Source organism: Erwinia sp. MYb375, from assembly GCF_037479175.1.
In the GTDB taxonomy this organism is placed as follows: Bacteria; Pseudomonadota; Gammaproteobacteria; order Enterobacterales; family Enterobacteriaceae; genus Erwinia; species Erwinia rhapontici.
In genome coordinates this window covers 230,144-287,814 of the sequence record NZ_JBBGZS010000010.1, presented here as the reverse complement: position 1 = coordinate 287,814, position 57,671 = coordinate 230,144, and the positions used below count along the sequence as shown (strand labels likewise).

54 protein-coding genes and 1 pseudogene (1 of these 55 cut by a window edge) are annotated in these 57,671 nt (G+C 52.1%); 32 read left to right on the top strand and 23 right to left on the bottom strand.

The genetic code is table 11. The features are described 5' to 3' along the window. The 9 genes from tssJ to tssH all read right to left on the bottom strand — a co-directional run. Positions 1-181 carry the 5' portion of a type VI secretion system lipoprotein TssJ gene (tssJ, locus tag WH279_RS01350; RefSeq protein WP_339454762.1) on the bottom strand. The gene continues 320 nt to the left of window position 1, outside the view, so the window shows 181 of its 501 coding nt (coding positions 1-181); the start codon lies at positions 179-181; its stop codon lies beyond the left edge, outside the window. A gap of 252 nt (positions 182-433) precedes the next feature. Beyond that, positions 434-919 (bottom strand): Hcp family type VI secretion system effector, encoded by a 486-nt coding sequence (locus WH279_RS01345; protein ID WP_339454761.1) that lies wholly within the window; start codon positions 917-919, stop codon positions 434-436. A 137-nt stretch (positions 920-1,056) separates the two neighbouring features. Further along, complete coding sequence (gene tssC / locus WH279_RS01340; protein ID WP_339454760.1) at positions 1,057-2,556, bottom strand: type VI secretion system contractile sheath large subunit; 1,500 nt, start codon at positions 2,554-2,556, stop codon at positions 1,057-1,059. Between the two features lie 17 nt (positions 2,557-2,573). Beyond that, positions 2,574-3,107 carry a type VI secretion system contractile sheath small subunit gene (gene tssB / locus WH279_RS01335; RefSeq protein ID WP_200642519.1) on the bottom strand — a complete coding sequence of 178 codons (534 nt, stop codon included), beginning with the start codon at positions 3,105-3,107 and terminating at the stop codon, positions 2,574-2,576. A gap of 118 nt (positions 3,108-3,225) precedes the next feature. Then, entirely contained in the window at positions 3,226-3,819 is a 594-nt protein-coding gene (locus tag WH279_RS01330) for a fimbrial protein (protein WP_339454759.1), read from the bottom strand. Continuing rightward, on the bottom strand, positions 3,807-6,455 hold the full coding sequence (locus WH279_RS01325) for a fimbria/pilus outer membrane usher protein (RefSeq protein WP_339454758.1): 2,649 nt from the start codon (positions 6,453-6,455) through the stop codon (positions 3,807-3,809). The genes WH279_RS01330 and WH279_RS01325 overlap by 13 nt, the downstream gene beginning before the upstream one ends. Positions 6,456-6,480: 25 nt before the next feature. Continuing rightward, positions 6,481-7,230 (bottom strand): fimbria/pilus periplasmic chaperone, encoded by a 750-nt coding sequence (locus WH279_RS01320; protein ID WP_339454757.1) that lies wholly within the window; start codon positions 7,228-7,230, stop codon positions 6,481-6,483. A gap of 146 nt (positions 7,231-7,376) precedes the next feature. Then, positions 7,377-7,937, bottom strand: a complete 561-nt coding sequence (locus tag WH279_RS01315) for a fimbrial protein (protein ID WP_339454756.1) — start codon at positions 7,935-7,937, stop codon at positions 7,377-7,379. A gap of 54 nt (positions 7,938-7,991) precedes the next feature. Beyond that, positions 7,992-10,688, bottom strand: coding sequence for a type VI secretion system ATPase TssH (gene tssH, locus WH279_RS01310; RefSeq protein WP_339454896.1), 2,697 nt, complete (start codon positions 10,686-10,688; stop codon positions 7,992-7,994). Between the two features lie 338 nt (positions 10,689-11,026). Between tssH and tssF the strand changes: the two genes are divergently transcribed. The 6 genes from tssF (at position 11,027) to WH279_RS01280 (ending at position 18,017) form a co-directional block, all read left to right on the top strand. Next, a complete protein-coding gene (gene tssF, locus WH279_RS01305; RefSeq protein ID WP_339454755.1) occupies positions 11,027-12,928 on the top strand; it encodes a type VI secretion system baseplate subunit TssF in 1,902 nt (633 codons plus the stop codon). 2 nt (positions 12,929-12,930) lie between these two features. Continuing rightward, positions 12,931-13,956 (top strand): type VI secretion system baseplate subunit TssG, encoded by a 1,026-nt coding sequence (tssG, locus tag WH279_RS01300; protein WP_339454895.1) that lies wholly within the window; start codon positions 12,931-12,933, stop codon positions 13,954-13,956. Between the two features lie 73 nt (positions 13,957-14,029). After that, the gene (locus WH279_RS01295; RefSeq protein ID WP_339454754.1) at positions 14,030-15,097 is read left to right on the top strand and encodes a type VI secretion system protein TssA; all 1,068 of its coding nucleotides are present in this window, start codon (positions 14,030-14,032) and stop codon (positions 15,095-15,097) included. Further along, a complete protein-coding gene (locus WH279_RS01290; protein WP_339454753.1) occupies positions 15,098-16,099 on the top strand; it encodes a fimbrial protein in 1,002 nt (333 codons plus the stop codon). It abuts the gene before it with no gap. A gap of 32 nt (positions 16,100-16,131) precedes the next feature. Beyond that, complete coding sequence (locus WH279_RS01285; protein WP_339454752.1) at positions 16,132-17,478, top strand: GlcNAc-transferase family protein; 1,347 nt, start codon at positions 16,132-16,134, stop codon at positions 17,476-17,478. 62 nt (positions 17,479-17,540) lie between these two features. Further along, the gene (locus tag WH279_RS01280; RefSeq protein WP_339454751.1) at positions 17,541-18,017 is read left to right on the top strand and encodes a DcrB-related protein; all 477 of its coding nucleotides are present in this window, start codon (positions 17,541-17,543) and stop codon (positions 18,015-18,017) included. Positions 18,018-18,127: 110 nt separating this feature from the next. Here WH279_RS01280 and WH279_RS01275 read toward each other — a convergent pair whose 3' ends face one another. Then, entirely contained in the window at positions 18,128-18,724 is a 597-nt protein-coding gene (locus WH279_RS01275; protein ID WP_339454750.1) for a LuxR C-terminal-related transcriptional regulator, read from the bottom strand. 318 nt (positions 18,725-19,042) lie between these two features. Between WH279_RS01275 and WH279_RS01270 the strand changes: the two genes are divergently transcribed. From WH279_RS01270 to kdpD, 6 genes are all read left to right on the top strand, one after another. Next, a complete protein-coding gene (locus WH279_RS01270; protein ID WP_339454749.1) occupies positions 19,043-19,948 on the top strand; it encodes a DMT family transporter in 906 nt (301 codons plus the stop codon). Between the two features lie 215 nt (positions 19,949-20,163). Continuing rightward, the gene (gene kdpF, locus WH279_RS01265) at positions 20,164-20,253 is read left to right on the top strand and encodes a K(+)-transporting ATPase subunit F (RefSeq protein WP_200642529.1); all 90 of its coding nucleotides are present in this window, start codon (positions 20,164-20,166) and stop codon (positions 20,251-20,253) included. After that, complete coding sequence (kdpA, locus tag WH279_RS01260; protein ID WP_339454748.1) at positions 20,253-21,938, top strand: potassium-transporting ATPase subunit KdpA; 1,686 nt, start codon at positions 20,253-20,255, stop codon at positions 21,936-21,938. Before kdpF ends, kdpA begins: the two co-directional genes overlap by 1 nt. 16 nt (positions 21,939-21,954) lie before the next feature. After that, positions 21,955-24,003: a potassium-transporting ATPase subunit KdpB gene (gene kdpB, locus WH279_RS01255; RefSeq protein ID WP_159337710.1), complete on the top strand. Its 2,049-nt coding sequence runs from the start codon at positions 21,955-21,957 to the stop codon at positions 24,001-24,003. A 10-nt stretch (positions 24,004-24,013) separates the two neighbouring features. Then, entirely contained in the window at positions 24,014-24,586 is a 573-nt protein-coding gene (kdpC, locus tag WH279_RS01250; RefSeq protein ID WP_200642532.1) for a potassium-transporting ATPase subunit KdpC, read from the top strand. Positions 24,587-24,594: 8 nt separating this feature from the next. Next, on the top strand, positions 24,595-27,276 hold the full coding sequence (gene kdpD / locus WH279_RS01245) for a two-component system sensor histidine kinase KdpD (protein ID WP_339454747.1): 2,682 nt from the start codon (positions 24,595-24,597) through the stop codon (positions 27,274-27,276). A gap of 32 nt (positions 27,277-27,308) precedes the next feature. Here the strand turns inward: kdpD and WH279_RS01240 are convergent, their stop codons facing one another. The 4 genes from WH279_RS01240 to WH279_RS01225 all read right to left on the bottom strand — a co-directional run bounded on the left by WH279_RS01240 (position 27,309) and on the right by WH279_RS01225 (position 30,318). After that, complete coding sequence (locus tag WH279_RS01240; RefSeq protein ID WP_339454746.1) at positions 27,309-27,911, bottom strand: alpha/beta hydrolase; 603 nt, start codon at positions 27,909-27,911, stop codon at positions 27,309-27,311. A 20-nt stretch (positions 27,912-27,931) separates the two neighbouring features. Beyond that, the gene (locus WH279_RS01235) at positions 27,932-28,873 is read right to left on the bottom strand and encodes a glutathione S-transferase family protein (protein ID WP_339454745.1); all 942 of its coding nucleotides are present in this window, start codon (positions 28,871-28,873) and stop codon (positions 27,932-27,934) included. 10 nt (positions 28,874-28,883) lie between these two features. After that, complete coding sequence (locus WH279_RS01230) at positions 28,884-29,300, bottom strand: DoxX family protein (RefSeq protein WP_200642536.1); 417 nt, start codon at positions 29,298-29,300, stop codon at positions 28,884-28,886. 115 nt (positions 29,301-29,415) lie between these two features. Then, positions 29,416-30,318, bottom strand: a complete 903-nt coding sequence (locus WH279_RS01225; protein WP_339454744.1) for a LysR family transcriptional regulator — start codon at positions 30,316-30,318, stop codon at positions 29,416-29,418. 330 nt (positions 30,319-30,648) lie between these two features. Between WH279_RS01225 and WH279_RS01220 the strand changes: the two genes are divergently transcribed. After that, the gene (locus WH279_RS01220) at positions 30,649-32,481 is read left to right on the top strand and encodes an ABC transporter ATP-binding protein (protein ID WP_339454743.1); all 1,833 of its coding nucleotides are present in this window, start codon (positions 30,649-30,651) and stop codon (positions 32,479-32,481) included. Here the strand turns inward: WH279_RS01220 and WH279_RS01215 are convergent. Continuing rightward, positions 32,448-33,614, bottom strand: coding sequence for a GNAT family N-acetyltransferase (locus tag WH279_RS01215; protein WP_339454742.1), 1,167 nt, complete (start codon positions 33,612-33,614; stop codon positions 32,448-32,450). The two genes, WH279_RS01220 and WH279_RS01215, sit on opposite strands and share 34 nt — an antisense overlap. A gap of 187 nt (positions 33,615-33,801) precedes the next feature. Here WH279_RS01215 and WH279_RS01210 point away from each other — a divergent pair, with 187 nt between their 5' ends. Then, a complete protein-coding gene (locus WH279_RS01210; protein ID WP_339454741.1) occupies positions 33,802-34,710 on the top strand; it encodes a siderophore-interacting protein in 909 nt (302 codons plus the stop codon). A gap of 7 nt (positions 34,711-34,717) precedes the next feature. On the opposite strand, the gene WH279_RS01205 is transcribed toward WH279_RS01210, so the two are convergent. Continuing rightward, a complete protein-coding gene (locus tag WH279_RS01205; RefSeq protein WP_200642542.1) occupies positions 34,718-35,629 on the bottom strand; it encodes a LysR family transcriptional regulator in 912 nt (303 codons plus the stop codon). Between the two features lie 204 nt (positions 35,630-35,833). Here WH279_RS01205 and WH279_RS01200 point away from each other — a divergent pair, with 204 nt between their 5' ends. The 3 genes from WH279_RS01200 (at position 35,834) to WH279_RS01190 (ending at position 37,009) form a co-directional block, all read left to right on the top strand. Beyond that, complete coding sequence (locus WH279_RS01200; RefSeq protein WP_133844436.1) at positions 35,834-36,166, top strand: helix-turn-helix domain-containing protein; 333 nt, start codon at positions 35,834-35,836, stop codon at positions 36,164-36,166. A 13-nt stretch (positions 36,167-36,179) separates the two neighbouring features. Further along, the gene (locus WH279_RS01195; RefSeq protein WP_339454740.1) at positions 36,180-36,398 is read left to right on the top strand and encodes a hypothetical protein; all 219 of its coding nucleotides are present in this window, start codon (positions 36,180-36,182) and stop codon (positions 36,396-36,398) included. Positions 36,399-36,511: 113 nt separating this feature from the next. Beyond that, positions 36,512-37,009 (top strand): TIGR00645 family protein, encoded by a 498-nt coding sequence (locus WH279_RS01190; protein WP_133844428.1) that lies wholly within the window; start codon positions 36,512-36,514, stop codon positions 37,007-37,009. A gap of 92 nt (positions 37,010-37,101) precedes the next feature. On the opposite strand, the gene WH279_RS01185 is transcribed toward WH279_RS01190, so the two are convergent. Continuing rightward, on the bottom strand, positions 37,102-37,773 hold the full coding sequence (locus tag WH279_RS01185; RefSeq protein ID WP_374760148.1) for a TerC family protein: 672 nt from the start codon (positions 37,771-37,773) through the stop codon (positions 37,102-37,104). A gap of 43 nt (positions 37,774-37,816) precedes the next feature. Beyond that, complete coding sequence (locus WH279_RS01180; RefSeq protein ID WP_339454739.1) at positions 37,817-39,793, bottom strand: sigma-54-dependent Fis family transcriptional regulator; 1,977 nt, start codon at positions 39,791-39,793, stop codon at positions 37,817-37,819. 191 nt (positions 39,794-39,984) lie between these two features. Between WH279_RS01180 and WH279_RS01175 the strand changes: the two genes are divergently transcribed. From WH279_RS01175 to WH279_RS01160, 4 genes are all read left to right on the top strand, one after another. Beyond that, complete coding sequence (locus tag WH279_RS01175; protein ID WP_339454738.1) at positions 39,985-41,004, top strand: Gfo/Idh/MocA family oxidoreductase; 1,020 nt, start codon at positions 39,985-39,987, stop codon at positions 41,002-41,004. Positions 41,005-41,009: 5 nt separating this feature from the next. Beyond that, positions 41,010-41,786, top strand: a complete 777-nt coding sequence (locus tag WH279_RS01170; RefSeq protein ID WP_339454737.1) for a TIM barrel protein — start codon at positions 41,010-41,012, stop codon at positions 41,784-41,786. A gap of 109 nt (positions 41,787-41,895) precedes the next feature. Beyond that, entirely contained in the window at positions 41,896-42,819 is a 924-nt protein-coding gene (locus WH279_RS01165; RefSeq protein ID WP_339454736.1) for a substrate-binding domain-containing protein, read from the top strand. A 230-nt stretch (positions 42,820-43,049) separates the two neighbouring features. Then, positions 43,050-43,904, top strand: a complete 855-nt coding sequence (locus WH279_RS01160; protein ID WP_339454735.1) for an alpha/beta hydrolase — start codon at positions 43,050-43,052, stop codon at positions 43,902-43,904. Between the two features lie 539 nt (positions 43,905-44,443). Here WH279_RS01160 and WH279_RS01155 read toward each other — a convergent pair. After that, entirely contained in the window at positions 44,444-45,262 is an 819-nt protein-coding gene (locus WH279_RS01155) for an alpha/beta fold hydrolase (RefSeq protein ID WP_339454734.1), read from the bottom strand. Between the two features lie 197 nt (positions 45,263-45,459). Between WH279_RS01155 and WH279_RS01150 the strand changes: the two are divergent. The 4 genes and pseudogenes from WH279_RS01150 to WH279_RS01135 form a co-directional block, all read left to right on the top strand. After that, positions 45,460-45,567: pseudogene (locus WH279_RS01150) on the top strand (hydrolase); the annotation flags it as partial. Between the two features lie 63 nt (positions 45,568-45,630). Further along, the gene (locus tag WH279_RS01145) at positions 45,631-47,208 is read left to right on the top strand and encodes an MFS transporter (RefSeq protein ID WP_339454733.1); all 1,578 of its coding nucleotides are present in this window, start codon (positions 45,631-45,633) and stop codon (positions 47,206-47,208) included. Between the two features lie 81 nt (positions 47,209-47,289). Next, positions 47,290-47,679, top strand: a complete 390-nt coding sequence (locus WH279_RS01140; protein ID WP_227535519.1) for a type II toxin-antitoxin system RelE/ParE family toxin — start codon at positions 47,290-47,292, stop codon at positions 47,677-47,679. Then, positions 47,672-48,001 carry a helix-turn-helix domain-containing protein gene (locus WH279_RS01135; RefSeq protein ID WP_227535521.1) on the top strand — a complete coding sequence of 110 codons (330 nt, stop codon included), beginning with the start codon at positions 47,672-47,674 and terminating at the stop codon, positions 47,999-48,001. Before WH279_RS01140 ends, WH279_RS01135 begins: the two co-directional genes overlap by 8 nt. A 74-nt stretch (positions 48,002-48,075) precedes the next feature. Here the strand turns inward: WH279_RS01135 and WH279_RS01130 are convergent, their stop codons facing one another. Continuing rightward, positions 48,076-48,603 (bottom strand): MarR family winged helix-turn-helix transcriptional regulator, encoded by a 528-nt coding sequence (locus WH279_RS01130; RefSeq protein ID WP_339454732.1) that lies wholly within the window; start codon positions 48,601-48,603, stop codon positions 48,076-48,078. Positions 48,604-48,665: 62 nt separating this feature from the next. Between WH279_RS01130 and WH279_RS01125 the strand changes: the two genes are divergently transcribed. Beyond that, positions 48,666-49,538 carry an EamA family transporter gene (locus WH279_RS01125; RefSeq protein ID WP_339454731.1) on the top strand — a complete coding sequence of 291 codons (873 nt, stop codon included), beginning with the start codon at positions 48,666-48,668 and terminating at the stop codon, positions 49,536-49,538. A 43-nt stretch (positions 49,539-49,581) separates the two neighbouring features. On the opposite strand, the gene WH279_RS01120 is transcribed toward WH279_RS01125, so the two are convergent. Beyond that, positions 49,582-50,490, bottom strand: coding sequence for a LysR family transcriptional regulator (locus tag WH279_RS01120; RefSeq protein WP_339454730.1), 909 nt, complete (start codon positions 50,488-50,490; stop codon positions 49,582-49,584). A 129-nt stretch (positions 50,491-50,619) separates the two neighbouring features. On the opposite strand from WH279_RS01120, the gene WH279_RS01115 reads away from it, so the two are divergent. The 6 genes from WH279_RS01115 (at position 50,620) to WH279_RS01090 (ending at position 55,650) form a co-directional block, all read left to right on the top strand. Then, positions 50,620-51,261, top strand: a complete 642-nt coding sequence (locus WH279_RS01115) for a hydrolase (RefSeq protein ID WP_339454729.1) — start codon at positions 50,620-50,622, stop codon at positions 51,259-51,261. A gap of 39 nt (positions 51,262-51,300) precedes the next feature. After that, positions 51,301-51,885 carry an antibiotic biosynthesis monooxygenase gene (locus tag WH279_RS01110; RefSeq protein ID WP_200642554.1) on the top strand — a complete coding sequence of 195 codons (585 nt, stop codon included), beginning with the start codon at positions 51,301-51,303 and terminating at the stop codon, positions 51,883-51,885. Continuing rightward, positions 51,875-53,746, top strand: a complete 1,872-nt coding sequence (locus tag WH279_RS01105) for an amidohydrolase (protein ID WP_192933198.1) — start codon at positions 51,875-51,877, stop codon at positions 53,744-53,746. Before WH279_RS01110 ends, WH279_RS01105 begins: the two co-directional genes overlap by 11 nt. 244 nt (positions 53,747-53,990) lie before the next feature. Continuing rightward, positions 53,991-54,317, top strand: a complete 327-nt coding sequence (locus WH279_RS01100) for a helix-turn-helix domain-containing protein (protein WP_234472347.1) — start codon at positions 53,991-53,993, stop codon at positions 54,315-54,317. Next, complete coding sequence (locus tag WH279_RS01095) at positions 54,302-54,616, top strand: HipA N-terminal domain-containing protein (RefSeq protein ID WP_200642556.1); 315 nt, start codon at positions 54,302-54,304, stop codon at positions 54,614-54,616. Before WH279_RS01100 ends, WH279_RS01095 begins: the two co-directional genes overlap by 16 nt. Further along, on the top strand, positions 54,613-55,650 hold the full coding sequence (locus tag WH279_RS01090) for a type II toxin-antitoxin system HipA family toxin (RefSeq protein ID WP_445235201.1): 1,038 nt from the start codon (positions 54,613-54,615) through the stop codon (positions 55,648-55,650). Before WH279_RS01095 ends, WH279_RS01090 begins: the two co-directional genes overlap by 4 nt. A 17-nt stretch (positions 55,651-55,667) precedes the next feature. Here the strand turns inward: WH279_RS01090 and WH279_RS01085 are convergent, their stop codons facing one another. Together WH279_RS01085 and WH279_RS01080 are read right to left on the bottom strand one after the other, a co-directional pair. Then, positions 55,668-56,528 carry a hypothetical protein gene (locus WH279_RS01085; RefSeq protein WP_339454727.1) on the bottom strand — a complete coding sequence of 287 codons (861 nt, stop codon included), beginning with the start codon at positions 56,526-56,528 and terminating at the stop codon, positions 55,668-55,670. Between the two features lie 23 nt (positions 56,529-56,551). Beyond that, a complete protein-coding gene (locus WH279_RS01080) occupies positions 56,552-57,529 on the bottom strand; it encodes a hypothetical protein (protein ID WP_339454726.1) in 978 nt (325 codons plus the stop codon). Between the last annotated feature and the right edge of the window lie 142 nt (positions 57,530-57,671).

The window sequence follows — 57,671 nt, the reverse complement described above, 5'->3', positions numbered from 1 at the left end:
TATCGGGTGTGTTTAACTCATAGATATATATACCAAGAGGCGATGGCCTGTTGTGAATGTTAAGATTGACATCACTCGCAGCTAACAACGTAACCTTTATGCTATCCTGTTTTTTTTCGCCAGAGAACAAACTGCACGATGTCAAATTTAAGATAAAAAAAAGTGCAATAAATAGCAACATATAGCGTTCTGCGGACGTTTTTAACCATTTTGTCATCATAAAAATCTATTTTATAAAATGTAATAAAAGAAGACTACGCGGCATAAAACTTAAGCTGTGTGGTTATTCTTAACGCTATAAATATTAATTGCGTTAATCCATATCAAAAAATCGAATTCAGAATGCCCAGGAAGTCTACGTGATTTCCTGGGCAATATTTTTATTGGAAATATTCGCTATGGTTAAGATAGCGATTCATTTCCAAGTTGAGCGTTAACCGTGCAGGTTAGCTTTAACATCATAGGTAGCAGAGATAACGCCAGATTTCTGACCTTCAGCATTCTGCATGATGTAATCTTGTGTCATTTTCGAGAACGAGAATTTCACAGTTTCACGAGGGCGAGATTCATCTTCTACAGAACCGGCCATATCAACTAAAGTAATAATGACATCGGTAAATTTAATCAGCAAATACTCAAGAGGGTTACCACCCGCTTTACGGATGACGAATTGAATATTTTTGATGTGCTTACCTGTCAAACAGTAGTTCAACAGATTAGGGCTGGCTTTGTCTGTATAGTGCTCGAAGCAAAAATCACTCACAGTTGCCTTTCCTGAACCACCACCTGAACCACTGTGCATGTTCGAATGTTGACTCACGTCCCATCTCCATTTCAGGACTTGAATTTCATTTTTATGAATAGCATCTGGAGATTCACCATCGATACCATCAATTTTGATAAACATATCTTGTGACATGATAATTCCTTTTTTCTATGTGGTAAAAAGTCACAGCAAGTGCGACAACTGTATTGCCTACTTTAGGAAGGTTTAATTTTCTTCCTATTGTGGTTTGTTTGATAAATTCGAACCCAATTTGATGATTTCAAGTTTTATCATTTAGAACTTTTAAGCGAAGGTAATTTAGCAACCATGCGTAAAGACACAGTCAAACCTTCAAGCTGGAAATGAGGACGCAAGAAGAATTTGGCCTGGTAAAATCCTGGATTATCTTCAACATCCTCAACAACAACTTCAGCTGCTGCTAATGGACGACGCGCTTTAGTATCCATTGATGAGTTATTTGGATCACCATCGACGTAATTCATTATCCAGTCATTCAACCAACTTTGCATATCATCACGTTCTTTGAATGTACCAATTTTGTCACGGACAATACATTTCAGATAATGCGCGAAACGCGAACAGGCAAACATATAAGGAAGTCGTGCTGAAAGATTGGCGTTCGCAGTTGCATCTGGATCGTAATATTCAGCTGGCTTCTGCAGTGATTGGGCTCCAATGAAAGCCGCATAGTCTGTGTTTTTACGATGAATTAATGGAATGAAACCATTTTTCGCCAGTTCAGCTTCCCTGCGATCGGAAATCGCAATTTCCGTCGGGCATTTCATATCGATGCCGCCGTCATCCGTAGGGAAAGTATGGCACGGAAGATCTTCCACTACGCCACCACTCTCAACGCCACGAATCAAGGTGCACCAGCCGTAGTGTTTGAACGAGCGGTTAATATTGACTGCCATTGCATAAGCGGCGTTAGACCACGCGTATTTGCTATGATCCGCTCCGTCCGTTGTTTCCTCAAAGTCAAAAGCATCTACCGGATTCGTTCGAATTCCGTAAGGGAGGCGTGACAGGAAGCGAGGCATGGCGAGGCCGATGTAACGTGAGTCTTCAGAATTACGCAGTGAATTCCATGCTGCGTATTCGAGGTTTTGCGTGAAAATCTTGGTCAAATCACGCGGGTTGGCTAGTTCTTGCCATGACTCCATCTGCATCACCGATGGGGCTGCACCCGTAATGAATGGGGAGTGAGCTGAGGCAGAAATCTTAGCAATTGATGCCAGCAAATCAACATCGGGTGCCGTATGATCAAAATAGTAGTCCGCAACCAGACAACCATAAGGTTCACCACCCAGCTGACCATATTCCTCTTCATAAACCTGTTTAAACAGAGGACTTTGATCCCAGGCAATCCCCTTATATCTTTTCAGGTTGCGTCTCAATTCGTTTTTAGATATATCCATGAAACGAAGTTTCAGCTTTTCATCTGTTTCAGTATTGTTGACAAGATAATGCAATCCCCGCCACGCACTTTCCAGTGACTGGAATTTTTCATGATGAAGAATCAAGTTGATTTGCTCTGAGAGCTTTCTGTCAATTTCAGCAATGTAGACAGCAATATTTTTATATGCGTCATCAGCAATTGTCAGAGAGTTCGCCAGTGCTTGTTCAGCCAATGTTTTTACTGCTGATGCTACAGCAGATTTCGCCTGTTCAGATTTAGGCTTAAATTCTTTTGTCAAAAGAGCATTAAAGTCGCTATAGGAGGTTGCCGCTACAGCCGGCTTTTCATTTTTTACAGTTTGAGTTGACATAGTTCCCTCTACAATAATCAGTCGATCTCAGAAGCATTGGTATCTGGCGGGGTCGGTCTTGCTTCACTGGCCAGTGCATTCAGTAATGCTTTATCCTTCAGCACTTGAGTGACCAGGCTCTCAGCCCCAGCTTTACCATCCATGTATGTTTGTAAGTTAGCCAGTTGTGTTCTTGCTTCAAGTAACTGAGATAAAGAATCAACTTTTGTTGCAATAGCATCGGGTGAAAAGTCGTGAATGCTTTCGAAGGTCATATCAATCATTAACATGCCTTCTCCGGTTAACGTATTAGGTACAGCAAATGCAACCCGAGGCTTCATTGCTTTCATGCGTTCATCGAAGTTATCAATGTCAATGCTCAGGAACTTCCTGTCAACAACCGCTGGAAGTGGTTCTAAAGGTGTTCCAGATAAATCAGCGAGCACGCCCATAACAAAAGGCAACTCGATTTTTTTCTCACTTCCGTAAATTTCAACATCATATTCAATTTGGACTCGAGGTGCCCGGTTTCTGGCAATGAACTTCTGCGCACTGCTTTTATTGATCGCCATTACTACTCCTTTTTAAAAATTCCATGAGCATATATAAGAATATCGAGTGCGATATTTATCTATAATTTATTTGCTTGTAAAGTTATTTTTTTGACACTATTTGGTGTAGTTGGAGTTTTTATTTATAAAAAAGCTCGATTCCCGCTGTCGTTTTTACCAATCCGGGTGTTACACCTTCTTTACCATTTGCAAAATAGTTTGCAATGTAGTCATGCGTTACCATATCGCCTGATTCAGAAATAAAATAGTTCTGCGCACTGGCGAGATCATCAATACTAATTTGTGTCCCGTCTTCTTTTCGGAGTCTTATTTGTGTGTTTTTACTATATTCATCTCCTAATGTATTTAGTAAGTTTCCAGTTAATGGATCTGCTTGTGATATGTTACTGACGAATTTTAACATTACATTTCTATTCGTCGGGCAGTTCTTTAGTCCAATATCAAATGTTCCACTGCCGGCTTCACTCCCAGGCACTCTAAGGCTCTGAGTGGATATTGCTGGTAATTCAACGGTGTCTGTATTTTCTTTGCCATTAATTACAACCTCGCATGTTTCATCGTTGTATATCCCTGTAAATGAAACATTGACTATGCAGTTCTTACAGTCTTCAGCAGCTACAATATTTTGGCTAGCTGTTACTATAACGATTAACAGCATCCCTGAATATAGGATTTTACTCAAACATGGGATTGCACTATTCATATTATGCATTTTACCTCCATGGTAACTATATTTTTATTACCTTTGTCGGATGGCGCAATCCATTTTTTGTTAGGAAGAATACGGCACTTACTTCGTCCTTCATCCCATTTTGCATTCAGTATGCTTATCGTTGGGTCCCAGCCGCGAATAAATGCCATCCCATTTTGTCCGATAATACCCTGGCTTATGCCATTCTCATTGAACAATTCTGTGCCTATCGGCAGATAACTATTATCAGAGCGTTTAACAATAAGTATGTAAGGCGTTCCAACAATTGTCTTCATGTTAACCAAAATGGCTGATCCCGCTCTTGGCACAACTGTGCTTTCACTTTCTAGCACATCAACTGTTGCGGGTAGTCCTCTCGTATCGATAGAAACTCTGTTTTCCCGATACGCTGTTAATGAAGGCATAATGGCATACCCATTTGAGTCGACTTTCGAACCATAACCATTTAATAGTTTGGCACCCCTTCCTCCTGGAGCATTGATGATAGCAAAGGGAGAATCACCTATAGGTGGACCCGCCGTGATACCGCCCTGATGACCGACAATACTTCCGTTAGCGGACAAAGAGACCTGATTAGTTGATTTATTATCAGCCGATGCTGTCAGGCCGAGGTTTCCTATAGGGGAACGATAGAAAGCATTGCCAGAGACAGTTTCCTTAGTGCCCTCATTATGACTGTTCGTTGTTGTTGTCCCAATCCCATAGTTCAGTTCATTCATTTCACCCTGGCTACCATTGGCATTGACCTGCAGGGAAGATCCACCTCCCTCATCGTGCGTCAGAGTGGTATAGATTGAGCTAAAGACTGGCTGACTGCTGATACTCCGGCCAAGTGGTATGTTGAAAGACAACATATAAGTGTTCTCATTTCTACGATTACTATTCATCGTTCGCATACCCGTAAGTGAGTAAGAAAAATATTTTTCAGACTTATTATAGGTTAGGGAGTATTGTCTGGTCCCGGATCTATTGTCCCAGTATTTATACATGCTACCAGTGAAGTTCAGATAAGCATCATTCCATAATCGCTGGCCAATAGTCAGGGTCAGACGTTGTTTTGCTCGATAATCTGATTCTTGGTTATTTCTAGAAGCGTATCGCTCAAGGCTTGCTTCTCTAAATGTATAATATCCTGCCGTTGAGTACTTATAAGCAGCAAGAGTAAAATCTGTATTTGTTGTTTCCAGGTAGCGACTAAAACCTACTCTAAAACTATTGCCAGCTTTGTTTTTATTTTCAGAAATTTGGCTTTTTGCGTGTGTGACATCCACCGAGAAACCACCAATTGGTGTGTTAAATGCATTACCCAAGGCCGTTGAATAGAAATGTTCCGAAAGTTGCCCGCCGCCATACAGTGTGTACATATTGCCCACACCGTACTGGTACACGCCCTGCATTACCTTCGGTTTCGTTCTTAATTTATCTTCTCTGAGCTCCCCTGCATTGACACTAAACAAAGATACACCCTGATGTAGTAACATCGGTGGTGCAGAGAATGGAATGCTTTGACTTTTGACTCGACCATCGGCTTCTGTTACCGTCATTTCGAGGTCTCCACCATATCCCATTGCCCCAACATCAGTAAGCTCAAACGGGCCAGGCGGAACCACAGTTTCATATACTGTCTGCCCACGCTGAGTAATGGTGACTTTGGCATTGGTTTCTGCCACGCCTCTAATTACAGGAACGTAGTTTCTTAATCCTTCGGGCAGCATACGTTCATCTGATTGTAAAATAATGCCTCGAATATTATAACTGTCGAATACATCTCCTCTGGTATTACTATCACCTATTGTGAGGCTGCTTTGTAACCGAATGATGTCTGTTTGAGCAAAACCAAATAAATTTTGCGTATTCGAAGTCCCACGGCTGGACATGCCTACGTTCAGACGCTTTCTGAAACGCCATCCTTTAGCATTGAATCCTGTCTGCATACCGATATTGCCAGTATAAATAATGTTATTACTTCTGGATCCGTACTTTGAACCAGTATAACTTCGATACATATTAGCATTGTAATCAAGGAAAATCGCGGGAACGCCTGCATCCCAAAGGCTGGGGTCAATATAACCTCGCGGATGATAAATAATATTAACCTGTGGTACAGTAATGTTTAACTCATAATCACCTGCGTTATAGTTCACCGAACTATCTTCGATGACACTTTGCAATGTAAAACTGATCTCTTTCTGTTTTTTATCAGTTTGTAGAGGTGTATTATTCTCTGAATTTAATTTTATCCCAATATTTTTTAGATCCTGCAGTGTAAAGTGCGGCTGAGCATTTGGGTTCTCTTTGGAGTTTTTAAAGGTGACGTCATATTTAATACGATGTTTTTTATTAACTATGATGAAAATACTATAAACACCAGGTTCAATCCTGTTACCTTCACTAAAACGTGAAACGTCTACCCCGGAACCGTGGATAAACATCGGGTTATAATCAACTCTTATCGGATCGCTGGTTCCATCGGCTATTTTTGTCTCTCCGCCATCTTGTGCGACAGCGACTGAGCAAACCATCCCTGCAAATAGTTTAAACGCACTGTAAATGCGGATGCTGATGCTATTGATTTTTTTCTGTGCTATGCCTCTTTTCGATATTAAATGACCCAATTGGTAAGCTCCTTTTTCCAATGAGAATCTTTAGATTGACTGCTTTCTATTTCATACTTTCGAGCGTTAATTCATCTCCTGCTGCCTTCAGTTTACCAACCAAAGCGGCGCCGTAATCGTTTAGTAAGCTAAACTCGCCACCAGTAAGATTCGTTATTGCTGGTGAATTTTTGGAAAAAGTAAACTCTGAGGATGAAAATGGTGCGACCATTTCTGCATTTACACTCACTTTTTGTGCCCCAGAAAAGAGCGTCATAGTGTCAAAAGAATAGTAATAAGGAGTCGGATTGTTGATCTTCACCTTTTTTCCTTGTCTTGCAACCGTCCACTTTAGATCTTTTGCTCCCAGGTTGCTCGTGGCTTTGTCCAAAGATTTAGGGCGATAGAATATTTTTATTCTTGTTCTGAAAGCCAGTTCTAATCTGTCTTTCGCTGGCCCTTTATAAACAGGGGGGATTTCCAGCATGTTTAACCAGAAAACCGATTCTCTGTCTTTGGGCAATACCATGTTGTTATAGATCAATCGTAGACTTTGCCCTTTGCCAGGTTCTACGCGATATACCGGGGGAGTAACAATGAATGGTACTTTCATCGTGTTGACATCAGCGGCAGAATGTCCATCATCTACCCAAACCTGAACTAAAGAAGGGTTATTTCCTTTATTCGTCGTTCTTACTGTGACTTCTTGTTCACTACCAGGGAAAATAACACGAGTCCCAGCGATTGTCATCGCTGCCATCGAGCTTGTTGACAATGTAATAGTAGTAAAGACCGCTATGAGTGTTTTATATATCATCGCATTATCATCTTAACATTAAAAGGAAAGCATAAAGCAGCAGAGGAGTCAGATAACTATTCCATTTAGTGTTATCTGACTCACTCGATTCTTAATCCACAATTAATGAATAACCATGGATTAAGTCCCCTAACATATTAAGGGCTTTATGGATAACTCAGGGTGTACATGGCGGTAGCAGTAACCAAGCCTGGGGTTGTTTTAGCAGTCGCATAGTAGCCACCATAATAGCGCATCGTTGCTGTCCCTGCTGCCTCAACCTCAAATGACTCACCTGTATCACCCAGTAACAGCTGATTCTGCTCTGCATCAGAGTTATACAGACGGATTTGAACACCCGTTGCTGGCTTGTCTTCGCCTACAGTTACTGCCTTATTTTCCAGGTTGCCTGTTTTTGAATCCACACCAGTGCTTCCAATCGCTTCAAAGTGTGCTGCGACCTTCTTGATTGATTTATCGCAATCTTTTACTTTAATTTCAAAAACTTTACTACCAGCGGTGGCACCCGCTGCAGCCAGCGTTTGGGTTGATAATGTTGGCAGAGTAACCATAATATTATCCATGCCATCCTCAAGCTGACAAGTTTCAGCAATCAGTTTACCGTTGAATGTTACTTTACCCTGACCGACCCCTAGATCTGCAGCATAAGAATAAGAAGCTGTGAGGCTAAGTGCCAGAGCGGTTGCTAAAAACTTCATCTTTTCCATGATATATAACCTCTATAAAGCTAATGATAATATTTTTGTATGTAACTTATTGCATTAACTACCCTTTTTAACTTTTCCTTTTTGCAAATTCTCCTTTTCTGGGAATAGTATGGTTATTTCCTTATCCGCGTTGACACTTAAATTGATAATTTTTCCATCGATGCCGTTCTCACTACTGAGTATTTTCCGTGCCATCTCAGGCATGATGTTTTGCTCAATGAAACGAATTAACATACGTGCGCCAGTTTCTGCGACAGGGCACTGTTCTACAACGAACCTCACCAACTGAGTATCATACTTAAGCGACGCATGATGTTGTTCATGTAAACGTTTACCAATTCTATCCAAATGAACTCTTACAATATGCTCAAGTGTGGAAGATTGTAATGGCAAGTAAGGAACTACACTGACACGCCCTAAAAATGCAGCCGGGAATGTTTTTAGTAGCTCTGGTTGTAATAATTTTCTTAAGCCATTTATATCTGGAGCCGTATCAATATCGGCATAGACACTGCTTATCACTTCACTACCGGCATTACTGGTTAACAGTATAATAGTATTTTTGAAATTTATATGGCGCCCCTCACCATCCTCCATCCAGCCTTTATCAAAAACCTGGAAAAATAGCTCATGAACATCTGGATGCGCTTTCTCAATTTCATCCAGCAATATTACACTGTATGGTTTCCTGCGTACGGCTTCCGTTAATACACCACCTTCACCGTATCCAACATATCCTGGAGGTGATCCCTTCAATGAAGAAACGGTGTGGGCTTCTTGGTATTCACTCATATTGATAGTAATGAGATTCTGTTCACCGCCATACAGTTGCTCAGCCAGTGCCAGTGCAGTTTCTGTTTTTCCTACACCAGATGGCCCCACAAGCATAAACACACCAATAGGTTTTCCGGGATCTGCTAAACCTGAACGGGAAGCCTGAATACTCTGACTGACCAAATCTAAAGCATGAGATTGGCCTGTCACTCTTTCCTCAAGACGTGACGGCAACTCCAGTACGGTCCGAATATCATCTTTCATCATCTGGCCGACGGGTATACCTGTCCAGTTAGCAACAATACTGGCTATGACTTCGGCGTTAACCTCAGCCTGGACAAGCGGATGCTCATGTCGACTCTTTTTAAGCGTTGTTTCCAATGCGCTAAGCTTCTTCTGAACAAGGCTGATGTCTTCTGGTGATGGGGATTCTTGCTGGATCAGTGTATCGAGTTCTTCTCGGGTTGCGACGATTTCAGCAACCAGAGTTCTTTCCTGCTCCCAACGTGAAGATAGAATCTGGGCCTGCTCTTCGTGTTGCGTTATATCTTGCTGTAACTCATCAATGCGTTGACGTTGCTCTTTACCGAAGGCAAGTGCTTTTTCTGCGAGTGATAACTCAGTTTGGGCTGTCTCCGCCTGGAATTTTCTAAGCAAAAGCTCTGCTGGCGGTGCAAATTGCATCACTGCAACACGTGCGCACGCCGTATCCAGCAAACTGATCGCCTTATCAGGCAGCTGACGGGCAGGAATGTAACGGTGAGAAAGTCGCACAGCTGCCTGTAGTGCTTCATCCATTATCCAAACTTTATGGTGCTTTTCGAGCATAGGAACCAGACCACGTAACATTGACGTAGCCGTGTTTTCATCTGGCTCCTCGACTTGCAATACCTGAAAACGTCTCGTTAAAGCAGGGTCTTTCTCAATGTGACGTTTAAATTCACTCCAGGTTGTGGCACCAATCGTGCGAAGCTGGCCACGCGCAAGAGCCGGCTTAAGCAAGTTGGCTGCATCGCCTGTTCCTGCATTACCACCTGCACCAATAAGTGTATGAACTTCATCAATAAAGAGAATAACGGGTTGAGGTGACCCAATGGCTTCATCTAGCACGGATTTCAGGCGTGCTTCAAACTCGCCTTTCATACTGGCACCCGCAGAGAGAGCTACGATATCCAGGGCTAACAAGCGGACTTGAGAAAGGGAAGGTGGGACTTTACCTGCAACAATCGCCTGTGCTAATCCTTCTACTACTGCTGTTTTGCCTACACCAGCTTCACCGGTTAATAGCGGGTTATTTTGGCGTCTGCGCAGCAGTATATCGACCATGGTATTGATCTCATGGTCGCGACCTAGCACGGGATCAATTTTCCCCTCACGTGCTAATGCAGTAAGGTCTGTAGAGTACTGTGTAAGAGATGCTGAGTTTTCATTTGTATTGATAGCATTGCTGGCTTGCCCCGGTAGATCGCTATCATGATGAACATCATCTTCTGACTCATTAGCTTCAGTAGAAGAACGCGTAATGTAGTTAAAATCTTTAGTTAATACATCAAGTTGAACATTGTCGAATACTGGAGAGATCGCCGATAAGACGCGACGCAATTCCATTGTCGTCAGCATTGCAATCAATAGGTGACCGCTTCTGATGCGACTCGCATAGCACTCCAGACTTGCATAAATCCATGCACGCTCAATTGCTAGCTCAATGTGATATGAAAAATCAGAAATAGTACTGGCCCCTGTAGGCAATCTAATGATTGCCTCAGAAAGATTCCGCTCCAGGGTTGCAGCATCAAGTTCAAAATGCCTAAAAATACTTTTCAGGTCACTGTCTTCTTGCTGCCATAATTGGTTGAGCCAATGGGTTATTTCGACATATGGGTTGCCGCGAAGTTTGCAATAAGTTGTTGCGCTCTCAATGCTTTTAAACAACGAATTATTGAGTTTTCCAAATAAGTTTTTTCTCGTGATGGCCACTAATTCATCCCTTAATCCTAATGAAGAAGAAGCTGTTAAAATTAACTTCATCTGTTTTTCGATAGTACTAAATTTTAACAAGGCAACTAAAGATAAACTTCTTGTCTGAATTTTATTTAGGAATATGAATCGGTCACTATTCCTAAAATTATTTTTTGGATAAATTACGTAGTTTTGTTCTTCTTTTTTTGTGTTATGTTCTTATTTCTATAATAGATGAAGTAGAACCTTGAAAATATAAAAAAAAGGGTCGATTTTTTATCGTCAATGGAAAATAGCTAGCGAAAAAATAAATTCGCTAATAAGAGTGGCTAATACAGATTTAGTGAGAAATGTCAGTGGATCATAAATTTCTTGATTATTACAATCAGGAACTTACGTTTATGAAAGAAATGTCACGTGAGTTTGCTGAGAAACATCCTAAAATTGCTGGCCGCCTGGGAATGCATGGCATAGACGTCGCTGACCCCTATGTTGAAAGACTTATTGAGGCATTTTGTTTTCTATCTGCCCGAACTCAGATAAAACTGGATGCAGAATTTCCTAAGTTTACTCAAAGGCTATTGGATGTTATCTATCCAAACTATAACTCTCCTACTCCTTCAATCGGTGTTGTTCAATTACAGCCTAATCTGAAAGAAGGTGATTTGATGCAGGGTTATTTAGTCTCAAAAAATAGTGCTTTTCATACTCGAATTTTACCGGGCGAGGCTACCCGTTGTGAGTTTCGCAACGGACAGGATCTCACGCTTTGGCCGGTTGAAATTACTGAAGCACGCCTGACCTCTATTCCTCCTGATCTACCAAATTTGGAGCGATATCGTATATCTCATTCCCGACTCAAAGGTGCGTTACGCATCAAGCTAAAATTACAGGGTGATATTGTATTCTCACAGCTAGAAGGGCTAGACCAGTTACCTTTTTATATCGATGGTGATGAAAGGATCGTCTCACATATTTTTGAGCTATTACATACCAGCCATGTTGCCATGGTTGTTCGCGCAGGTGATTCAGCAGGTGATTCAGCAGGTGAGGCAAAGGTAGAAGATGTCGTTGTCAGTGAAAAGCCACTGACCTTCGAGGGGCTAAAACCGGAACAAAGCGTTTTACCGCTTTCATGGAACATGTTCCATGGACATAACCTCATCCAGGAGTATTTCTCCTGCCGTCAGCGATTTTATTTTTTTACGTTAAATCATCTGGCAGATAGCCTGAGGAAAAATAATTCCAATGAGGCTGAACTCATTATTTTACTTGACCGATTGCCACAAGATTTAATCGGTCATATCGATGCATCCCGGTTTCTTCTGCACTGCACCCCGGTTATCAATCTTTTCCCTAAGTTAGTCGATAGGATAGAAATTAACAGGGCACTGCATAGTTTCCATGTTGTTCCTGACCGGAGCAGGCCTTTAGATTATGAAGTTTTCTCAGTCAATCGGCTATTGGGGCAGAAGGCTGAAAGCAGTGATGAGGTCGTTTTTAAACCCCTGTATCATACCCGACATTCTGATGATGGAAACTTTGGTCGCTATTTTTCTATTCGTAGAGAAGCAAGAATCAAGGATAAGAATACCAGGAAATACGATACTCGTACTCCCTATGTGAGCACTGAAGTTTTCGTTTCATTAGTAGATCAGAATGAGGCGCCTTTTAGCGATGATATCAGGTATCTGTCTATTGATGCGATGGTGACTAATCGGGATCTTCCGCGCCTTATCAAGGCAAGTGGTAGCTTAGACCTGACGATGTCTGGTTCTGTTCCTGTTCACGGTGCAATGTTTGTCTGCCAACCCAGTGCTCCGCGTCCGGCATTTGCCCTGGGAGAAGCGTCATGGCGATTAATTCGTCAACTAAGTTTTAATTACCTTCCACTCTCAGATATGGACCATGGATTAGGTGGGGAATCGTTGCGTAATATGCTTAGCCTCTTCCTCAATGGTGCGGATCAGGAGTCGATTGCTCAGGTTAACAGCCTTGTGGGATGCAAAAGTGAACCTGTTATTAGGCGTATTCCTGGCGATGGCCTGTTGGTTTATGGTCGGGGAGTACGCTGTATGTTAACGGTGGATGAAGAGGGATTTTCGGGCATTAGTCCATACTTATTTGGCCTTATCATGGAAAACTACTTGGCTCGTCATGCTGCGATAAATATTTTTACTGAGACAGAATTACACTCAATGCAGAGAGGGCTTATTGCGCGCTGGGGAGCACGGCCTGGAAGGCGTGGAGCACTGTGAATATGAAAGAAAATTCACACGTTCAACCAATGACCTCCGAGCTAGAAACTTGGTTCAAGGAGGATGAACCCTGGAACGCGGGCTACATTAGCTTAATGCGTGCAATAGCGGCAAAGAAGAGTGATATGCCACCGATTGGTAGGGCTAAGCTTCCTGGACAGGAAGCTTTCCGCATCGGGCAGTGTTCTTATATGGCTTTTGCTCCACGTGAAATATCTGCTATTTCAATGGAAAGCGGCAAGGTCAATCTTGAGCTATTTGGTTTAGGAATATGGGGCCCTCAGGGGGCGATGCCGCTGCATTTTTCTGAGTTGGCTTATTCTCGCTCAGAAGCTTACGATAATACGCTGGTTGATTTTGTTAATATATTTCATCATCGAGCATTATCGTTGCTGTATCGTGCGTGGTTTTTATCACAGGATACGGCCTCTCTTGACCGTAAACATGATGAGAGATTTTCATTTTATGTCGGAAGCCTGATCGGTATCGATGCGCAAGAACTTATACATTCTCACTTGCCGCCACATGCTCGATTAGCATCATCTTCGCACCTGATTCGTGAATCTCGTAATCCAGAAGGGATCATTGGCGCTTTACACTATTATTTTCAGGTGCCAGTGCGAATGGAGGAGTTCGCAGAACAGTGGATACGTTTGGATAAATGCGATCAAACTATTTTGGGTGATGATGCCTGTGCGATGCTGCTTGGAGATGGGGCCATTCTCGGCAATACCGTGAGAGATTGTCAGCACAAGTTCAAGCTTATTTTAGGTCCTCTCACCCTTGAAGAATATATGCAGTTCAGTCCCTGGGGAGATGATCTTCCGGTCTTGCAGGAGTGGGTGAAAAATTTTGTTGGGTATGAGTATGCATGGGATATACAGCTCGTTTTGGCTGCAGAAGAAGTTCCCCATGCAACGTTAAATGGTACGCATCAGCTTGGCTATGCGACCTGGCTTGAAAGGCTGGATAACATAGAACCGGTTTCTGGCATGAGCTTTGAACCAGAAATTTATTGCCACAGCTAAGTTATGATGTGGTTTTTATCATGTGTATGCCGGGGATGGGCATATATACCAGATGTTAATTAGGAGGGAGCCTGTGTCTGATACTATCATCACTGAAATAAGTCAATTTTACAGTGAATTTTTGCAGCCCGTATCGGATGAATTTCCATGTGGTGACAGTCTTGAGTATGACTCTGCCTTTATTCTTCTTCTGTCTAACATTCAACCGAAGCAGGGCGCTGAATACGGTAATTTTGTTGAACAGGCGGAACCTGTAAATTGGTCGGAAGTGCAGCGCGAGTGTGCTGCCCTGATGCAAAAAAGCAAAGATGTGCGTTTGTTTATTATTATGATCCGCTGTCGCCTACGGCAGATCGGTTTAGTGGCGGTAGAGGAAGGAATCACAGCTCTAAAAGCACTCATCGATATTTTCCCTGAACAGTATTACCCCTTATTGTTTGATGAAGGTGATTTTGAGCCAGTAATGCGGGCTAATGCATTTTCAGAACTGGATGATACTTCAGGGTTAATTACAGACTTAAGAAATCACAAATTGCCTAAAGCGGCGGGTCAGGTTATTGCTTTAAAGGATTTTGAGAAATCTTTCGCCACTCCTCGTGAGCCGGATGCGCTTCCCGAGGCGATGATCTCTGCAATGTTAGAGGAGTGGTATCAACAGGCTGATAAAGAGATTATCTCTTTGAGCCGTGCGGTGAAGTCTTTGCTGGCAATCCGGCACTCCTTAAGGGACAGCCTCGGTGAAGAAACTCCCGAGCTGCCGATAATCACACATCTTCTCACTCTTTTTCCACAGTCTTCATCTGTGGTTGACGAGCATTTTTCTGAACCTGAAAGCGATGAAACCCATCTTGAATCCATTGAGGGCGATGCCAGTGCAATGCCACGTGACGTGCAAAAAGATACAGAGCAGCCTGTAAGGCGCGCTGTTTCAACATTGCAAATTAACAATAAGATAGAGAATCGCCAGGATGCTTTAGCACAGTTAATTGAGATAAGGACGTGGTTTACACGCATGGAGCCAAGTAGTCCCGTTATTTTACTACTGGAGCTGGCAGAAAGCATGGTTGGCAAACGTTTCACTGAACTAATGAAAATCCTGCCATCAGAACTCGTAAATAAAATTGACAGCGAGAACACGTAAATGAAATTTTTTGGATTGAAAATTTTAATGGCATGTTGTGCATTAGTCAGTAACGCTTTGCACGCTGAGTGTACCCTCGATACGTCTGGGGAAGCAGATAGAGGACCACCCATTACTTTTATTCTCCCTGCCCAGGCTTTGAGTATCAGTGCAGATAAACCCGTCGATACCTCAATGCCATTCGCCACACTCGTCACGCCACTGGCGGGACACGCTGTAACCTATATCAACTGTACGCCTGGCAGTGCTTATGGAGGGGTGCCTTACGGTCTTCCTACTCCAAGTGGAAATAATATGTATCCTACCAATATTCAGGGAGTTAGTATGAAAATTCGGTGGGATAATGGCACTGATAAAAAAGACATCCCTTATGGCGGTAATATGCCTATGGAGGCACTTCGCTTCGTCTATTTTGCGAATTCTTATTTCGTCGTTGAGTTTTTTAAAACGGCAGAGGTTCTTCGTTTGATACCTAATAAAGAAAATGTTGTCTTTGATGGCGGTGATTCCGCCTATAATTTTGTTGGTGTCAATGCAATGTCGAATTATGCACAAAAACTAAATATAGGAAAAATTACACTCAATAGTACGCCCGCCTGTACTTTTGAGAGCACCAAAAACATTGATTTCAATACTGTTACACCAACGCTGGCTGATTCCGGTGTTGAGCGTCCACTCGACTTTGAAATGAACTGCAGGACTGACTATGGAAAATATTCGGTCCTTGCTTCAGTTATTGCGGACGCTCGTACAACAGATGGTAAATATATTACTGTTACTGATGCCGGAGGAAATAAGGATCGCCTGAGAATTCAAATACGAGATCATGAAGGGGCTGATATTTCCGTTGATGGTTCAAGTTTGAGAAAAGTAATAAGTAACGATAAAGTCCCGGCACAGTTTAAATGGACGGCGACATTGTCGTCACTGGGCAAGACAGGTAAAAGGCCCACCGGCGGTAAATTTGATGCCAGTGCCGAGATCGTTTTACAAGTAAATTAACACCTATTTAACGTTAAAGATGATGGTATAAAATGGATAATGTACCTTGTGTTTTTGTTAGCATCGCGAGCTATCGTGATTCAGAGCTTATTCCTACATTGATGGATATGATTTCTCAGTCTTCCAGCCCACAATCCCTACATATCAGTATTTGCTGGCAGTGCGATGAAGATATCTCTATTTTTCTCGATCAGGGAATACAGCTTACCCAAGAACGCCTTCATCATGGTTATAACCTGTATCTTTTCAGCTATCGAGGGGCTGTGATCCAGGTGATTAGCGTTCATTATTACCAGAGCCAGGGTGCCTGCTGGGCCAGGCATATTGCAGAAACACTTTACGATAATGAAGAGTACTTTCTGCAAATAGATTCCCACTGTCGTGTTATATCATGCTGGGATAGCCAGATGATTGAGGAATTGAATAATTTAACCGTTTTTAGTCCTAAACCTATTCTCACGTGTTACCCACCATCCTATCAACCGGACAAGTTAGATGAAAAAAAATCTGATATTATTCGATTAATGTTCAGAGGGTTTTCTCAGGAGAAAATTTTACAGCTGAGCCCTTATGTGATGGCCGAAGACGTGACTTACCCGGTCAGAGGAAGTTATCTTGCTGGAGGATTTATTTTTTCATTAGGGAGTTTTGTTACCGAAGTTCCTAACGATCCTCAGATATTTTTTGAGGGTGAAGAAATAGCCATGGCAGTCAGGGCATTTACTCACGGTTATGACATCTTCCACCCTCAAAAAGTATTGCTATGGCATTTTTACGGCAGAAAAGACCATGTCAAAGTCTGGACAGATCATGGCAATGAGGCAAAAACTAAAGGCAGTATTGATCAAGCCTGGTGGGAAAGAGACGCCATATCTAAGAACAGAGTCAAAACCTTACTGGGCCATAAGACCACTGAGCAGTGTGATCATGGCATTTACTGTCTTGGTAAGCAGCGCAGCCTGAGTGATTTCGAGAGAAGAGCTGGTGTGGATTTTTCTCGTTGCATGGTTCATCCGGATGTTATCGGCGATGAGCATAAGGCTTATTTCTCCAACGGTGAATTAATTGAAGGTATTTGGCGCTCATTGCTTGTCGGTGTATATAAAAAGACGATCAAATTTGACTCATTCAAAATTACTACGCTAGGCGCGGATGCTCTTTACTGGTATGTCGGCGTCTATACTGAAAATAACACGCTGCTCGAGCAGCAAACTCTCTATAGTGATGAAATAAATGAGAAAATTTCAAATTCGGAAGATGGTAGTTTTTCACTATCGCTTGATTTCACATCTGAAGAAATTCTCAACCCTCATTCTGTTCGTATTAGCCCATTCATCGACAGTGTTGGGTGGGGGGAGGTAGTCGAGGAAGCATGGTAGCGATTTTTTCTTTTTTAACAAAAAACATCACATTTTTTATTATTTAACAAGCGAGTTATCAAATGATTACTTATCAAACGTTAGAGGGCAGTTTCCTCACTGATATTCCTGTTGTTGATGTCACGGTTAACGTAATGCGTTTTCGTGATCCTGAAAATCAAGAGTATAATATAATAATCAATCGGGTCATGATGGCGGAAGGCCAGACGGTGGTGACTTTTTGCGAGAAACAGATGCAGACGATGCAAAATACTCTTCCAGGCTTCAAGAGTGAAGGTAAACAGCTAGAAAATAAAATTGGTCCTGAAAAAATACCCGTAGTTCAGGTCGCCCATCGCTATCTTGAAAATGGCAACTTTGTCCGTCAGGTTCAGTCTTATGCGCAACTTCCTAAGCATCCGGACTACAATCCGAGAAATAATATGTTGATAGTTTTTACTCTTGTCGCCGATCAGGATTTCACTGAGTTTCAGCGTAAGCATTATGTTCAGGTGATGAATTCATTTGCACCAAAAACTAAACCTCTGCAGGGTAAATAACGCTTATCAGATGTCTGAACTCCATTTCAGTCTTTGACTTTTCGCGTTGCTGAGGAGGTTTTAATAAAATAAACCTCCTCTTTAAATTTAGTTTCAATCAGTCAGTCGTTTTATAAACACAGTGTTTTTCTTTCGTTTCGTCGACAGGTTGCTATAAATTTTGCATAATTGTAAAAGTCAGTTTTTTTGCTAAGTTTCATTTTTCTCGATGCATTTCTAAAGTGAACGTTAATCGTTCTCTCAGAGCGATTTATCTGTTTTGATATGTTGTTTAGATTGTTTCCTCTACCTATTAATAACATGATTTTAGTCTCGGTTAGAGATAGTTGTTCATGTTTTTTTAATCCTGTAACTCTGTAAAAATCATCATTTATAAAATCATTGCCATCCATGCTTGCAATGAAAATAATTTTTTCAATTATCCTCTTTATATCAGACATTTTTTTATTTTTACAAATAAAAGGAATGTGCAAAGTCGATTTTTCTTGGTTGGGATAGGGAGTATTGATATTTTTTTTGTTCTTGAATAAGTTTATACTTATGGATGAATCTCTGAGTATAATATTTATTATCTCGCTCTTCGCTGTGCTATCATCGTCAGTAATAAACGCAAAGTCGTTTATTCCGATCTCCAGTACTGATTTTTCAATCAACGACGCTAGTCCCTTTTTAAAAAAAACATTTTCACTTTCAATTAAAATTTTCATGATAATCTGACTGTCCATGTCACGGATTGATTGTTTTCCTTAGCATACCTTTAAAGATAAGATTTATTTGTCATTCGATGATAATTTCATTTATTTAGAGTTTTCTTCTGTTTTTATTGTGTATGCGATGTTTTTCATGGAAACGTACAATTTCCTTTTCTGATCTCTCTTAATTGAATCATGCTATTTCTTAGCGAGCCCGGGGGTTAATCATCAGAAGACAAGTTGCTTTTTATTTATGCTGCGATCTATAAAGGAAAGTCATTACAGTCGGTGTGTCATCGATGAGTGTCAATAACCCGTCATCAGGAGCGTGTTGTGAAGCAAGGGGATATCGGGCGTTTAATTTTACTTGCGGCGATCTGGGGGGCCAGTTTTTTGTTCATGCGCGTTGCCACTCCCTATTTTGGTTCGCTGAATACCGCGTTTTTACGCGTGCTGTTTGGCTGTGTTGGCCTGATAGCGCTGTTGCTGATACTACGGACCAATATGGCCTTTCATGGTAAAGCGTTGCCAGCGATGTTACTGGGGGTGATCAACTCTGCTGTACCTTTTGTGATGTACTGCCTGGCGGCAAAATGGCTGCCTGCGGGTTATTCGGCGATCCTCAATGCCACCACACCGCTAATGGGGGTGCTCATTGGTGGTCTCTGTTTCAGTGAAACCTTTACGCTGAGAAAAATGGTTGGGGTGGTGTTGGGCCTGGCGGGAATTGTGCTGCTGACCACCACCGGCAGTCTGGCACTGGCACAGGATGTGCTGCTGGGCATTGCCGCGTGTCTGGTGGCAACGGCTTGCTACGCCAGCGCCGGATTTCTGACTAAAAAGTGGATTGGCGATCGAGGGGGGCTGGATGCCCGACTGGTTGCGCTGGGCAGCCAGATTGGTGCCACTCTCTTTCTGCTTCCGGTGTTTATCGGTTCGCTGATTGTCCAGCCTGTCGTGCAGTGGAACCATCCCGGCGTATGGCTGTGTGTGCTGGCACTGGGGCTGATCTGTACCGCCTGGGCTTATATTCTGTTCTTTCGTCTGATTGCCGATATTGGCCCGCTAAGAACGCTGACGGTGACTTTCCTTATTCCGCCCTTTGGCATTCTATGGGGTTATCTGTTCCTGGGAGAAACTCTCTCAAAAGGATTTATCGCCGGAGGATTGGTGATCATCGCCGCGGTATGGCTGGTTGCGGGGGGATCACGCCAAAATCACAGATTAAAGAGGTGGTGATAAAATCCTGACGGAGCGATAGCTCAAGAACTGACTGAGACGTTATTCCGTCATCATCAGCGCGGCAGGGTAATTCTCTGTCGCCGCCATCATTGATTCTCCTGTTTTCCGCCCATTTTTATACTTTCTTTACACCCCATACCTGCATTTTTACATCAACTTTGCACGCCACTCGCAACAATAGCGTTACTGAAAAACGCCTTTGGAGGTGTGTTGTGAGCGTCACTGTTATTACGGGCATTGTGCTGGTCTGTTTGCTGCTGGGCTACCTGGTCTATGCCCTAATCCATGCGGAGGAATTCTAATGGCCGCACCTGCTTTTTTACTGATTGCCAGTTATATGGCGTTGCTGATGCTGCTGGCCCGTCCGCTTGGGAAAGGGTTAGCACGTCTGGTGGATGACCGTCCGCTACCCGGATTGGCTGGCGCGGAGCGGGTCCTGTGGCGTTTTAGCGGTGTGGCGCATGAAGGTATGAGCTGGCAGCGCTATCTGTGGGCGATCCTGCTGTTCAACGCCTGTGGCTTACTGCTGCTGTTTGTCATGCTGGCGAACCAGGCCAGCCTGCCGTTGAACCCTCAGCATCTGCCGGACCTGAGCTGGCATCTGGCGCTCAACACCGCCGTCAGTTTTGTCACCAACACTAACTGGCAGGCGTATGCCGGGGAAAGCACCCTGAGCTATTTCAGTCAGATGGTCGGGCTGACCGTTCAGAACTTCCTCTCGGCTGCCACCGGTATCGCGGTGGCGTTCGCGCTGATGCGCGGATTTGCTCGTCGCGCATTGGGGGACCTGGGTAATGCCTGGCGCGATATTACCCGCATTACGCTGTATGTCCTGCTGCCGTTGTCGCTATTGATGGCATTGTTCCTCGTCAGCCAGGGGGTGTTGCAAAACGTCGACAGTTATCTAAGCCTGACCACGCTGGAAGGCGTAAAGCAGACGCTGCCGATGGGGCCCGTCGCTTCGCAGGAAGCGATCAAAATGATTGGTACCAACGGCGGTGGTTTCTTCAACGCCAACTCTGCTCATCCGTTTGAAAACCCTACGGTATACAGCAATTTTGTCCAGATGCTGGCGATCTTCCTGATCCCGGCAGGGTTGTGCTTTGCCTTCGGTGAGGTGGTGCGCGATGCCCGTCAGGGACATGTGCTGCTGTGGACGATGTCGCTGATGTTTATCCTGGCGGTGGCGGTGGTGATGTGGGCCGAGCTCAATGGCAATCCACACTTCCTCACGCTCGGTGCTGACAGCGCTATTAATATGGAAGGCAAAGAGACGCGCTTTGGCATCCTCAATTCCAGCCTGTTTGCGGTGATTACCACTGCAGCCTCCTGCGGTGCCGTCAACGCCATGCACGATTCGTTTACCGCACTGGGCGGCATGGTGCCGATGTGGCTGATGCAAATCGGCGAAGTGGTCTTCGGCGGCGTGGGTGCCGGGCTGTACGGCATGCTGCTGTTTGTGCTGCTGGCCGTATTTATCGCCGGGCTGATGATTGGTCGTTCCCCGGAGTATCTCGGCAAGAAAATCGACGTATGGGAAATGAAAATGACCGCACTGGCGATCCTGGTGACACCGAGCCTGGTGCTGCTGGGCACGGCGCTGGCGATGATGACTGAGGCTGGGCGCAGCGGCATGTTGAATCCCGGCATACATGGCTTCTCGGAAGTGCTGTATGCCGTCTCCTCGGCGGCCAATAACAACGGTAGCGCCTTTGCCGGACTGAGTGCGAACACGCCGTTCTGGAATCTGCTGTTGGCGTTCTGCATGCTGGTGGGCCGCTTTGGCATCATTATTCCTGTACTGGCGATCGCCGGTTCTCTGGCGCTGAAAAAGGTTCAGCCTGCGGGCCAGGGCACGTTGCCGACTCACGGGGCGCTGTTTATTGCCCTGCTGGCAGGCACCGTGCTGCTGGTCGGCGCGCTGACCTTTATCCCGGCGCTGGCCTTAGGGCCGGTGGCGGAACATCTGCAAATGATCGGTCGTTAACGGGCGGAGAAGAGACATGAGTCGTAATCAACAGGCGCTATTTGATGGGGCGCTGATGCGTGTCGCGCTGCTCGATGCGTTAAAAAAACTGGACCCACGCATTCAGGTGCGTAACCCGGTGATGTTTGTGGTGTGGCTGGGCAGTGTGCTGACCACGCTGCTGGCCATCGCAATGGCTGCCGGTAAAACCCCGGGTGAAACAGGCTTTACTGCCGCTATCGCCGTCTGGCTGTGGTTTACCGTGTTGTTTGCCAATATGGCGGAAGCGCTGGCCGAAGGGCGCAGTAAAGCGCAGGCCAACAGCCTGAAAGGTATCACTAAAACCAGCTTTGCCAAAAAACTCGCAGAGCCTGAATACGGCGCCAGCCATCAGTCAGTGGCGGCTGATTCGTTGCGCAAAGGTGACTGGGTACTGGTGGAAGCGGGCGATATGATCCCCTGTGACGGGGAGGTGCTGGTGGGTGGCGCATCGGTGGATGAAAGCGCCATCACCGGCGAATCGGCCCCCGTCATCCGCGAATCTGGCGGTGACTTCTCATCCGTCACCGGCGGTACACGGATTCTCTCCGACTGGCTGGTGGTGCAGTGCAGCGTCAACCCGGGGGAAACCTTCCTCGACCGGATGATCGCGATGGTGGAAGGGGCGAAACGGCGTAAAACGCCGAATGAGATAGCCCTGACTATTCTGCTGGTGGCGCTGACCATCGTGTTTGTGCTGGCCACCGCCACGCTCTGGCCATTCACCGCCTGGGCAGGGACGCCAGTGAGCCTCACAGTGCTGGTGGCGCTGCTGGTGTGTCTGATCCCCACGACGATTGGCGGCCTGCTGTCGGCGATTGGCGTGGCGGGCATGAGCCGTATGCTGGGGGCCAACGTGATTGCCACCAGTGGACGTGCGGTGGAAGCGGCGGGGGATGTTGATGTATTGCTGCTGGATAAAACCGGCACCATCACGCTGGGTAATCGCCAGGCAACGCAATTCCTGCCAGCCGCGGGCATCAGTGAACAGCAACTTGCCGATGCGGCACAGCTGGCCTCACTGGCCGATGAAACGCCGGAAGGGCGCAGTATTGTCGTGCTGGCGAAGCAGAAATTTAATCTGCGCGAACGCGACCTGAAAAGCCTGGATGCCACTTTTATTCCGTTCTCGGCGCAGACGCGCATGAGCGGGGTAAACGTGCAGCAGCGTACGGTCCGCAAAGGGGCGGTGGATGCGGTGCGCCGCTATATCGACAGCAACGGCGGCCAGTTCCCGCCAGAGGTTAACGGCCTGGTGGAGCAGGTGGCGCGTGCGGGTGGAACGCCGCTGGTCGTGTGCGATGGCGTGACGGTGCTGGGCGTGGTGGAGCTGAAAGATATTGTGAAGGGCGGCATTAAAGAGCGCTTCGCCGAGCTGCGCAAAATGGGTATTAAAACGGTGATGATCACCGGGGATAACCCGCTGACCGCTGCCGCGATCGCCGCCGAGGCTGGCGTGGATGATTTCCTGTCAGAAGCGACCCCGGAAGCCAAGCTTGCACTCATCCGCCAGTATCAGGCCGAAGGGCGGCTGGTGGCGATGACCGGTGATGGCACCAACGACGCCCCGGCGCTGGCGCAGGCTGATGTGGCGGTGGCCATGAACTCCGGTACCCAGGCGGCAAAAGAGGCGGGTAACATGGTGGATCTCGACTCCAACCCGACCAAACTGCTCGAAGTGGTGCATATCGGGAAACAGATGCTGATGACGCGCGGTTCCCTGACCACATTCAGTATCGCTAACGATGTGGCGAAGTATTTTGCCATTATCCCGGCCGCATTTGCTGCCACGCTGCCGCAGCTCAATATGCTGAACGTGATGCAGCTGCACTCGCCTAACTCCGCCATTCTGTCGGCGGTGATCTTTAACGCGCTGGTGATTGTGTTTCTGATCCCGCTGGCGTTGAAAGGGGTGAGCTATCGCCCACTGAGTGCGGCCGCGCTACTGCGTCGTAACCTGTGGTTGTATGGAGTCGGCGGTCTGCTGGTGCCGTTCGCCGGGATTAAACTGATTGATATGTTACTGACCCTGCTGGGTATGGCATAAGGAAAATATGATGAGCCAATTACGTCCCGCTCTGTTTTTACTGATATTACTGACGCTGATCACTGGGCTGCTCTATCCTCTGTTAACCACCGGGCTGGCGCAGTGGTGGTTCCCACAGCAGGCTAATGGTTCTCTGTTACGTCAGGAGGGCGCCGTGCGCGGTTCGGCCCTTATCGGTCAGAATTTTACGCGTGCTGAGTATTTCCAGGGGCGGCCATCGGCCACGGGCGATGCGGCGTATAATCCCCTGGCCTCTTCTGGCAGCAATCTGGCGGGCAGTAACCCGGCGCTGGACCAGGCCATTACTGAACGCGTGGCGGCACTGCGTGCGGCGAACCCGCAGGCCAGCCATCAGGTGCCGGTCGATCTGGTCACTGCCAGCGGCAGCGGGCTGGACCCGCAGATTTCACCTGCGGCAGCGCACTGGCAGGCAGCACGCGTAGCGCAGGCACGCCAGCTTCCACTGGAAACGGTTGAACGGCTCATTGCCGATAATACGGTAACGCCGCGTCCAGCGTTTATCGGGGAACCCGGCGTTAATGTGCTGACGCTGAACCTGGCACTGGATGCATTGCAACATTAAGGAATCGGATGAACGACGAACTCCAGCGTCCTGACCCGGATGCACTGCTGCGCCTGGCGGCAGAAAGCCATCGCGGTAAGCTGAAAATTTACTTTGGTGCCTGCGCTGGTGTGGGAAAAACGTGGGCGATGCTCCAGGAGGCCCGCCGTCTGCGTGGGCAGGGGTTGGAGGTGCTGGTGGGCGTGGTGGAAACCCATAACCGCCCGGAAACGGCTGCGTTGCTGGCCGGACTGACCCTACTGCCGCGACGGGCCACCGGGCAGCATCGCCACCCCGAATTTGACCTTGATGCAGCGCTGGCCAGCCATCCGGCAGTGATTCTGATGGACGAACTGGCGCACAGCAACGCCCGTGGCTCACGCCACCCGAAACGCTGGCAGGATATTGAAGAGCTATTGGATGCCGGTATTGACGTGATCACTACGGTCAACGTTCAGCATCTGGAAAGCCTGAACGATGTGGTCGGTGGCGTGACCGGCATCCGCGTACGTGAAACTGTGCCTGATCCGTTTTTCGATGCTGCCGATGATGTGGTGCTGGTGGACCTGCCGCCGGATGACCTGCGTCAGCGTTTGAAAGAGGGCAAGGTCTATATCGGTGAGGGTGCCGAACGCGCCATCGAAAACTTCTTCCGTAAAGGTAACCTGATCGCTCTGCGCGAGCTGGCGCTGCGGCGCACCGCCGATCGCGTCGATGACCAGATGCGTGCCTGGCGTGATACCCAGGGACGGGAAAAAGTCTGGCACACGCGCGATGCTATTCTGCTGTGCATTGGTGATAACAGTGGCAGTGAAAAGCTGGTGCGCAGCGCTGCCCGGTTAGCGGCCCGGCTCGACAGTGTGTGGCACGCTGTTTATGTTGAAACTCCGCGTCTGCATCGTCTCTCCGAAGCGCGGCGGCGCGGCATTCTACGCACGCTGCAACTGGCGCAGGAGCTTGGCGCGGAAACTGCCACGCTTTCAGACCCGAGCGAAGCCAGTGCGGTGCTGCGTTACGCTCGCGAGCACAACCTTGGTAAAATTATTATCGGCCGCCGTCCGACCCGACGCTGGTGGCGCGAACGTTTTGCCGACCGTCTGGGCGAACTGGGGCCGGATCTCGATATTCTGATCGTCGCGCTGGATGACCCGCCGCCAGATGCCGCCAGCCCACTGACTCCACGCGCAGGCGGAGGCGGCAATGAAGGAAAATGGCATGCACAACTGCGCGGCTGCGCGGCCGCGTTGTTACTCTGTGCGCTGGTGACCGTTGCCGGGCGCTGGCTGCTGCCGGCGGTCGATTCGGTTAACCTGGTGATGGTCTATTTGCTGGCGGTAGTGATTGTCGCGCTGCGTTACGGGCGCTGGCCGTCGGTGGTGGCGACACTGCTGAACATTGTCGCCTTTGATTTAGTGTTTGTGGCACCCACTGGCACGATGGCGGTGTCGGACGTGCAGTACCTGGTGACCTTCGGCGTGATGCTGGCGGTCGGCGTGATCGTCGGTAATCTGACCGCCGGGGTACGCTATCAGGCACGGGTGGCGCGCTATCGCGAACAGCGGGCGCACCATTTGTATGAGATGGCAAAAGCCCTTAGTCGGGCGCTCAGTCAGCGTGATATTGCCGCCACGCTCCAGCGTAGCGTAGAGAGCACCTTGCAGGCCCGCAGTGAGCTTTATCTTCCTGATGAACAGGGCGAGCTGGTCGCGGTGGGGGAAGCCCATCTCAGTGCCGTACCGGACCGGGCAATTGCCCGCTGGAGCTTTGATAAAGGCCAGCCCGCAGGGGCCGGAACCGATACGCTGCCCGGTGTTCCCTGGCAGATGCTGCCGCTGAAAAGCGGCAGTGAAACGCTGGGCCTGTTGATCCTTGAACCTCTCAACCTGCGTCAGCTGATGATCCCCGAACAGCAGCGATTGGTCGAAACGTTCACCGTGCTGATCGCCAACGCGTTGGAACGTATGAATCTTAGCCAGCGTGAAGCGGTGTCCAGGCTGGCGGCCGAGCGCGAACAGCTGCGTAATGCGCTGTTGTCCGCGCTTTCCCATGACCTGCGCACCCCGCTGACGGTGCTGTTTGGTCAGGCTGAAATTCTGACGCTCGACCTCGCTTCAGAGCACTCACCGTATGCTCCGCAGGCCAGTGCCATGCGAGAGCAGACGTTGAACACCATCAGGCTGGTGAATAATCTGCTGGATATGGCACGGTTGCAGTCTGGCGGCTTTCATCTGAAACGTGAATGGATGGCACTGGATGAATTGGTCGGCAGCACGTTGCGCCAGCTGTCCGTATTGCTGGCCGGGCGCAATATCGCGCTCGATCTGCCGCCAATGCTACTGATGGATGTCGATGGTCCCCTGATGGAGCGAGTTTTAAGTAATCTACTGGAAAATGCACTGAAATATGCAGGCCCTGCGGCGAACATCGGCATACGTGCCACGCAGCCGTCAGCGCAGCGACTGATGCTCGAAGTGTGGGATGACGGCCCGGGCATTGCCGGTGGGCAGGAGCAGCTGATTTTTGAGAAGTTTTCCCGGGGCAACAAAGAGTCGGCCGTGCCGGGTGTCGGGCTGGGGCTGGCGATTTGTCAGGCGATAGTCACCCTGCATGATGGCACCATCCATGCGGAGAACCGACCGCAGGGGGGGGCACGCTTTATCATAACGCTGCCGCTTACCCCGCCGCCGGTGATTGAAGATTATGCGGAATAGATCGGGCCGGGCATGCCCGGCCCCTACGGAGATCACCCCAGGCGTGCGGCAATAAACTCAACGGCTCTTTGTGCGCCCTGGGCCGAAATGGTGTGCCCGATGCCCGGCTCAAACTGGCTGCTGACCTGCACACCCAGAGCGCGCAGACGCTGCTCCGCAGAATGCCCTTCCTGCACCGGGATAACATCATCGGCCATACCGTGCAGCACCAGCACCGGGGTATTCAGTGCCGGAGTGAACGGGGCGGGTGATGACAGGCGGCCGGAAAAGGCGACAATGCCCGCAATCGGCCAGCGGCCCGACACCAGCGTATCCAGCGCCATAATCGACCCCTGCGAGAAGCCGACCAGCACCACCTTATCCAGGCTGTCGCTCATCTGATGCCGATCGAGGATCGCCTGCAGTGTCTGGTCAAAGGCAGCGCGCGCTGCTGCCACCCTCGCAGGACGGTTTTCTGGCGTGATACCCGCCAGGCTAAACCACTGCCAGCCAGCGCCATGTTCAAAGTGGTACGCGGCATTGGGGCTGGCAAAGCTTACGCCTGGCAGTGTGGGCGCCCAGTGGTCACCCAGGCCTGCCAGATCATCGCCGCTGCTGCCAACGCCGTGCAGTAAAATAACTAATCCTTTCGACATTGTTCGCCTCGTAAATCAGATTAAAAACCGTAGCCGCTCATGTCTGGGCCGGCGGGCACAATCCCGTTCGGGTTCAGTGCCTTAATAGAGTAATAACCCTGCTTAATATGGTCGATGCTAACCGTTTCACGCACGCCGGGAAGCGCCAGCAGACGTTGCAGGTAAGCATCCAGCGCGGGGAAGTCCCGAAGCTGACGCAGGTTGCACTTAAACAAACCGTGATAGGCAACGTCAAAGCGAATCAGCGTCACGAACAGGCGAATATCGGCTTCGGTCAGGACATTATCAAACAGATAAGGCCCACTGTTGCTCAGACGTATCTCGAGCTCAGCCAGCATGCCGAAGACATCATTAAAGGCTTCGCGGTAGCTGATGGCGGTGGTGGCAAACCCGGCACGATAAACACCGTTGTTCAGTCGCGGATAGATCTCCGCGTTCAGCGCGTCTATCTCTGCCCGCAGGGCTTCAGGGTACAGATCGACAGACTGTGTTGCCAGCGCACCAAAGCCACTGTTGAACATGCGCACGATATCCGCCGATTCATTACTGACGATGGTGCCGGTTTTCTTGTCCCACAGCACCGGCACCGTTGCCCGTCCGGTGAAACTGTCGTCGGCGCGGGTATACAGCTGATGCAGGTATTCTGCGTGGTTCAGGGTATCGCGGTCGGCACCCGGGAAGTCGCCAAAGTGCCAGCCTTCATCGGTCAGCTGTGGCTCAACGACGGAGACGCTGATGGCCTTCTCCAGCCCTTTCAGCTTACGCGCGATTAATGTGCGTGAAGCCCACGGGCAGATCAGCGCCACATACAGATGGTAGCGATCCGGCTCTGCGAGGAAGCCGCTGCTGCCATCCGCCGTCACCCAGTGACGGAAGCTGGAGGTCTGCCGGACAAAGCCGCCTTTTTCATCCGTCGCCTGTACCGGGTGCCACTCTGCCGTCCATTTACCGTTTACCAGCATCAGTCGATCCTCAGTTCAGGCGTGAAGCAGGGAGGGAGGCTTTCAGCGCGTATTTACCGTCGCCGATCAACGCCAGTACCAGCAGGCTGATTGCCCAGAATACCGGGTATTCCCAGCCGCCGTTCGGGTTGGTGAACCAGAAACCGGCCGGACCGTGCACAGTCGCAATCGCACCCAGCAGTACCGGGATCAGCAGCAGTGCGGCAATGCGTGGGCGGTAGCCGACAATCAGTGCCACAGCGCCCAGCACTTCCCAGGCGATGGTGACGTAAGCCAGCCCGCCGGGCAGCCCCAGTGACTCAAAGAATTTCGCGGTGCCAGCCGGGGTGAAAACAAAAAACTTCAGGCCAGCGTGCGCCAGGAACAGAATGCCAAGCGAAAGACGCAGGATCAGCGCGGCCCAGGGGGCGGTACGGGTATCAGTCATGATGAGGTGCCTTATAACGTGTGAGTGTCAGGGGTGATAAAACACAATCTACACGCATTCCTCCGCACTGATTATCCGGCCATTCGCGCAATGATTGCTTCCATATTGGAAGTAATCACCAGCCCTGATCCCACGCTGGCTTCCCGGCATAATGGCTGACAAGGAAGTCGATCAGCGCCCGTACCTTATGGGCCAGATGGCGAGCCGGGGGGTAAACGGCGTACAGACCGAGCGGGGGAATTTCACTCTCATTCAGCAGAGGCCGGATGGTCCCTGCCCGTAAGGCCGGCCCGGCAATGAAGGTCGGCAGCCGGGCAATGCCCAAGCCGCTCAGCGCCGCCGTCAGGCAGGCTTCAGCATTGGAAAAGCGCAGACGGCCGCGCACCGGGACGGTTTCACCCTGGCTGCCAAATGGCCAGTTATAAGGATCGCGGAAGTTGGTGTCGATAATGCAGTTATGATCGGCGAGTTGCTGAGAATGCGTTGGCATACCGTGCCGCCGTACATAGTCATCGCTGGCGGCGATCACCACGCGCATATCGCTGAGGCGGCGGGCAATCAGGCTGCTGTCGCTCAGTTTTCCGATGCGGATGGCAACGTCAAATCCCTCATCGACGATGTTCACGATACGGTCTGAGAAGCTGACATCCAGTTCAATTTCTGGAAACTCGCGGGCAAAGGCGATCAGCGCCGGGGCCAGCTGGCTGGCACCAAACGTGATGGGCGCGCTGAGTTTGATGCGTCCTGAGGGTTTCCCCGCTGCGTGGCGCACCGAGGCATCCAGCGCATCCCATTCATCCAGCAGATGTTTGACCTGAGAAAAATAGGCCTGCCCAACCTCGGTGGGGGACAGCGCGCGCGTGCTGCGTTTCAGCAGTTGCACGCCCAGCTCTTTTTCCAGTTTTGACACCAGTTTAGAGGCCTGGCCACTGCTGGTACCCAGCCGGGCTGCCGCTGCGGCAAAGCTGCCCAGTTCGAGCACCGCCACAAACATTCGATCGCAATCCAGACGTTCCACGGTTATCCCTTGTGTGCAGAAAAACAGGCAAGGTATGCCTCGCCCTGATGACACCATTAAACCAGCCGCGTAGCGCTTTGTGCATCAAACAGAGGGATTTTTTCGGCATTGATATCCAGAGCAAAGGAGTGCAAAGGTTCCAGCACCACGCGTCCGGTGAACTAAATAGGCAGGGTTTTCCCCTGGCAGGTCAGGAAACGGTGGTGTTGGTAGACAGCAGCAACATGGGCTATTGCGCTGATTATCACCGGGGAATCCCCGCAGCTGGTCGACCCTCACCCCGGTTATGCACTAAGCTGAACAATCCTGCCGTACACATGAGCCTGCTTTATGCTTTATCGCCGTTTTGAAAGGATGATCAACATCTTCAGGGATGCCCCGGCTGACACGCCACCTAACAACCTCTGGGCATTCTATCTGTTCTATCTGCGTCAGGTGTGGCCGTGCTTCGCGCTGTTACTGGTGATTGGACTGGTAGCCTCACTGATCGAAGTGGCGCTGTTCCGCTATCTCAGCCGCATCATCGACCTGGTGAATAGCAGCCCTGCCGCCACCTTCTTTAGCGACCACGGCAGCGAACTGCTGTGGATGGTGGTGGTGGCGCTGATCTTCAGGCCACTGTTTATTGGCCTGCACGACCTGCTGGTGCACCAGACCATCAATCCCGGCATGACCAGCATGATCCGCTGGCAGCATCATAACTACGTGCTGCGCCAGAGCCTGAACTTCTTCCAGAACGATTTCGCCGGGCGTATCGCCCAGCGCATCATGCAGACGGGTAACGCGCTGCGCGACTCTGCGGTGCAGGCGGTCGATGCCCTGTGGCACGTGCTGATTTACGCCGTCACCACACTGGTGCTGTTTGCCGAAGCAGACTGGCGGCTGACCATCCCGCTGCTGATCTGGATTGTCGGCTACGTGCTGTGCCTGCGCTACTTTGTGCCGCGCGTCAAAGCCCGTTCGGTGGCGTCCAGCGATTCCCGTTCGCGTTTGATGGGCTGCATCGTTGATGGCTACACCAATATCACCACCCTGAAGCTGTTTGCCCACAGCGATCTGGAGCGTCAGTATGCCCGTGAGGCGATGGGTGACCAGACGGTAAAAACCCGCAGCCAGGGACGTATGGTCACCGGCATGGATGTGGTGATCACTACGCTGAATGGGCTGCTGATTATCAGCACCACCGGGCTGGCGCTGTGGCTGTGGACGCAGTCACTGTTAAGCGTTGGGGCGATCGCGCTGGCCACCGGGCTGGTGATCCGCATCGTCAACATGTCTGGCTGGATCATGTGGGTGGTGAACGGCATCTTTGAAAATATCGGGATGGTGCAGGATGGCCTGCAAACCATTGCCCAGCCCGTCAAAGTCAGTGATAAAGACCAGGCTCCGGCGCTGCGGGTGCAGCAGGGCGAAATCCAGTTTGAGGCTATCCGCTTTAACTACGGCGGCGAACGCACGGTGATTGATAACCTGCAACTGACCATCCGGCCCGGTGAAAAAATCGGGCTGATTGGCCCCTCCGGCGCGGGAAAATCCACGCTGGTGAATCTGCTGCTGCGGCTGTATGACCTGAACGGCGGCCGCATCCTGATTGATGGTCAGAACATTGCCGATATCACCCAGGAGAGCTTGCGTGCACAGATTGGGATGATCACTCAGGATACCTCGCTGCTGCACCGTTCGATTCGCGATAACCTGCTATACGGTCGGCCAGATGCCAGCGAAGAGGCGTTAACGCGCGCTATTCATCAGGCGAAAGCCGATGAGTTTATTCCCCTGCTCTCCGATCCACAGGGCCGCACCGGGCTGGATGCCCAGGTGGGTGAACGCGGTGTGAAGCTGTCCGGTGGCCAGCGCCAGCGTATTGCTATTGCCCGCGTACTGCTGAAGGATGCGCCCATTTTGATTATGGACGAAGCCACTTCTGCGCTGGATTCCGAAGTGGAAGCAGCGATTCAGGAGAGCCTGGAGACGTTGATGGAAGAGAAAACCGTGATTGCTATTGCCCACCGGCTATCGACCATCGCCCGTATGGATCGGCTGGTGGTGCTGGAGCAGGGGCGGATTGCCGAAATTGGCAGCCACAGCGAACTGCTGGCAAAAGGCGGTCTGTACGCGCGCCTGTGGCGTCACCAGACCGGTGGATTTGTCGGCGAAGGATGATCGTCATGCCCGTCGGGCTGTCGCCACGGTAGCGAGGCTTTGGCTTCCTCTGCCCAGTTGCGCACGCCGTCACGCTCCTGATGCAGGAAATCGGCGACCGCATCATGCAGACCGGCGTGGCGCAGCAGATGCCAGGACTCTGTCAGCACCGGTTCGAAACCACGAATCAGCTTATGTTCACCCTGGGCACCGGCATCAAAACGCTGCAGCCCGTGATCAATGGCGTACTCCATCCCCTGATAGAAGCAGGTTTCAAAATGCAGGCGGTTGAACTCTTCCAGGCAGCCCCAGTAGCGGCCGTAGAAGGTGTTGCCATCCACCAGACTGAACGCCATGGCTACCGCCTCTCCGTGCTGGCTGGCGATTACTACGCGAATCGCTTCCGGCATGCGCTCTGCCAACAGGCTGAAGAACAAGCGCGGCAGGTAAGGTTGACGGCCGCGCACGCGATAGGTATTGGCGTAACAGGCGTACACAAAATCCCACTGCGCTTCCGTCACTTCTGCACCCTGATACCAGACAAACTCCACGCCCTGGCTGGCAACCAGCTCGCGCTCTTTGCGCAGCTGTTTGCGCTTGCGCGAGGTGAGGAGGTCGAGAAAATCCTGGAAATCGCGAAAACCCCGGTTGTGCCAGTGATACTGGCAGCCGAGGCGTGGTAGCCAGCGCGGATCCTGCTTCAATCCCTGGCGAATACGCTCATCGCTGAAATTAATATGGCCGCTGAAGAGCTGCCGTTCGGCCAGAAATGCAGGTAAGGCCTGTAGCAGCTGTGCGGCCTGGCGATCGCTGCCCAGCAGCCGGGCGCCGCTGACCGGGCTGAACGGCACCGCCGACAGCCATTTAGGATAATAAGGGATCCCTGCCCGTTCACTGGCCTCTGCCCAGGCATGATCGAAAACGTATTCTCCCATCGAATGATTTTTCGCGTAGCCGGGCATGGCCGCACGTGGGGTTCCTTCTTCCATCCACAGCAGATGCTGCGGCAGCCAGCCCGAAGCGCGGCTGACCGCGCCGCTCTCTTCCAGGGTGGAGAGAAAAGCATGACGTAAAAAAGGCTGAGAGTTGGGGGCCAGGGCATCCCACTGACTGGCCGGAATATCGGCCAGTTGCGTCAGGACAGTCAGGGACATCGGCGTGCTCCGCATTTACCACAGGGAAAGTGCTACGTTGACGGCTTTTTGCGCCGGGATCAATCCGTTATTCCGTGCACGATGTAAAGAAGGTTCATTCTCATTCTCATTATCATCTGGCTTTGCTATTCTTGCCGACCTTATGTGCGTTATCACACGTGCGCGGCTTTCAGGTTTACAAGGCGGATTGATGGCGAGTGTTCAGGGTTGTCGCTTATTTAATGTAGTGCTGGCGCGTAAGCAGGTACTTTCTCCTTCGATGCTGTGCTGTGTATTCAGGGGTGATGACGTGCGTCAGATGAAGATGGATGCGCCGGATCAGCGGATTAAACTGCTGTTTCCTTCCCTCAACGGCACGCCATCAACGCTGACCGATGAGGGTGAAAAAACCTGGTGGGAGACAGCACGCTCGATGCCGCAGGAAATCCGCCCGATCGCCCGTACCTATACCCTTCGTCGCGTCAATGCTGACGCCGGGGAAGTGGAAGTCGAGTTTGTGATGCACGGCACCGAAGGCCCGGCTTCGGCCTGGGCGCTGAATGCTGAGCCAGGTGCAGCGCTGCAAATGGTGGCACCGAACCGCGCTTGCACGACTAGCAGCGGTGGCTACGAGTGGGCCCCTCACCCTGATGTGGAGCGCGCGCTGGTCGTTGCAGATGAAACGGCACTCCCGGCGGCGAAAGCGATCCTTGAACAACTGGCTGGCTGGAGCAACCCGCCACAGTTACAGATGTTCCTGGAAGTGCCGAAACGCGGCGACTGCGTTGACCTCAGCCACTATGTCTTTGCCGACATCCACTGGCTTCCGCGTGAAGAAACCGGTGCCTCTCATGGTGAAGCGTTGCTGCAGGCGGTGCAGCAGCGGGTGATGCTGCCGGAAAGTGCGCTGGTGCGCGGTGAGCTGCATGAAGAGAAGGAGGGCGATATCCTCTGGGACCGTGCCGATAGCGGAGATAAACGCTTTCACGGCTGGGTTGCTGCCGAGTCCAGCGCCGTTAAACAACTGCGCCGCTATCTGATTGGTGAGCGCGGCCTGTCGCCGGAGTGCATCAGTTTTATGGCCTACTGGAGCCGTGGCCCGCGCCGCGCCGACTAACCCTCTGTTACCGGCGGACCATCAGCAGTGGGCTGACGTTTTTCAGCAGGTTGTAGAACCAGGTTTTGGCGGTGATATCCCCGATCTCGGTGTGCCCGTACAGGTACACCTCAAGATTCGGTAGCTCAAACGGCAGTTCGATGATGCGCCCGTTGCCACGCGCGACGTAGATTTTCGCCGCGCTGGAGGGCAGCGTCACCAGCAGTTCGCTGGAGGCAATCAGCTCGCCCAGCGCCGCAAAGTGCGGGACTTCCAGCGCAATGCGGCGCTCATAGCCATACTCTTTTATCCGCTCTTCCACCATATAATGCCCGCTGATGGTCGACACAATAATGTGTTGTTCCTCCAGGTAGGCATCCAGCGTCAGGGTGTCGCCAATGCGCGGGTGCTGGTCGTTCAACAGGCAGACATAACACTCATCCATAATCCGGTCACGCTGCGCCAGCGAAATACTTTCGTTACGGCTGCACAGCGCGGCATCGATTTTCCCGGTCAGCAACCATTCATCCAGTTTTCGCATCTCTACCGGGATCACCTCCAGCTGCACGTTAGGGGCGACGGCGCGCAGATGTTTCACCAGACCGGGTAGCAACAGCAGTTCGCCAAGGTCAGAGAGGGCGAGACGAAATTTGTGAAAGGATGTGTCCGGAGAGAAGCTGCGGGTGTCTGCCACCGCCTTCTCAATGCCACTGAGAGACTTTTTAAAAACCGTATAGAGCTGACTGGCGGTGGGAGTGGGTTGCATCCCTTTACGGCTGCGTTTAAACAGCTCGTTACCCGTCGCAACCCGCAGCCGGGCTAGGGCATAGCTGGCAGAGGGCTGAGTAATGAACAAACGTTCGGCAGCCCCGCTGACACTTTGGGTTTCATAAATAGCGATAAATACCCGCACCAGGTTGAGATCCATGTTCGCTGGCATATAGCCCTTATCTATTATCAAAGATTTATATTATCTATTTGAACTATTTTAAGCGGTCTAATACCATCCCTTCCACGTTTTTTTGATATGTTCTCCCTTTTTTTTCATATCGTAATTACTTCAATAAAATCAAAATAATAAATAACTTCCTTGTTCTTTTAAGGCAGGAGTGGGCGTCATGCGCCCGTCATCGCGGAGCTAAAAATGAAAAATGAAATCGTGGACGTTATCGTCGACTGGATCGACGATCACTTAGAAGAAGGCCTCAATATTGAAGCCGTAGCGGCAAAATCTGGCTATTCGAAGTGGCACCTGCAACGTGCGTTTAAAGAGCAAAGGGGCATCACCCTGGCGACGTTTATTCGCAGCCGCCGTCTTGATCAGGCTGCACGCTGCCTGGTCAGTTCGACCAAAAGCATTATGGCGATCTCGATGGACCTCGGTTTCTCTTCCCAGCAGTGCTTCCAGCGGGTGTTTAAAAAGCACTTCAATGTTACCCCGCGCGATTACCGCATTCAGTTCCGTCAATATCATTAAGTCCGGAGGACCCGTGCGCCAGTTGACTAAAATGGCCGCCGTGCTGGCGGTGCTGTCTCTTCATCCTTTCCCCCAGGCCTTTGCGGCAAGTCAGCCACAGCTTACGATGCAGGCCGATAGCGGGCAGGGCAGCCCGTTCGGCTATGAGCGCCAGATGAAAAAGATGATGCGCCCGATTAACGATTTGCTGCCACAGGGCAGTAATGAAGAGGCGCTGCCGGTCCGGGAATAGTCCGTCTCAACGTAAAGTCGCTTAAATTCCGTTGTTTTAAGCGCGCATGCCTTGAAAAAGTCTATCAGCCATCGGGTATACTGTTCGCCCTGTTGAATTGTGAACTGGATGCTATGGAACGTTTCGTCGAAAACCTGATTTACTCTGCGCGCTGGCTGCTGGCACCGATTTACCTCGGGCTGTCGCTGGGGTTAGTGGCACTGGCCATTAAGTTTTTCCAGGAGCTGATCCATCTGCTGCCACACGTGCTTGAGATGTCCGAAAATGACATGGTGCTGGTGCTGCTTTCGATGATCGACATGACGCTGGTTGGTGGCCTGCTGGTGATGGTGATGCTCTCCGGCTACGAAAATTTTGTTTCTAAGCTGGATATTGATGAGAACAGAGAGAAGCTCAACTGGCTGGGCAAGATGGATTCGGGGTCGCTGAAGAATAAGGTTGCGGCATCGATTGTTGCCATCTCCTCTATCCATCTGCTGCGGGTGTTTATGGATGCGAAGAATATCCCGGATAACAAGCTACTGTGGTACGTGATTATTCATCTGACGTTTGTGTTGTCGGCGTTTGTGATGGGGTATCTGGATAGCATGTCGAAGAAAGAGAAGATTTAGCGTCAGGTTAAATGCCTCCGAAAACCATCGCATTTTTGTAGGGGTGAGGCATGCCTCACCCGGTATTGATGCGGGTCGGGCATGCCCGCCCCCTACGACGCCCGCCCGCGTCTTACCACACCGTATCCCACCACCATCAGTGCCCCAATGGCCCCGGCAATCCAGTGCAGATGCGGGATCGCAGCGGTATAACGCAGTAGTGCCGGGTCAGTGACCAGCATACTGCCCGCAATCCAGCCAATCAGTGCTCCGCCGAGCGTGACGATAAACGGGAAGCGCGTCAGTAGCGTCAGTACCAGTTTGCTGCCCATCACAATAATCGGAATACTGATCAACACCCCGAACGACACCAGCCAGACGTTGCCTTTACCCGCTGCAGCCACGGCCAGCACGTTATCCAGCGACATCACCACATCGGCCAGCGTAATGGTCAGCACGGTTTTCCACAGACGGTTGTCGCCATTGATGTTGGCTTCTTCCTCTTCACTGCCGACCAGCTTAAAGCCAATCCACAGCAACAGCAGGCCACCGACGATCTTCAGCCACGGCAGCGCCAACAGATGAACGGCAATAATCAGCAGCACAACGCGGGCAACAATCGCCCCGAGCGTGCCGAGAATAATCGCTTTTTTCTGCATGTGCGGCGGCAGTTTACGGCAGGCGAGGGCTATAACGACGGCGTTATCGCCACCCAGTAACAGATCAATTAAGACGATTTGTAGCAGAATAACGGCAAAATCAAGATGTTCGAACCACATAAGCACTCAGTCAGCACAGCGAAAGGGGTCACCGCAGTGACCGAAGCGATCAGCGGCGAAACTCGTCAGCACTGATCTGGTATTTCTTCAGTTTATTATATAACCCGGCACGTGACAGCCCCATTAACTGAGCTGCCTGGCGCAAATTTCCGTTCAGTGCATCCAGCGTGCTAATAATATGCGCGCGCTCATTCACATCAAGCCGAGCTGCCTGCTGCGGCTCCGCAGGATGAACGGCAGGGGGAGAGGACATGCGCCGGATGACTTCATCGGGCAGATCCTGCACATCAATAAACAGTCCGTCGTTCATATTGATCACTCGCTCAACAATGTTCTCCAGCTCACGGACGTTACCCGGCCAGTGGTAGTGACTTAAGGCTTCCATTGCCCCGGTGGTAAACTGCACGTTGATCTTTTTCAACTGGGTGCAGACTTTTTCGCGGAACCACTCGGTGAGCGCCGGAATATCGCTGCTGCGTTCGCGCAGGGCGGGAATGGGGATAGAAATCACGTTCAGACGGTAGTAGAGATCGCGGCGAAACGCACCGGTTTCCACTGCCCGGATCAGATTGCAGTTGGTGGCCGCGATAATGCGGACATTGACTTTCACCGGCTGCGACGCGCCAATGCGCACCACTTCACTCTCCTGCAATACGCGCAGCAGGCTGGTCTGCGCTTCCAGCGGCATATCGCCAATTTCATCAAGAAACAGCGTCCCGCCTTCTGCCAGCTCGAACTTACCTGCGGCACCGCCGCGCCGCGATCCGGTAAACGCACCGTCCATATAACCAAACAGCTCACTCTGTACCAGATCGCGCGGTAGCGCACCGCAGTTAACGGCAATAAAAGGCTCGCCGCAACGCAGGCTGCCGTTATGGATCGCCTGAGCAAACAGCTCCTTGCCAGTGCCGCTCTCTCCGGTGAGTAACACGGTGCTGTCGCTGCGACAGCAGCTACGGGCTTTCTCCATCGCGACCTGCAAAGCCGGTGCGCTGCCGCACAGCATATCAAAGGTATAGCTGGCGCTGGCCCCCATCACCCGGCGGGTAATGGCGCGGATACGCTGATTCTCACGCAGGGCGATAATCTTACCGCCGCCTGGCGCAGGCATCACCGATACCAGGCAGCAGACGCGCTGATTATCTGCGGGGCTGAAGACGATTTCGCGGTCGTTGCAGAAGGTCATGGTCGCCAGGCGCGCATGTTCCGGGTTCAGTACCGTATCCACCTGATGGCCGACGCGTGCCAGTCCGTGGAAGATCTGTCGTGCATAGCGGTTGATGGTTTTGATCACCCCTGAGCGATCGAGCACGATCACCCCTTCGTTCAGCGTTTCGAGGATCGACTTCTGTTCCGCCAGCAACGCACGCAGGATCAGCTGCTGGCCGATCGCTTCGGCGGCCGCCTGCACGGTACCGAGGGTATGGTAGTGGAAATTATCCTGGCTGGCGGTCAGCGTCAGTACGCCGATCATCCGTCCCTCAGCATCGCGGATGGGCGCGGCAGCACATTGCAGATGACGCTCACGCAAGGCTGCTTTCCAGTTTTCACCGTTGAGCATATACACCAGCCGCTGCTGTTTCAGGCAGCGCGCGGTACAGTTGGTGCCCATCTCTGATTCGGTCAGAATGCTGCCTATCGGGGTCAGATCGCGACCGCAGCAGGAGAGCGTCACCCCCTGCGCATTGGTCAGATTAATGTGGCCGTCCGGGTTATAGGCCAGCAGATTTTCCATAATGCTGCCCGCCACCTCAATCAGCTCGGCATTGTCGGCCAGAATCTGTTTGACCCGTTCCTCGGGCGGGAAGGTGTAAGCAAAATACGCAGGATCGATCCCGGCAGCACGGCTGCTTTTCCATGAATTGAGGACATCCGGGCGGACAAACTCCGGCTCGCGCCCGGCATCAAAATCCCGTCTCGCCTGTTCCAGCTGGCTGTCCCAGCGGCTGGCTTCACTGCCCGCAGGCAGGCTCAGTTGTCCATCACACTCTGCGTTGATCGCACCGGCTAACGTCGGTTGATTCATTTTGCTTCCCTCCCACTCATGGAATGTCCATTTTATAGACATGTTAAGTTGACATGTTTTTTTTGTGTGCATTTTGTGATCGCGACAGGAAGAGAAAGGCGCGCCCTGCGGTGTTCTGCACTCTGGCATAGGGTTTGCTTATGTCTGTTTAACGACAAAAACAGTCAGCCAGCCACCTGAAGGGGAACAAGATGTCAGTAACAAAACAGATCGTGCGTGTGGGGTTAATCGGAGCAGGGCGCATGGGGAGCTTCCATGCGACCTCGCTGGCGCAAAAGGTTCCGGGGGCGGTGCTGGCCGCGGTGGCCGATCCCGTGCCGGGAGCTGCGCAGCGTCTGGCTGAGAAGCTGGGTGCGGGCAAATATTATAGCGAGCCCCAGCTGATGCTCGACGATCCTGACATTGATGCGGTGCTGATCGCGACACCGGCACGGACGCATGCGGAGCTGGTGGCCGCGGCTGCCCGGGCCGGGAAACATGTCTTCTGTGAAAAACCGATGGCCATCACGCTCGAAGAAGCTGACCACGCGATTGCTGCCGCGAAAACAGCAGTCGTGGTATTGCAGGTGGGCTTTAACCGCCGTTTTGCTAACGGCTTCGCCGCCGCGCTGGACGCCATCAAAAAGGGTGAGATCGGCACGCCGCAGCTGATCCGTTCCCTGACCCGCGACCCTTCCCCATTGCGCGATCCGAGCGGCATCCCGCCGTGGACTATCTATCTGGAAACGCTTATCCACGATTTTGACACGTTGCTGCACTGTAACCCCGGCGCGAAACCGGTGGAAGTGTATGCCATCGCCGATGCGCTGGTGCGCCCGGACTTCAAAGATAAAGGGCTGCTGGATACCTCGGTGGTGACTATCCGTTTTGATAACGGCGCGATTGCGGTGGCTGAAGCTAACTTCCAGGCGGTCTATGGTTATGACGTGCGTGCGGAAGTCTTCGGCAGTAACGGCATGTTCCAGATGGGCAACATTAACGTCAATAACTGTGTGCGTTACGGCGCAGCCGGAATTGCCATTGAGACCTCCCGTCAGGACACCGACCTGCTGGCCGATGCCTACATTGCCGAACTGACCGAGTTTGTCCGTTGTGCCGCCAGCGGTGAAACCCCACGCGCCACCGGCGACGATGCGCGTAACGCGCTGGAAATCGCACTGGCCTGTATTGCCTCTGTTCAGCAGGGCAAACCGATTCAATTACGAGGATAACAACGATGTCGGATTATCGTCTTTCGGTCTCAGCCGAAATGGTTTTTCTGGATTTACCCTTTATCGAACGTGTGAAGCGTATTCATCAGCTGGGTTTCGGCGTGGAAATCTGGCACTGGAACAATAAAGACATCGATGCGCTGGTTGCAACGGGGGCGAGTTTTACCTCCATGACCGGCTACCTGACCGGCAATCTGACGGACGATGACGAGATCGCCAACCTGTTAAGCAGCGCCGAAGAATCGCTGGCCGTGGCAGCACGTCTTAATTGCCCGAGCCTGAACCTGCACGGCACCGGCCTGGATAATCAGGGGCTGCCCGTCAAGCCTGTGGAGGTTGTCACTGGCCCGATGTGGGTAAAAGCCGTGCGTACGCTGGAAAAATTAGCCGCATTGGGTGAGAAAGCCGGGCGCGTATTTACTCTGGAAAATCTCAACCTTGCCGTTGACCATCCGGGCACGCCGTTTGCCAAAGCCGCCGATACGCTGGCGCTGGTGGAGGCGGTAAACAGCCCGTATCTGAAAATGAATCTTGACCTGTACCACGCGCAGATCGGCGAAGGCAATCTGATCGAACTGGTGCAGCGCAGTGGCGATGCGATTGGTGAAATCCAGGTCGCTGACGTACCGGGCCGCTGTGAGCCGGGAACAGGCGAGATTAACTACCGTGCAGTGGCGAAAGCCCTGCGGGCGATGAATTATCGGGGGGTCATTGCACTGGAAGGCTGGGCGTCAGGGGACAGCGAAGCGGCCCTGGCAAGCTTTAAAGCGCACTTTGATTAATTAAACATGATGCGGCCAGCCCTGGCCGCGTTTTTTAAGGAGGACCTGCACCGTTCATTCTTTTCACTACTCAAAATAATAACTTACCTACACCTACAGGAATCCATCCATGAACGTGAATAAAATCGCACTGTTGATTGGTGCTCTTGCACTGGCACCCGCTTCCCAGGCAAAAGATCTGCGTATCGGTGTTGCACTGGCGAACTTCGATCTTAACTTTGTCTCCATTCTGCGTACGCAGATGGCGAAAGAGATGGAAAAAGAGAAGATCCAGGGACAGTTTGAAGATGCTAAAGGTGATATCGCGGTACAGGTACAGCAGGTTGAGAACTTTATTAACCAGGGCGTGGACGCCATCATCCTCAATCCGGTGGATACCCAGGGAGTAAAACCGATGATGGAGGCGGCAAAACGCGCCAATATTCCGCTGATTTTTGTTAACCGTAAACCGGAAGTCGAACTGAGCGGAAAAATGGCTTATGTTGGCTCCGATTCGCTGCTGGGCGGGCGCATGGAGATGGAAGCGCTGGCGAAAAAAATGAACTACAAAGGGAATGTCGCCATTCTGATGGGCGCCCTGTCGGCAGAAGAAGCACGTCAGCGCACCAAAGCCACGGAAGATGTCATCGCCAAATATAAAGAGATGAAAGTGGTTGAGAAGCAGTCTGCCCAGTGGATGCGTAACGAAGCCGTGGATGTCACTTCCGGCTGGTTGCTGTCCGGCAATAAGATCGATGCGATTGCTGCCAACAACGATGAGATGGCGATTGGCGCGATTATGGCGCTGAATCAGAGCGGTAAGAAAGATATCCTGGTCGCCGGGATCGACGGCACCCCGGATGCGCTGCAATTTATTAAAAACGGCAAGCTGGCATTAACCGTTTTCCAGGATGCTGCAGGCCAGGGTAAAGGCGCGGTTACCATGGCAAAACAGGTCATTGACGGCAAAAATGGCGACAAGTTTATGTGGATCCCGTATCAGGTGATCACCAAAGATAACTACGAAGCCTTTGCCAGCAAAAACGTGAAATAATCCCTGCCGGGCCCTGGCTCCCAGGGCCCGTTAGACACCTTCCTGACTATTTTCCATTCCGTGATGAAAAAAGTGTGATCTCAGTGGCATTTTCTTGTCGATATGCATACTATTTCGCCACTGAGCCCATTCCTAAGTGGCTCAACAATACCTTCCCTGTTTTCTGCTGAGAATGTTGGACATGCATCTTGATTAGTCGCCGTCGGTTCATCCTGGGCACCGGCGCGTTTATGCTTGCCATGAGCACCGATAAGCTGTTCGCCCGTCAGGACTTTTTCCCGCTATGGCCGGACGAACCGCCAGGCGGCGGCGGCCCGACGGGAGCGCTGCGCATTTCTGCGAACGGATCGTGGTCAAATATTGTCAGCCCGGGTATTCAGCGCTTTGTGCCGGAGAATCCTAACGGTAAGGCGGTGCTGATCGCCGCTGGTGGTGGCTATCGCTGGATTGGCATGGGCCGGGAAGGGTGGCCGGTGGCGCGCTGGCTGAACAGCAAAGGCTATACCGCCTATGTGCTCAGCTATCGTCTGCCTGGCGAACACTGGCAGGATGGCAACCGCGTGGCGTTTCAGGATGCACAGCGGGCGATCCGCCTGGTGCGTTCAATGGAAAACAATGTGCACCTGCTCGGCTTCTCGGCGGGCGGGCATATGCTGGGCCTGGCGGCGGCGCGCCCGGATTACGCGTCCTATGCTCCGCAGGATGCGATTGACCAGATTGTCCCCAAAGCTGACAGCGTGGGGCTGATTTACCCGGTGATCACCCTCGAACCTCCTTACACGCACACCAATACGCATCTGTCGCTGGTGGGCAATCATCCGTCCCCGGCGGAAGAGGCCAGCTGGTCAGTACAGAACTATGTCACCCGTGCTTATCCGCCGTTGTTCCTCGCTCAGGCGGAAGATGACCACACCTCAGACCCGGAAAACAGCGTGATCATGCACGATACCTGCCGCAAGGCCGGGGTCTCGGTGCAGATGATCCGTATTTCGCAGGGGGGACATGGTTTTGGCCTTGGCAAGGCAGGAACGCCTGCCGCCATCTGGGATGAAGCCTATGCCGTGTGGCTGGCGGCGCGCAGCTGATGCGGGTCAGGCATGCCTGACCCCTACGTATGACCCTGCAAAGTAGGGGCGGGGCGTGCTGACCCCTACGTATGACCCTGCAAAGTAGGGGCGGGGCGTGCTGACCCCTACGTATGACCCTGCAAAGTAGGGGCGGGGCATGCTGACCCCTACGTATGACCCTGCAAAGTAGGGGCGGGGCGTGCTGACCCCTACGTATGACCCTGCAAAGTAGGGGCGGGGCGTGCTGACCCCTACGTATGACCCTGCAAAGTAGGGGCGGGGCGTGCTGACCCCTACGTATGACCCTGCAAAGTAGGGGCGGGGCGTGCTGACCCCTACGTATGACCCTGCAAAGTAGGGGCGGGGCGTGCTGACCCCTACGTATGACCCTGCAAAGTAGGGGCGGGGCATGCTGACCCCTACGTATGACCCTGCAAAGTAGGGGCGGGGCGTGCTGACCCCTACGTATGACCCTGCAAAGTAGGGGCGGGGCATGCTGACCCCTACGTATTACCCTGCAAAGTGTAGGGGCGGGGCATGCCCCGCCTGCGATAATATCACCGCTGCAAAAACGCCAGCAGATCCTGATTTAACTGATCCTGATGGGTCACAGCAAAGCCGTGCGGCGCGTTGTCATACACTTTCAGCGCCGATCCGGGGATCATCGCGGCAGCCAGTTTACCGGTGGCTTCAAACGGCACTATCTGGTCGTTACTGCCGTGGATCACCAGCGTTGGCACGGTCACTTTCGCGATATCGCTCCGGAAATCAGTCTCTTCAAACGCCGTCACACAGTCAATGGTGCCTTTCAGCGAGGCCAGCAGCGCGATATTCAGCGTCTGGGCCAGCACGCCGTCGGAAATTGTTTGCCCGGCGTTAATGCCGTAGAACGGCGTGGCAAAGTCTTTGATAAACTGCGCCCGATCCTTGCGTAATCCATCACGAATACCGTCAAATACCGCTTTTTCTACCCCTTCAGGATGGTCGTCTGTCTTACCGAAGATCGGCGTCACCGCCCCCAGCAGCACCAGTGCGCTGACGCGCTCACTGCCGTAGCGGCCGATATAGCGCGACACGTCGCCGCCGCCCATTGAAAAGCCCACCAGCGTAATGTCATGCAGATCAAGATGCTGGATCAGATCGTTGATGTCTGACGCAAAGGTATCGTAGTTGTACCCTTCCCACGGCTGGTCAGAGCGGCCAAAGCCACGGCGGTCAAAGGCGATAACGCGGTAGCCGCGTTCGGCAAGGAAATTCATCTGACTGTCCCACATATCGGCATCCAGCGGCCAGCCGTGGCTGAACAGGACCGGCTTACCCGTGCCCCAGTCTTTGAAATAAATTTGCGTGCCGTCCTGCGTAGTGAATGTGCTCATATTTATTCTCCTCTATTTACCCGAAAACAAACTGTCAAAAAAATCTTAACGAGTTGCCCAGTTCTTTCCGCTATCAGCAAATTCTAGTCGCCATTAGTCTTGTTTCCAGCAGCGAAACACTCGCTCACTACATCGCTTACTGATAACGAAAAGAGGAATTGACCATGTCTATATTCGATCTGCTGGACTCACAGAACACGTACGACGACGTGATGGATCGGGTGCGTGAGCACAGCGGTGCATACGGCATGGGCGTGGATTATGCCTACACGATGGTACACAAAGCCCCGGCTCGTAAGGCCTGATCCTTCTCCTTCCAGCCGCCTGGGCGAACAGGCGGCGGCTGCACTTCGTCCTGGAGCCTGACCATGAAGACAACGTCATCCGGTGCTTTTGCGCCGCTTAAGCAAGGGCTGTTTGCGGTGATCTGGGCCGCGACCATCCTCGGCAATACCGGCAGCTTTATGCGCGATGTGGCCAGTTCATGGCTGGTGAGCGGGCTGTCGTCTAATCCGGCGGCTGTCGCACTGATGCAGACTGCCGCCACCTTACCGATTTTCCTGCTGGCAATCCCGGCCGGGGTGCTGTCCGATATTCTTGATCGCCGTCGCCTGCTGATTTTTGTCCAGCTGCTGCTGGCCAGCGTCAGCGGTACGCTGCTGATCCTCTCGCATAATAATCTGCTGACCGTCGAGTATCTGGTGGCACTGACCTTTATTGGCGGCATCGGCGCGGCGCTGATGGGCCCGGCCTGGCAGGCGATTGTGCCGGAGCTGGTGCCACGTCCGCAGTTGAAGAATGCGGTGGCGCTTAACTCGCTGGGGATCAATATCGCCCGTGCGGTGGGCACGGCAACCGGCGGCCTGTTGCTGGCGGCACTCGGTGCCTGGGCGGCCTACGGAGCTGATGTCCTGAGCTATGTGTTCGTGATTGCCGCGTTGGTCTGGTGGAAGCGCCCGCATAAAACGAGAAATGAACTGTCCGAACATTTTTTCGGTGCATTCCGCGCGGGCATTCGCTACGTCAAAGCCAGTCGTGAACTGCACCGGGTGCTGGTGCGCACCGCGATTTACTTCTTCTTTGCCAGCGCCATCTGGGCACTGCTGCCGTTGGTGGCGCGTCATCTGTTACAGGGAAGCGCCGGGTTTTACGGCACGCTGTTGGGCGCGGTCGGTATCGGGGCGATTGTCGGGGCACTGCTGCTGCCTGTCCTGCGTCAACGGATGAACGTTGACGGGTTAATGCTGCTGTCGGCGGGGCTTTCCGCGCTGGTAATGGTGGTCATTGCCCTGCTGCCACTCAAAGCGCTGGCCCTGCCGCTGATGGTGCTGCTGGGCATGAGCTGGATTATTGCGCTGACCTCACTGAACGGTGTGGCGCAGGCGGTGTTGCCCGACTGGGTGCGGGGTCGCGGCCTGGCGGTCTATCTGATGATTTTCAACGGTGCCATGGCTGCAGGCAGTCTGTTCTGGGGGCTGGTGGCACAGGAAACCGGGTTGGTGGGAACCCTGCTGATTGCCGCTGTGGCGCTGACGCTTTCCGCGCTGTTGTGTCTGCGGCTTAAACTTCCGGCAGGCGAGGCCGACCTGCAACCGTCCGGTCACTGGGATCAGCCCGCGTTAGAAACACCCGTCACGGCAGATCGTGGCCCGGTGATGATTCAGATTGAGTATCAGATCGCACCCGAAGATCGTCCGGCGTTTCTGGCAGAGATTAAAAAACTGTCGCTTACCCGCCGCCGTGATGGGGCTTACGCCTGGGGCATTGCCGAGCACAGCCGCGATGCCACCACGCTGATCGAGTGGTTCCTGGTGGAGTCCTGGCATGAGCATCTGCGTCAGCATCAGCGCGTCTCCCATGCCGATGCGGATTTACAAAGCAGCGTGACCCGTTTCCATCAGGGGGAGGAAAAACCTAAAGTGAATCACTTTATTTCTCTGCACTAACCCGCCGTCATCTTTCTGGTTGAGATAACCCGTAAGCAGGACTATAGTCCTGCTTACGGGTTTTTCATCGGGTAAAGGACTATGCCGACATATATGACTCCGGAGTTTGATCGAGACAGAAAGCGTTTTCGTATTAGTGACCAGAAACTCTGCAAGGCCGCAGATCTGGTCAGAAATGGTGCTCACGATGGGCATTTAGGCCGCAGCGTATATAAGAAACGTATTGGTGTTGCCGGTAGTGGCGCCAGTAATGGTGCTCGCTCCATCATCTTTTTTTCTCATGGTGATCACCTCTATTTTTTCGACATCTATGTGAAAAGTGAGCTATCTAAAAAGAAGGGAAAAGAGCTGGAAATGGACGAGATAGAGTCCTACTGCGATGTGGCTCAGGATTTTTTGAAAATGAACGATTATCTCAGGCAACAGCTGATTAAAGTGAAAGAACTCATTGAGGTAAATTGCGATGACTGAACGTTTGAAGCGCCTTCAGGGCATGGCCAATCGTTATAACAAACTGGGAGTGGTTTCTGATGAAACCGTCGCTCGAGTGGATGCACGAATTAAAGCGCGGCAGTTGCGGGAGCGATTGCCAAAAATTCGTTGTATGGATGGTATGCAAATCAAAAGCCTGCGCATCCGTTATGGGCTTTCTCAGGCAGACCTGGCGATGACCTTGGGTATGTCAATAGAAAGCGTATCCAAGTGGGAACGTAACGAAAGCCAACCTGGTAACGCCGCGCTGCGTATTTTGAATACCATTGAAACTAAAGGGCCGGAAGTTTTTGCAGAATAGTCGCCCGATTTCATCTTGATAGGATGGACTTTATTTCCATATTACTCTCAGGGCCGTGAATGTGGCCCTGCTCGTTACGCTTTTCCCGCATTTCCCTCTAACGCCTGCATCAGCTGAGAGAGAGACGCATCAAGACTCGCCAGCACCTCCGTGGGTAACACCGACAGCATCTGACGTTCGTTCTCAACATGCGGCCCCACGGCGCGTTCGATCAGTTCCAGCCCCTCGGGTGTGAGCTGCACCAGGGTGCTGCGTGCATCTTGCTGGCTGGCTGTGCGCAATATCAGCCCACGGGTTTCCAGCCGCTTCAGCCGATGAGTCATGGTGCCCGATGTCACCATCAATGTGGAGAATAGTGCGGTTGGGCTGAGGCAATAAGGTGCGCCAGAACGCCGCAGCGTGGCCAGCATATCGAACTCCCAGCTCACTAAATCAAAGCGGGCAAAACCCACTTCCAACTGCTGCTCAAGCAGGATGGCACAACGCTTTATCCGTCCGATCGGCCCCATCGGGCTGGCATCCAGATCGGGGCGTTCGCGCCGCCATTGTTCGAGAATGATATCGACCGCATCACGCGGCGTTGGAGGGGTTCGATTATTCATTTGTCTTGACTTCAAGGTAGTTGATCAACAGAATCATAATATCTTGAATTGAAGGTAATGTCATGAACACTACACCCTCTTTGCGCTACTGGCGCGATGTCTTGCTGACCGCCCTGGCCCCTGCCATCTGGGGCTCTACCTATATTGTTACCTCAGAACTGCTCCCGCCCGATCGGCCATTCACGGCGGCATTAATCCGCGTGTTGCCTGCGGGCCTGTTGCTGTTGCTTTTCACGAGACAGATGCCCGCCCGGCGTGACGTGTGGCGGTTGATCGTGCTCAGTGCCTTAAACATTGGTGTCTTCCAGGCTCTGCTGTTTGTCGCGGCCTATCGCCTGCCCGGTGGCCTGGCTGCGGTCCTGGGCGCCATCCAGCCACTGCTGGTGATGGTGCTGGTCTGGGCGGTGGATCGCCGCTCACCGGCACAGGCCACCCTGTGGTCGGCAGTGGCAGGAGTGGTGGGAATGGGCGTGCTGCTGCTCTCGCCACAGACGGTGTTCGAACCCCTCGGCATGGCAGCGGCATTCCTGGGCGCCGCCTGCATGGCGACAGGCGTCTGGCTGACGCGCCGCTGGCGAGTGGATCTCCCCGTGCTGTCGCTCACCGGCTGGCAGTTAGTGATTGGCGGGTTGATGCTGGCGCCCGTGGCGTGGCAGATCGATGCGCCACTGCCGGAACTGACTCTGACGCAGTGGGCGGCCTACAGCTATCTCAGCCTGGCAGGGGCACTGCTCGCCTATTCACTCTGGTTCCGCGGTGTGGCCCGGTTGCCGACGGTCGCCGTTGCCTCGTTGGGTTTACTGAGCCCGCTGGCCGCGGTGGTGCTGGGCTGGGCGTTGCTGGGGCAATCAATCACCGGTACGGCGTTACTGGGGCTGGTTGTCGTGCTGGCCAGCGTATTTGCCGTGCAGTGGACAACCACACGCGCCCGTTAAGAGGGGCAAAGACGGATGCCCGGATGACCCCGGGCGCAGGTATTTATTCCACGGCATACACGCTGCGAATCCCCTCGAAGTTCTGGAGCCGCTCTCGCCACCACATGGCTGCATTCCCGGTGGCGCTGTCGCTCCAGGCCAGAAATGCCTGGTCACGCCGGGTTTCACTGTCCAGCTGGCGTTCGACCAGCGTGCCGTTTTCCAGATGCGGGGCCGCCAGATAGCGCGGCAGGTAGCCGCAGCCCAGCCCATCCACCTGTGCCTGCAGTTTATCGCTGAAACTGTGCACGCTCAGAATCGGCTGCTCATCCAGTACGCGGAGATCGGTGCCTTCGGCATGGCGTGAGCTGTCGTGGACCACTACCGCGCGGTACTGGCGGATTTGCTCACGCAATAAGGGGGCTGGAAGTGCCGCCAGCGGGTGATGGGGCGCAATGGCGAAGGCATATTCCAGCCAGCCAACCGGCACACAGCTGACACCGCTGTGGCGCACCGGTTCCTGAACCGCGCCGAATACAATATCGGCCAGCCCATAACTCAGCGCCTCCCAGCAGCCCGCCAGCACATCCTGCCGGAACAGCAACTGAGTATGATGATGCTCCTGATAAAACGCATCAATCAGGCCAGAGAGCAGGGAAAACGGCACCGAAGCATCAAGGCTGATCGTGAGCTTACTTTCCCAGCCGCTTTCCACATACTGCGCCTGCTGCTCAAGCTCCCCCACGGCGCGCAAAAGAATGCGACCTTTTTCCAGCATTAAGCGCCCGGTGGGGGTAAATGTTGCACGATGACCGGAGCGATCCAGCAGCGTGATATTCAAATCGCTTTCCATCTTTTGCACCGTGTAACTCAGCGCAGAGGCGGTTTTAAACAGCCTGGCCGCCGCTGCGGCAAAGGTTCCGTGTCGGTCCAGTGCATCCAGAATCAGCAGCGCTTCAAGGTTTAATCGCATGGTTTTCCCCAAACCCAAAATTTGTTTAACAACAACCTCAATTCTTTCCGTTATCAACCCGGGCGGCCATTTCGTATTGTGTTAACACGCAAGACAAACCCGAAACCTGAAACGTAAAAGGAATAAAAAATGTCTAAATTCGACCTGCTGGACCCACAGAACTCCACCCTGATTTTCATCGACCATCAGCCGCAGATGTCCTTCGGTGTTGCCAACATCGATCGTCAGCAGCTTAAAAATAACACCGTTGCTTTGGCAAAAGCAGGAAAGATTTTTAACGTGCCAACGATTTACACCTCGGTGGAAACCGAAAGCTTCAGCGGCTATATCTGGCCGGAACTGCTGGCGGTGCACCCGGACGTACAGCCGATTGAGCGCACCTCGATGAACTCCTGGGAAGATGAAGCGTTCGTGAAGGCAGTGAAAGCCACGGGCCGTAAAAAACTGATTATCTCGGCCCTGTGGACCGAAGTGTGCCTGACCTTCCCGGCGCTGATGGCGATGAAAGAGGGCTTCGAAGTTTACGTGGTGACCGATACGTCCGGCGGCACCAGCGTGGATGCGCACGAGCGCTCTATCGACCGTATGGTACAGGCGGGTGCGATCCCAGTGACCTGGCAGCAGGTGTTGCTGGAGTACCAGCGCGACTGGTCACGTAAAGAGACGTACGACGACGTGATGGATCTGGTGCGCGAGCACAGCGGAGCGTACGGCATGGGTGTGGATTACGCCTACACGATGGTACACAACGCCCCGGCCCGCAAAGCCTGATGGCCTGGCCCCCCGCCGGGGGGCATTAAGGAGAACGGTGTGGATTATCCCCATCAGCCTGAACACATTACCCTGGTGATTACGCATCGCCTGCTGCCCGCGAAGCAAGACGACTATCAACGCTGGCTGGAAACTATTTTACCGCAGGCGGCGCTGTTCCCCGGCCATCTTGGCGTGAATGTACTGCGCCCGGTACACGGTGAAATGACCTGGACGATACTGGTCAGATTCGACAACCTGGATAATCTTTATCAGTGGCTTAACTCGCCACAGCGGGCGGCGCGTGTGGGAGAACTGGCGGGGATGCTGGCGGGGCAGGAGCATATTGAGATGCGCCCCGGGGCGGCGTTCTGGTTTACCCCGGCCGAGCCGGGACGGGCAGCACCGAAACAGTGGAAACAGTTTCTGGTGACGCTGGCGGTGATTTTTCCCTCCACTAATCTGGTTCCCTGGTTTTGGGGGACGTTGCTGCCCGCCAGTAAAGGGACGCTGTGGGGACACTTTCTTAACGATGCCTGCGTGGTTGGCCTGGTGGTATATCTGTGGATGCCGGCGATAACGCGCTTATTAAACGACTGGTTGTCCCCGCGCGGGAAAACCAGCCTGGAGAGTAATGATGAATAATGCCTCATTGATTCTGACCAACGGTAAATTCCATACGGTTGACCGTGAAAACCCACTGGCGACGGCGGTAGCGATTAAAGAGGGTAAGTTCCTGGCCGTAGGCAGCGAAGCAGAAGTGATGCAGTTTGCCGGGGATGACACAAAGCGGGTGGATCTGAAAGGCCACACCGGTATCCCGGGGCTGAACGACTCGCATCTGCATTTGATCCGCGGCGGGCTGAACTACAACCTTGAGCTGCGCTGGGAAGGCGTGCCGTCGCTGGCCGATGCTTTACGTATGCTGAAAGAGCAGGCGCTGCGTACGCCAAATCCACAGTGGGTGCGTGTGGTCGGTGGCTGGAACGAGTTCCAGTTTGCCGAGCGCCGTATGCCAACGCTGGATGAAATCAATGAAGCCGCACCGGACACCCCGGTCTTTATTCTGCACCTCTACGATCGTGCGCTGCTGAACCGTGCCGCCCTGCGTGTGGTGGGTTATACCAAAGATACGCCAAACCCACCGGGCGGCGAGATCCAGCGCGACGGTAACGGCAACCCGACCGGGATGCTGATTGCCCGTCCTAACGCGATGCTGTTGTACTCCACGCTGGCAAAAGGGCCGAAGCTGCCGCTGGAACAGCAGGTGAACTCCACCCGCCAGTTTATGCGCGAGCTGAACCGTCTGGGCCTGACCAGCGCCATTGATGCAGGCGGCGGTTTCCAGAACTACCCGGATGATTACGAGGTGATCAGCGAACTGCACGAGAAAAAGCAACTAACGGTACGCATTGCCTACAACCTGTTTACTCAGCGCCCGGGTCACGAGCTGGAAGATTTTGAACGCTGGACCGATATGCTGAAACCGGGTCAGGGTACAGACTTTTATCGCCATAACGGCGCGGGCGAGATGCTGGTGTTCTCGGCCGCTGACTTTGAAGACTTCCTGGAGCCGCGTCCGGACCTGGCACCCGGAATGGAAGACGAGCTGGAACGTGTGGTACGTCACCTGGTCGAACACCGCTGGCCGTTCCGTCTGCACGCCACCTATAACGAATCGATCAGCCGTATGCTGAACGTGTTCGAGAAGGTTAACCGGGAGATTCCGTTCAACGGTCTGCACTGGATTTTTGACCACGCAGAGACCATTACCGAAGCCAATATCGAGCGGGTTAAAGCGCTGGGCGGCGGGATTGCGGTCCAGCATCGTATGGCGTTCCAGGGCGAATATTTTGCCGAGCGCTACGGTCATGAAGCGGTGAAGCAAACGCCACCTGTGGCAAAAATGCTGGAAGCGGGGGTGCCGGTCGGTCTGGGCACGGATGCAACCCGTGTTGCCAGTTACAACCCGTGGACGGCGCTTTACTGGCTGGTGTCTGGCCGCACCGTGGGCGGTATGGCGATGTATGACACCAGCGCACGTCTGGACCGCGAAACGGCGCTGATGCTGTGGACGCAGGGCAGCGCCTGGTTCTCCAGCGAACAGGGGAAAAAGGGGCAGATCAAAGTGGGGCAACTGGCTGACCTGGCAATCCTGTCACAGGATTATTTCAGCGTGCACGAAGAGGCGATCAAAGGCATTGAGTCGGTGCTGACCGTGGTGAATGGCGATGTGGTGTATGCCGCAGGCAGTTTCAGCCCGTTGTCACCGCCGCTGATCCCGGTCTTGCCGGAATGGTCTCCGGTCGTGACCACACCAGGCCATTACCGCAGTGCGCCACCACTGGCGAATGGTCGCGTGGCCTTTGCCTCACAGCCGCATCAGTGCAGCGGACCTTGTGGTGTGCACAGTCATTCGCATGATGTCGCGCGCCGTTCCAGCGTGCCGGTATCCGATGACAATGCCTTCTGGGGCGCGCTGGGCTGTTCCTGCTTCGCGTTCTGAGGATAAGCGGAAGTAAAACTGAAGCTGTACGCGAGAGCGTACGGCTTTTTTTATGGTTCATTTATGGGCTTTTTTTACTGAATTTTATTTTTTTATTTCTTATATGACCTGCATCGCTCTTCTTGGGTCAAAAATGATCTTTTTTTTATTTTTTATTTTTTTTAGTGTCATTTATGATCTTTTTATTGGTTATTGGTCTATAATTGGCCTGTTAATCAAATTAATTGAGTTATGGGGGTCAAAGGTGAGCTATAAGAAAAGCGATTTTGCCGCAGAGAAAATTCAGACTATTTCGGTACTACTCAACGAACTGAAAAATGAGTTTGCCGCAGATGAGCGCAACGGGTCCACCTTTGCCGGGCAGCATAAGATTGATTCGTTTGCCGGGTTTGGTATGCAGCTGAATGAACGGCGTAAAGCACTGGGTATCGACCTCTACACCCTTGAGTTACAAACCGGGGTCTCCGCTTCCACGCTGAAACGCCTGTTTAAAGATCCTGAACAGGTCAAGTTTGGCAGCGTCTATGTTGTGGCCGAAGCGCTGGGGATGAAGCTATGCGCCGTCGTTTAACCGTCTGGCTGTATGGCGAGCAGGTGGGGTGGCTGACGCAGAATGATGAGGGTTATCTGTTCGAGTATCGCCCGGATTATACCGGGCCTCCACTCTCATTAAGCCTTCCGGTGGATAAAAAACGTTTTCCACGTAACACACTGCATCCCTTTTTTGCCTCATTAGCCCCCGAAGGCTGGTTAAAACGGCGTTACAGCCAATTGCAAAAAATCGATGAACAGGATCAGCTCGGGATGCTGCTGCATAACGGGGAGAATCTGATCGGCGCAGTAAGGCTGAGCGTAGAGGAGCCACGATGACCACATGCAGGATATTGATGACCCCGCTGAAAAGTGAACGGGAACGCGCGCTGGGCTATTCGACTAAGGGGCTGAAAACGCTGACGGGGTTAGCCCGGGTTGAGCCACAGCTGACATTTACCCGTGCGCAGTTCGTGCAGGATCTGCCAAAAGCGCAGCAGGGAATGAGTATTTCTGGCTATCAGCCAAAACTGCAAATGGTGCTGGAGGACGGGGCGTTCGCGGTGGTGGAGAGTCAAGGAAACTATATTCTCAAACCCTCACCGGTGGATTTTCCACAGCTGGCGGAAAACGAACATGCCACCATGACGGTGATGGCACGCCTGGGATTTGATGTACCGCCGCACGGCCTGCTGCCCTTTAAGCCCGAGAATGACGGCGATGATCGGGAATATGCTTTTGTGATCCGCCGCTTTGACCGTGACGAACAGGGGGGAGCGATTCACCAGGAGCAGCTGGATGCCGCGATGGAGATTGGCGAAAAGTACGGGAAAATTACCGATGATGGTAAGCCCTGGGTGAGCTATGAGCAGGTTGCGCGGTTTCTGAGCCAGAACGTCAATGATAACCTGGCGTTTATCAGCGATCTGTTCCGGCGCATTATTTACGCTTATCTGCTGGGCAATAACGACCTGCATCTGCGTAATTTTGGGCTGTTATTACCACTGGCCGGTCCGCCCCGGCTGTCGCCGGTGTACGACTATGTCTCCGTGGCACCTTATCCCCGTTATTTCACCAGCTACCTGGCGCTGCCGCTGCTGGCCTGCGAAGAGGGTGAGAAAGAGGTGGCCGCTGGATTTAACACCCAATATGGCGAATATCTTGGGATGGATTTTCTGGTCCTCGGGCAGGGCATGGGGCTGAGTGAAAAGCTGGCAAGGGCGCTGCTTGAGAGATTGCTAAAAGAGCAGGCAGTGGTTGAATCCACCTACCGTGACTCGTTTATGCAGGCAGACGCCGTGGAGGCGGTGCTGCGGTGTTATCGTCAGCGCCTGAGCCGTTTACAAATTATGGATGAACCTGCTTTGGGTTAGGTGCGCCTGACGCTGCGCTATTGCATGTTCAGTGCACGAATCACCGGGTCGCGATAGTTCTCATCAATCCTGATGCCTGCCGCGCGCAGTCGCGCTTCCTGCTGCGCACGCTGTGTGGCCATCTTTTTCAGTAATGCAGGTAACAGCGTTTTCCAGCGATGGCGATCCTCATACTTGAAGTAATCCTGGTACGTCTGTTCCTCACTGCGGAACGCCAGGGTGAACAGATAAGTGCCGCGCTCGGCGGGCGCGGTTTTGCTGTTCTCACGCTGTGCACTGAGGGTCAGGTATTCGTTACCACGATAAAAATACCAGTCCGCTAAAAACGGCAGTGCCAGCCACTGAGCGTTATTGAATGGGGATGACGGATCGTTGAGCGGTGTCGAAAGGCTGGAAGCGGTCATCACCTGTTCAATCCGCGTGGCATTAGCCACTTCAGACCCCGGAAGACGCGGTTCATTCTGGGTGATAAAACGCTGCCAGCCGGCAGCCTGAAGGCGGCCGACCAGCTGATAGAACCACACGCGGCTATCCGCCAGCAGGCTGTCTTCCGGCAGGCCGAGAGGGTAAATAGTGATTTCATCAAAACGATCGTGGTTCTCTTTGTAGACCGGGGCGGAAAAAGAGAACACACCATTGATGGTGAAAGAGCGATCGCCGCCGAGGATCAGATTGAGGGTATTGCCGCTTTTCGAGGGCTTGGTGAAATTATACCAGCACATCGTGTCATCGCAGTCGCGGGTGAGATCCTTGCCTAATGCCGCCTGCATCGGTTCGATACTGTCGCCCAGCCACACCTTTACGGTGCGGGTCACTGGCGCACTGGCGTTATCACACCCCGACAGTAGCACCAGCAGAAAAAGCAGTAACGATTTCACTGTCCAGCCTCCCTGTCTGACCATCAGCGCTGCTCTAGTTTCAGCAGTTTTAACAGCTCTTTGTCATTGAGATGAAACGCCAGTTTTTCGGGTAAGGGGCGCTCAAAGTCGCTTAGATCACTCAATTCATAGAAAAAGTTGTTGCTGTAGAATGCATTAATTGCGGCCAGCTCGGGCATGAGATCCAGCATCGGGGTGGCGGTGTTGTAGCCCGATCGCACCCGGGCCAGCGACTCGAGGGGGGAACTGCAGGCGGCACATCCCAGATTCACCCCTTTTGCCCACAGTCGGTAAGCGTCTAAACGATGTCCCTGCATCCATGCCAGCTTGCCAAGACTGGCATACGCTGGGGCATAACCCTGTTTAACGGCACATTCCAGCATCGCTTTGCCGATCGGATGCAACTCTCTGGCCTGCGGAACAATGGTCCCACCGGCCAGGTCCATCGCCTGCGGGCTGCCGTGATCGACCGCCGCTGACAGCAGCGTATACATGGTGTTGTAATCACGGCCATAAAGTGAGGCGGCATAGTCAGACATGGCGATAGGGATACCCTGTTGAATCATCTTTTGCAGGGTGGCACTGGCCTGTGTTGCGGCCTCAGGGGTGGCCGGATAACGCAGTGTCCAGAGAGTATCGAGGTAAACCGCCTTCCAACTGCCGGCCTTCACCGCGGCTGCCAGCAGGTCTTCGCGTTTTTTACGATTCCCGGCATCCAGCCAGAAGTTTTCCACCGGGTCGCCCTCTGCTGCATAGTCCACCAGCTGGCGGAAGGCCGCGGCTGCCGCGGGGCTTTCCTTCGGCGTGGCATCTTCCTCCGTGCGGCAGACAAATTTTTTATCTTTAAATTCTGCCAGCAAATGCGGCTCAGGGGAGAGTTGATCCGAACTGCCATAGACGGGGGGCAAGTGATTGAAGTCTTCTAATGATTTTGCCGATGCGCTGGCACAGAACGCAAACAGGCCGGAAAACACCAAAGCAGAAAGCGAAACGAGTTTCATTGAGTCCCTTTAAGCGGGCCTGGCGTATTGGCTGGCCCGTCAGAATACGCGACACTGCGCGCAAAATGGCAATAATCCATTAGAGCATTGTTCGACTCAGGGGGCTATCAGACCCATAAAAAAACAGGCCAGCAATCGCTGG

Excerpts from the sequence above, each read along its gene's own strand:
- WH279_RS01345 (WP_339454761.1), bottom strand. The coding sequence starts at position 919 with ATGTCACAAGATATGTTTATCAAAATTGATGGTATCGATGGTGAATCT.
- tssC (WP_339454760.1), bottom strand. The coding sequence starts at position 2,556 with ATGTCAACTCAAACTGTAAAAAATGAAAAGCCGGCTGTAGCGGCAACC.
- tssB (WP_200642519.1), bottom strand. The coding sequence starts at position 3,107 with ATGGCGATCAATAAAAGCAGTGCGCAGAAGTTCATTGCCAGAAACCGG.
- WH279_RS01330 (WP_339454759.1), bottom strand. The coding sequence starts at position 3,819 with ATGCATAATATGAATAGTGCAATCCCATGTTTGAGTAAAATCCTATAT.
- WH279_RS01320 (WP_339454757.1), bottom strand. The coding sequence starts at position 7,230 with ATGATATATAAAACACTCATAGCGGTCTTTACTACTATTACATTGTCA.
- WH279_RS01315 (WP_339454756.1), bottom strand. The coding sequence starts at position 7,937 with ATGGAAAAGATGAAGTTTTTAGCAACCGCTCTGGCACTTAGCCTCACA.
- tssG (WP_339454895.1), top strand. The coding sequence starts at position 12,931 with ATGAAAGAAAATTCACACGTTCAACCAATGACCTCCGAGCTAGAAACT.
- WH279_RS01290 (WP_339454753.1), top strand. The coding sequence starts at position 15,098 with ATGAAATTTTTTGGATTGAAAATTTTAATGGCATGTTGTGCATTAGTC.
- WH279_RS01285 (WP_339454752.1), top strand. The coding sequence starts at position 16,132 with ATGGATAATGTACCTTGTGTTTTTGTTAGCATCGCGAGCTATCGTGAT.
- WH279_RS01280 (WP_339454751.1), top strand. The coding sequence starts at position 17,541 with ATGATTACTTATCAAACGTTAGAGGGCAGTTTCCTCACTGATATTCCT.
- WH279_RS01275 (WP_339454750.1), bottom strand. The coding sequence starts at position 18,724 with ATGAAAATTTTAATTGAAAGTGAAAATGTTTTTTTTAAAAAGGGACTA.
- kdpA (WP_339454748.1), top strand. The coding sequence starts at position 20,253 with ATGGCCGCACCTGCTTTTTTACTGATTGCCAGTTATATGGCGTTGCTG.
- kdpB (WP_159337710.1), top strand. The coding sequence starts at position 21,955 with ATGAGTCGTAATCAACAGGCGCTATTTGATGGGGCGCTGATGCGTGTC.
- kdpC (WP_200642532.1), top strand. The coding sequence starts at position 24,014 with ATGAGCCAATTACGTCCCGCTCTGTTTTTACTGATATTACTGACGCTG.
- kdpD (WP_339454747.1), top strand. The coding sequence starts at position 24,595 with ATGAACGACGAACTCCAGCGTCCTGACCCGGATGCACTGCTGCGCCTG.
- WH279_RS01240 (WP_339454746.1), bottom strand. The coding sequence starts at position 27,911 with ATGTCGAAAGGATTAGTTATTTTACTGCACGGCGTTGGCAGCAGCGGC.
- WH279_RS01235 (WP_339454745.1), bottom strand. The coding sequence starts at position 28,873 with ATGCTGGTAAACGGTAAATGGACGGCAGAGTGGCACCCGGTACAGGCG.
- WH279_RS01230 (WP_200642536.1), bottom strand. The coding sequence starts at position 29,300 with ATGACTGATACCCGTACCGCCCCCTGGGCCGCGCTGATCCTGCGTCTT.
- WH279_RS01220 (WP_339454743.1), top strand. The coding sequence starts at position 30,649 with ATGCTTTATCGCCGTTTTGAAAGGATGATCAACATCTTCAGGGATGCC.
- WH279_RS01215 (WP_339454742.1), bottom strand. The coding sequence starts at position 33,614 with ATGTCCCTGACTGTCCTGACGCAACTGGCCGATATTCCGGCCAGTCAG.
- WH279_RS01205 (WP_200642542.1), bottom strand. The coding sequence starts at position 35,629 with ATGCCAGCGAACATGGATCTCAACCTGGTGCGGGTATTTATCGCTATT.
- WH279_RS01200 (WP_133844436.1), top strand. The coding sequence starts at position 35,834 with ATGAAAAATGAAATCGTGGACGTTATCGTCGACTGGATCGACGATCAC.
- WH279_RS01190 (WP_133844428.1), top strand. The coding sequence starts at position 36,512 with ATGGAACGTTTCGTCGAAAACCTGATTTACTCTGCGCGCTGGCTGCTG.
- WH279_RS01180 (WP_339454739.1), bottom strand. The coding sequence starts at position 39,793 with ATGAATCAACCGACGTTAGCCGGTGCGATCAACGCAGAGTGTGATGGA.
- WH279_RS01175 (WP_339454738.1), top strand. The coding sequence starts at position 39,985 with ATGTCAGTAACAAAACAGATCGTGCGTGTGGGGTTAATCGGAGCAGGG.
- WH279_RS01170 (WP_339454737.1), top strand. The coding sequence starts at position 41,010 with ATGTCGGATTATCGTCTTTCGGTCTCAGCCGAAATGGTTTTTCTGGAT.
- WH279_RS01165 (WP_339454736.1), top strand. The coding sequence starts at position 41,896 with ATGAACGTGAATAAAATCGCACTGTTGATTGGTGCTCTTGCACTGGCA.
- WH279_RS01160 (WP_339454735.1), top strand. The coding sequence starts at position 43,050 with ATGCTTGCCATGAGCACCGATAAGCTGTTCGCCCGTCAGGACTTTTTC.
- WH279_RS01155 (WP_339454734.1), bottom strand. The coding sequence starts at position 45,262 with ATGAGCACATTCACTACGCAGGACGGCACGCAAATTTATTTCAAAGAC.
- WH279_RS01145 (WP_339454733.1), top strand. The coding sequence starts at position 45,631 with ATGAAGACAACGTCATCCGGTGCTTTTGCGCCGCTTAAGCAAGGGCTG.
- WH279_RS01140 (WP_227535519.1), top strand. The coding sequence starts at position 47,290 with ATGCCGACATATATGACTCCGGAGTTTGATCGAGACAGAAAGCGTTTT.
- WH279_RS01135 (WP_227535521.1), top strand. The coding sequence starts at position 47,672 with ATGACTGAACGTTTGAAGCGCCTTCAGGGCATGGCCAATCGTTATAAC.
- WH279_RS01130 (WP_339454732.1), bottom strand. The coding sequence starts at position 48,603 with ATGAATAATCGAACCCCTCCAACGCCGCGTGATGCGGTCGATATCATT.
- WH279_RS01125 (WP_339454731.1), top strand. The coding sequence starts at position 48,666 with ATGAACACTACACCCTCTTTGCGCTACTGGCGCGATGTCTTGCTGACC.
- WH279_RS01120 (WP_339454730.1), bottom strand. The coding sequence starts at position 50,490 with ATGCGATTAAACCTTGAAGCGCTGCTGATTCTGGATGCACTGGACCGA.
- WH279_RS01115 (WP_339454729.1), top strand. The coding sequence starts at position 50,620 with ATGTCTAAATTCGACCTGCTGGACCCACAGAACTCCACCCTGATTTTC.
- WH279_RS01105 (WP_192933198.1), top strand. The coding sequence starts at position 51,875 with ATGATGAATAATGCCTCATTGATTCTGACCAACGGTAAATTCCATACG.
- WH279_RS01095 (WP_200642556.1), top strand. The coding sequence starts at position 54,302 with ATGCGCCGTCGTTTAACCGTCTGGCTGTATGGCGAGCAGGTGGGGTGG.
- WH279_RS01090 (WP_445235201.1), top strand. The coding sequence starts at position 54,613 with ATGACCACATGCAGGATATTGATGACCCCGCTGAAAAGTGAACGGGAA.
- WH279_RS01080 (WP_339454726.1), bottom strand. The coding sequence starts at position 57,529 with ATGAAACTCGTTTCGCTTTCTGCTTTGGTGTTTTCCGGCCTGTTTGCG.